58 protein-coding genes and 3 pseudogenes (2 of these 61 cut by a window edge) are annotated in these 57671 nt (G+C 29.1%); 21 read left to right on the forward strand and 40 right to left on the reverse strand.

Features of this window, described 5'->3' with window-relative positions; all coding sequences use genetic code 11:
• The 3 genes and pseudogenes from A7L45_RS11350 to A7L45_RS11360 all read left to right on the forward strand — a co-directional run.
• Nucleotides 1–203, forward strand: partial view of a GntR family transcriptional regulator gene (locus A7L45_RS11350; protein WP_071612878.1) — the 3' portion only. Its footprint begins 172 nt before the window's first position; 203 of the gene's 375 nt are visible here — the last part of the coding sequence; its start codon lies off the left edge, out of view; it ends in the stop codon at nt 201–203.
• Nucleotides 204–205: 2 nt separating this feature from the next.
• Nucleotides 206–1065 (forward strand): annotated as a pseudogene (locus tag A7L45_RS11355) (ABC transporter ATP-binding protein).
• A complete protein-coding gene (locus tag A7L45_RS11360; RefSeq protein ID WP_071612879.1) occupies nt 1065–1706 on the forward strand; it encodes an ABC-2 transporter permease in 642 nt (213 codons plus the stop codon). The pseudogene A7L45_RS11355 and the gene A7L45_RS11360 overlap by 1 nt, the downstream one beginning before the upstream one ends.
• A 218-nt stretch (nt 1707–1924) precedes the next feature.
• Here the strand turns inward: A7L45_RS11360 and A7L45_RS11365 are convergent, their stop codons facing one another.
• The 10 genes and pseudogenes from A7L45_RS11365 to A7L45_RS11410 all read right to left on the reverse strand — a co-directional run bounded on the left by A7L45_RS11365 (nt 1925) and on the right by A7L45_RS11410 (nt 11754).
• Nucleotides 1925–2821, reverse strand: a complete 897-nt coding sequence (locus tag A7L45_RS11365) for a GNAT family N-acetyltransferase (RefSeq protein WP_071612880.1) — start codon at nt 2819–2821, stop codon at nt 1925–1927.
• Between the two features lie 44 nt (nt 2822–2865).
• Nucleotides 2866–3645 carry a GNAT family N-acetyltransferase gene (locus A7L45_RS11370; protein WP_084647443.1) on the reverse strand — a complete coding sequence of 260 codons (780 nt, stop codon included), beginning with the start codon at nt 3643–3645 and terminating at the stop codon, nt 2866–2868.
• A 49-nt stretch (nt 3646–3694) separates the two neighbouring features.
• Nucleotides 3695–4441 carry a class I SAM-dependent methyltransferase gene (locus tag A7L45_RS11375; RefSeq protein ID WP_071612881.1) on the reverse strand — a complete coding sequence of 249 codons (747 nt, stop codon included), beginning with the start codon at nt 4439–4441 and terminating at the stop codon, nt 3695–3697.
• A 203-nt stretch (nt 4442–4644) separates the two neighbouring features.
• The gene (gene clpX, locus A7L45_RS11380; RefSeq protein WP_071612882.1) at nt 4645–5883 is read right to left on the reverse strand and encodes an ATP-dependent Clp protease ATP-binding subunit ClpX; all 1239 of its coding nucleotides are present in this window, start codon (nt 5881–5883) and stop codon (nt 4645–4647) included.
• Nucleotides 5884–6506: 623 nt separating this feature from the next.
• Nucleotides 6507–8021, reverse strand: a complete 1515-nt coding sequence (locus A7L45_RS11385) for a 4Fe-4S dicluster domain-containing protein (protein WP_071612883.1) — start codon at nt 8019–8021, stop codon at nt 6507–6509.
• A gap of 252 nt (nt 8022–8273) precedes the next feature.
• Nucleotides 8274–8682, reverse strand: a pseudogene (locus tag A7L45_RS11390) (peptide deformylase).
• Between the two features lie 372 nt (nt 8683–9054).
• The gene (locus A7L45_RS11395; RefSeq protein WP_071612884.1) at nt 9055–9387 is read right to left on the reverse strand and encodes a CGGC domain-containing protein; all 333 of its coding nucleotides are present in this window, start codon (nt 9385–9387) and stop codon (nt 9055–9057) included.
• A gap of 526 nt (nt 9388–9913) precedes the next feature.
• A complete protein-coding gene (locus A7L45_RS11400; protein WP_071612885.1) occupies nt 9914–10258 on the reverse strand; it encodes a cupin domain-containing protein in 345 nt (114 codons plus the stop codon).
• Between the two features lie 95 nt (nt 10259–10353).
• Nucleotides 10354–10515, reverse strand: coding sequence for a rubredoxin (rd, locus tag A7L45_RS11405; RefSeq protein ID WP_071612886.1), 162 nt, complete (start codon nt 10513–10515; stop codon nt 10354–10356).
• Nucleotides 10516–10551: 36 nt separating this feature from the next.
• Nucleotides 10552–11754 carry an anaerobic nitric oxide reductase flavorubredoxin gene (locus A7L45_RS11410; RefSeq protein WP_071612887.1) on the reverse strand — a complete coding sequence of 401 codons (1203 nt, stop codon included), beginning with the start codon at nt 11752–11754 and terminating at the stop codon, nt 10552–10554.
• A gap of 720 nt (nt 11755–12474) precedes the next feature.
• Between A7L45_RS11410 and A7L45_RS24280 the strand changes: the two are divergent.
• A pseudogene (locus A7L45_RS24280) lies at nt 12475–12746 on the forward strand (DUF488 domain-containing protein).
• Here A7L45_RS24280 and A7L45_RS11420 read toward each other — a convergent pair.
• Nucleotides 12730–13641, reverse strand: a complete 912-nt coding sequence (locus tag A7L45_RS11420) for a GumC domain-containing protein (protein WP_071612889.1) — start codon at nt 13639–13641, stop codon at nt 12730–12732. The pseudogene A7L45_RS24280 and the gene A7L45_RS11420 sit on opposite strands and share 17 nt — an antisense overlap.
• A gap of 766 nt (nt 13642–14407) precedes the next feature.
• Between A7L45_RS11420 and A7L45_RS11425 the strand changes: the two genes are divergently transcribed.
• Nucleotides 14408–14938 carry an amidase domain-containing protein gene (locus A7L45_RS11425; RefSeq protein WP_071612890.1) on the forward strand — a complete coding sequence of 177 codons (531 nt, stop codon included), beginning with the start codon at nt 14408–14410 and terminating at the stop codon, nt 14936–14938.
• 175 nt (nt 14939–15113) lie between these two features.
• Here the strand turns inward: A7L45_RS11425 and A7L45_RS11430 are convergent, their stop codons facing one another.
• On the reverse strand, nt 15114–16625 hold the full coding sequence (locus tag A7L45_RS11430) for a sensor histidine kinase (protein ID WP_071612891.1): 1512 nt from the start codon (nt 16623–16625) through the stop codon (nt 15114–15116).
• Nucleotides 16615–17301, reverse strand: a complete 687-nt coding sequence (locus A7L45_RS11435; RefSeq protein ID WP_071612892.1) for a response regulator transcription factor — start codon at nt 17299–17301, stop codon at nt 16615–16617. Before A7L45_RS11435 ends, A7L45_RS11430 begins: the two co-directional genes overlap by 11 nt.
• 379 nt (nt 17302–17680) lie before the next feature.
• Between A7L45_RS11435 and A7L45_RS11440 the strand changes: the two genes are divergently transcribed.
• On the forward strand, nt 17681–17893 hold the full coding sequence (locus A7L45_RS11440; protein ID WP_071612893.1) for a helix-turn-helix domain-containing protein: 213 nt from the start codon (nt 17681–17683) through the stop codon (nt 17891–17893).
• Between the two features lie 126 nt (nt 17894–18019).
• Here the strand turns inward: A7L45_RS11440 and A7L45_RS11445 are convergent, their stop codons facing one another.
• Entirely contained in the window at nt 18020–18358 is a 339-nt protein-coding gene (locus A7L45_RS11445) for an arsenate reductase family protein (protein WP_071612894.1), read from the reverse strand.
• A 94-nt stretch (nt 18359–18452) separates the two neighbouring features.
• The gene (locus tag A7L45_RS11450) at nt 18453–19823 is read right to left on the reverse strand and encodes a hypothetical protein (protein ID WP_071612895.1); all 1371 of its coding nucleotides are present in this window, start codon (nt 19821–19823) and stop codon (nt 18453–18455) included.
• Nucleotides 19824–20077: 254 nt separating this feature from the next.
• On the opposite strand from A7L45_RS11450, the gene A7L45_RS11455 reads away from it, so the two are divergent.
• Entirely contained in the window at nt 20078–20356 is a 279-nt protein-coding gene (locus A7L45_RS11455; protein ID WP_071612896.1) for a hypothetical protein, read from the forward strand.
• Nucleotides 20357–20435: 79 nt separating this feature from the next.
• On the opposite strand, the gene A7L45_RS11460 is transcribed toward A7L45_RS11455, so the two are convergent.
• The 3 genes from A7L45_RS11460 to A7L45_RS11470 all read right to left on the reverse strand — a co-directional run bounded on the left by A7L45_RS11460 (nt 20436) and on the right by A7L45_RS11470 (nt 24021).
• Nucleotides 20436–21926 carry a YncE family protein gene (locus tag A7L45_RS11460; protein ID WP_071612897.1) on the reverse strand — a complete coding sequence of 497 codons (1491 nt, stop codon included), beginning with the start codon at nt 21924–21926 and terminating at the stop codon, nt 20436–20438.
• 111 nt (nt 21927–22037) lie between these two features.
• Nucleotides 22038–22316: a putative Se/S carrier-like protein gene (locus A7L45_RS11465; protein ID WP_084647444.1), complete on the reverse strand. Its 279-nt coding sequence runs from the start codon at nt 22314–22316 to the stop codon at nt 22038–22040.
• A gap of 157 nt (nt 22317–22473) precedes the next feature.
• Nucleotides 22474–24021 carry a hypothetical protein gene (locus A7L45_RS11470; protein WP_071612899.1) on the reverse strand — a complete coding sequence of 516 codons (1548 nt, stop codon included), beginning with the start codon at nt 24019–24021 and terminating at the stop codon, nt 22474–22476.
• Nucleotides 24022–24235: 214 nt separating this feature from the next.
• On the opposite strand from A7L45_RS11470, the gene A7L45_RS11475 reads away from it, so the two are divergent.
• The 3 genes from A7L45_RS11475 (at nt 24236) to A7L45_RS11485 (ending at nt 26690) form a co-directional block, all read left to right on the forward strand.
• Nucleotides 24236–24979: a hypothetical protein gene (locus A7L45_RS11475; RefSeq protein WP_071612900.1), complete on the forward strand. Its 744-nt coding sequence runs from the start codon at nt 24236–24238 to the stop codon at nt 24977–24979.
• A 253-nt stretch (nt 24980–25232) separates the two neighbouring features.
• Nucleotides 25233–25994 (forward strand): hypothetical protein, encoded by a 762-nt coding sequence (locus A7L45_RS11480; protein ID WP_071612901.1) that lies wholly within the window; start codon nt 25233–25235, stop codon nt 25992–25994.
• Nucleotides 25995–26147: 153 nt separating this feature from the next.
• The gene (locus A7L45_RS11485) at nt 26148–26690 is read left to right on the forward strand and encodes a DUF4489 domain-containing protein (RefSeq protein WP_071612902.1); all 543 of its coding nucleotides are present in this window, start codon (nt 26148–26150) and stop codon (nt 26688–26690) included.
• 25 nt (nt 26691–26715) lie between these two features.
• On the opposite strand, the gene A7L45_RS11490 is transcribed toward A7L45_RS11485, so the two are convergent.
• The 3 genes from A7L45_RS11490 to A7L45_RS11495 all read right to left on the reverse strand — a co-directional run bounded on the left by A7L45_RS11490 (nt 26716) and on the right by A7L45_RS11495 (nt 29168).
• Nucleotides 26716–27864, reverse strand: a complete 1149-nt coding sequence (locus A7L45_RS11490; protein WP_071612903.1) for an aminotransferase class V-fold PLP-dependent enzyme — start codon at nt 27862–27864, stop codon at nt 26716–26718.
• Between the two features lie 279 nt (nt 27865–28143).
• On the reverse strand, nt 28144–28302 hold the full coding sequence (locus tag A7L45_RS23220; RefSeq protein ID WP_162855525.1) for a hypothetical protein: 159 nt from the start codon (nt 28300–28302) through the stop codon (nt 28144–28146).
• Nucleotides 28303–28538: 236 nt separating this feature from the next.
• On the reverse strand, nt 28539–29168 hold the full coding sequence (locus tag A7L45_RS11495) for a hypothetical protein (RefSeq protein ID WP_071612904.1): 630 nt from the start codon (nt 29166–29168) through the stop codon (nt 28539–28541).
• Nucleotides 29169–29389: 221 nt separating this feature from the next.
• Here A7L45_RS11495 and A7L45_RS11500 point away from each other — a divergent pair, with 221 nt between their 5' ends.
• Complete coding sequence (locus A7L45_RS11500) at nt 29390–29605, forward strand: YwbE family protein (protein ID WP_071612905.1); 216 nt, start codon at nt 29390–29392, stop codon at nt 29603–29605.
• Between the two features lie 685 nt (nt 29606–30290).
• The gene (locus tag A7L45_RS11505) at nt 30291–30473 is read left to right on the forward strand and encodes a hypothetical protein (RefSeq protein ID WP_071612906.1); all 183 of its coding nucleotides are present in this window, start codon (nt 30291–30293) and stop codon (nt 30471–30473) included.
• Nucleotides 30474–30586: 113 nt separating this feature from the next.
• Here the strand turns inward: A7L45_RS11505 and pulA (A7L45_RS11510) are convergent, their stop codons facing one another.
• The gene (pulA, locus tag A7L45_RS11510) at nt 30587–32476 is read right to left on the reverse strand and encodes a type I pullulanase (protein WP_071612907.1); all 1890 of its coding nucleotides are present in this window, start codon (nt 32474–32476) and stop codon (nt 30587–30589) included.
• 175 nt (nt 32477–32651) lie between these two features.
• On the opposite strand from pulA (A7L45_RS11510), the gene A7L45_RS11515 reads away from it, so the two are divergent.
• Entirely contained in the window at nt 32652–33239 is a 588-nt protein-coding gene (locus A7L45_RS11515; protein ID WP_071612908.1) for a protein kinase, read from the forward strand.
• A gap of 114 nt (nt 33240–33353) precedes the next feature.
• Here A7L45_RS11515 and A7L45_RS11520 read toward each other — a convergent pair whose 3' ends face one another.
• Nucleotides 33354–33842, reverse strand: a complete 489-nt coding sequence (locus A7L45_RS11520; protein ID WP_071612909.1) for a PIN domain-containing protein — start codon at nt 33840–33842, stop codon at nt 33354–33356.
• A 266-nt stretch (nt 33843–34108) separates the two neighbouring features.
• On the opposite strand from A7L45_RS11520, the gene A7L45_RS11525 reads away from it, so the two are divergent.
• The gene (locus tag A7L45_RS11525; RefSeq protein WP_071612910.1) at nt 34109–34294 is read left to right on the forward strand and encodes a hypothetical protein; all 186 of its coding nucleotides are present in this window, start codon (nt 34109–34111) and stop codon (nt 34292–34294) included.
• An 80-nt stretch (nt 34295–34374) separates the two neighbouring features.
• Here the strand turns inward: A7L45_RS11525 and A7L45_RS11530 are convergent, their stop codons facing one another.
• On the reverse strand, nt 34375–36390 hold the full coding sequence (locus A7L45_RS11530; protein ID WP_071614951.1) for a YgiQ family radical SAM protein: 2016 nt from the start codon (nt 36388–36390) through the stop codon (nt 34375–34377).
• Nucleotides 36391–36603: 213 nt separating this feature from the next.
• Here A7L45_RS11530 and A7L45_RS11535 point away from each other — a divergent pair, with 213 nt between their 5' ends.
• Nucleotides 36604–36990: a hypothetical protein gene (locus tag A7L45_RS11535; protein ID WP_071612911.1), complete on the forward strand. Its 387-nt coding sequence runs from the start codon at nt 36604–36606 to the stop codon at nt 36988–36990.
• 71 nt (nt 36991–37061) lie between these two features.
• Here the strand turns inward: A7L45_RS11535 and A7L45_RS11540 are convergent, their stop codons facing one another.
• From A7L45_RS11540 to A7L45_RS11550, 3 genes are all read right to left on the reverse strand, one after another.
• Complete coding sequence (locus tag A7L45_RS11540) at nt 37062–37376, reverse strand: hypothetical protein (protein ID WP_071612912.1); 315 nt, start codon at nt 37374–37376, stop codon at nt 37062–37064.
• Between the two features lie 44 nt (nt 37377–37420).
• Nucleotides 37421–38374, reverse strand: coding sequence for an ROK family protein (locus A7L45_RS11545; RefSeq protein WP_071612913.1), 954 nt, complete (start codon nt 38372–38374; stop codon nt 37421–37423).
• Nucleotides 38375–38540: 166 nt separating this feature from the next.
• Nucleotides 38541–38864: a hypothetical protein gene (locus tag A7L45_RS11550; RefSeq protein ID WP_071612914.1), complete on the reverse strand. Its 324-nt coding sequence runs from the start codon at nt 38862–38864 to the stop codon at nt 38541–38543.
• A 180-nt stretch (nt 38865–39044) separates the two neighbouring features.
• Here A7L45_RS11550 and A7L45_RS22870 point away from each other — a divergent pair, with 180 nt between their 5' ends.
• Nucleotides 39045–39197: a lmo0937 family membrane protein gene (locus A7L45_RS22870; RefSeq protein ID WP_151553639.1), complete on the forward strand. Its 153-nt coding sequence runs from the start codon at nt 39045–39047 to the stop codon at nt 39195–39197.
• 202 nt (nt 39198–39399) lie between these two features.
• Nucleotides 39400–39699, forward strand: a complete 300-nt coding sequence (locus A7L45_RS11555) for a hypothetical protein (RefSeq protein WP_071612915.1) — start codon at nt 39400–39402, stop codon at nt 39697–39699.
• Between the two features lie 62 nt (nt 39700–39761).
• On the opposite strand, the gene A7L45_RS11560 is transcribed toward A7L45_RS11555, so the two are convergent.
• The 4 genes from A7L45_RS11560 to A7L45_RS11575 form a co-directional block, all read right to left on the reverse strand.
• Nucleotides 39762–40706, reverse strand: coding sequence for a TRM11 family SAM-dependent methyltransferase (locus tag A7L45_RS11560; protein WP_071612916.1), 945 nt, complete (start codon nt 40704–40706; stop codon nt 39762–39764).
• A 60-nt stretch (nt 40707–40766) separates the two neighbouring features.
• Nucleotides 40767–41681: an alpha/beta hydrolase gene (locus tag A7L45_RS11565; protein WP_071612917.1), complete on the reverse strand. Its 915-nt coding sequence runs from the start codon at nt 41679–41681 to the stop codon at nt 40767–40769.
• Between the two features lie 117 nt (nt 41682–41798).
• The gene (pulA, locus tag A7L45_RS11570) at nt 41799–44522 is read right to left on the reverse strand and encodes a type I pullulanase (RefSeq protein ID WP_071612918.1); all 2724 of its coding nucleotides are present in this window, start codon (nt 44520–44522) and stop codon (nt 41799–41801) included.
• A gap of 468 nt (nt 44523–44990) precedes the next feature.
• Nucleotides 44991–45227: a TIGR04540 family protein gene (locus tag A7L45_RS11575; protein ID WP_071612919.1), complete on the reverse strand. Its 237-nt coding sequence runs from the start codon at nt 45225–45227 to the stop codon at nt 44991–44993.
• 412 nt (nt 45228–45639) lie between these two features.
• Here A7L45_RS11575 and A7L45_RS11580 point away from each other — a divergent pair, with 412 nt between their 5' ends.
• Nucleotides 45640–46263 (forward strand): DUF47 domain-containing protein, encoded by a 624-nt coding sequence (locus A7L45_RS11580; RefSeq protein WP_071612920.1) that lies wholly within the window; start codon nt 45640–45642, stop codon nt 46261–46263.
• The gene (locus tag A7L45_RS11585) at nt 46256–47254 is read left to right on the forward strand and encodes an inorganic phosphate transporter (protein ID WP_071612921.1); all 999 of its coding nucleotides are present in this window, start codon (nt 46256–46258) and stop codon (nt 47252–47254) included. Before A7L45_RS11580 ends, A7L45_RS11585 begins: the two co-directional genes overlap by 8 nt.
• Before the next feature lie 83 nt (nt 47255–47337).
• Here A7L45_RS11585 and deoD read toward each other — a convergent pair whose 3' ends face one another.
• Nucleotides 47338–48051, reverse strand: a complete 714-nt coding sequence (gene deoD / locus A7L45_RS11590) for a purine-nucleoside phosphorylase (protein ID WP_071612922.1) — start codon at nt 48049–48051, stop codon at nt 47338–47340.
• Nucleotides 48052–48460: 409 nt separating this feature from the next.
• Here deoD and nudC point away from each other — a divergent pair, with 409 nt between their 5' ends.
• On the forward strand, nt 48461–49288 hold the full coding sequence (gene nudC, locus A7L45_RS11595; protein ID WP_071612923.1) for an NAD(+) diphosphatase: 828 nt from the start codon (nt 48461–48463) through the stop codon (nt 49286–49288).
• A 57-nt stretch (nt 49289–49345) separates the two neighbouring features.
• Nucleotides 49346–50521, forward strand: a complete 1176-nt coding sequence (locus tag A7L45_RS11600) for a DUF4317 family protein (protein WP_071612924.1) — start codon at nt 49346–49348, stop codon at nt 50519–50521.
• Between the two features lie 69 nt (nt 50522–50590).
• Here A7L45_RS11600 and A7L45_RS11605 read toward each other — a convergent pair whose 3' ends face one another.
• The 8 genes from A7L45_RS11605 to A7L45_RS11640 form a co-directional block, all read right to left on the reverse strand.
• On the reverse strand, nt 50591–50956 hold the full coding sequence (locus A7L45_RS11605; protein WP_071612925.1) for a hypothetical protein: 366 nt from the start codon (nt 50954–50956) through the stop codon (nt 50591–50593).
• A 127-nt stretch (nt 50957–51083) separates the two neighbouring features.
• Nucleotides 51084–51815: a TIGR03915 family putative DNA repair protein gene (locus A7L45_RS11610; protein WP_071612926.1), complete on the reverse strand. Its 732-nt coding sequence runs from the start codon at nt 51813–51815 to the stop codon at nt 51084–51086.
• Complete coding sequence (locus A7L45_RS11615; RefSeq protein WP_071612927.1) at nt 51808–53070, reverse strand: putative DNA modification/repair radical SAM protein; 1263 nt, start codon at nt 53068–53070, stop codon at nt 51808–51810. The genes A7L45_RS11610 and A7L45_RS11615 overlap by 8 nt, the downstream gene beginning before the upstream one ends.
• Before the next feature lie 90 nt (nt 53071–53160).
• Nucleotides 53161–53364: a hypothetical protein gene (locus A7L45_RS11620; protein ID WP_071612928.1), complete on the reverse strand. Its 204-nt coding sequence runs from the start codon at nt 53362–53364 to the stop codon at nt 53161–53163.
• Nucleotides 53365–53548: 184 nt separating this feature from the next.
• Nucleotides 53549–55027: a stage IV sporulation protein A gene (gene spoIVA, locus A7L45_RS11625; RefSeq protein WP_071612929.1), complete on the reverse strand. Its 1479-nt coding sequence runs from the start codon at nt 55025–55027 to the stop codon at nt 53549–53551.
• Nucleotides 55028–55198: 171 nt separating this feature from the next.
• The gene (locus A7L45_RS11630) at nt 55199–56191 is read right to left on the reverse strand and encodes an NAD(P)H-dependent glycerol-3-phosphate dehydrogenase (protein WP_071612930.1); all 993 of its coding nucleotides are present in this window, start codon (nt 56189–56191) and stop codon (nt 55199–55201) included.
• Between the two features lies 1 nt (nt 56192).
• Entirely contained in the window at nt 56193–57509 is a 1317-nt protein-coding gene (gene der, locus A7L45_RS11635) for a ribosome biogenesis GTPase Der (RefSeq protein ID WP_071612931.1), read from the reverse strand.
• On the reverse strand, nt 57509–57671 hold the 3' end of the coding sequence (locus tag A7L45_RS11640) for a DUF512 domain-containing protein (RefSeq protein WP_071612932.1). The gene runs 1175 nt beyond the window's last position; the window shows 163 of its 1338 coding nt (coding positions 1176–1338); the start codon falls outside the window, past its right edge; the stop codon is at nt 57509–57511. The genes der and A7L45_RS11640 overlap by 1 nt, the downstream gene beginning before the upstream one ends.

Below are 57671 nucleotides of genomic sequence, written 5' to 3' on the forward strand. Positions count from 1 at the left end.
ATGAATTAGAACAAGAGGGTTTTATTACAAGTCAGGTGGGCATTGGCACTTTTATTTCTGCTGGTAATTTAGAACTACTTCGGGACTCTAAACGGCGTATTGTTGAACAAAAAATGCAGGACTTAATTTTAGCAGCAAAGACGTTAAAAATTTCTAAAGGGGAATTAAACGCAATGATGGATATTCTATATGAGGAGGATTAACAATGAGCAATGTATTAGAAGTATCAGGCTTAAATAAATCTTATGGTGATTTTGCCCTTAATGATGTTAGTTTCTCTTTACAGGAAGAGTGTATTACAGGTTTTATAGGTATCAATGGGGCTGGTAAAACAACCACTATAAAGAGCATTCTTAGTCTTGTAATGAAAGATACTGGTACTGTCAAATTCTTTGGAAAGTTATGGATAAGCACGAGCACGAGTTAAAAAACCGTATTGGAGTTGTACTGGATGGAAATTGCTTTTATGACGAATTGTCAATGAAAGAAATGAAAAGCATTATTGCACCTGCATATTCTAGTTGGAATGAACGGGATTACAAAACCTACATGGACCGTTTTTCGCTAAATCCACGCCAAAAGATTTCAACACTCTCAAAAGGTATGAGTATGAAATTCGCATTGACCTTGGCACTTTCTCATCAGGCGGACTTACTTATTATGGACGAACCTACAAGTGGCCTTGATCCTTTAATCCGTAGCCAGCTTATGAATATCTTGACGGATTATATGAAACAAGGTGGTAAAAGCGTTTTCTTTTCAACGCACATAACCTCAGATCTAGATAAAATTGCTGATATGATAATTCTTATTAATAATGGCAAGATTTTGTTTGATGAAGAGAAGGATGCATTAATGGATACCCATAGATTAGTAAAAGGTGATAACAAAGATTTGACTGTTGACAGAAGAAAACTATTCTTAAATATTCAAGAATCAAGCTTTGGATTTACTGGTATAACCAATAAATTATCTCAAGTTCAAAATAGCATGAAAGACATATTGATTGAAAGACCTACTATAGAAGATATTATGCTTGGTTATGTAGAAGGAGGGGGAAAATAATGTTGTTTCATCTTGTTAAAAAAGACTTTTTACTTATAAAAAAATATTTGCTACTTATGATACTTATACCAATTGCCATACCAATTCTTATGATGATACAATCGTCCCAGCTTTTGGGTTTAAGTTCTTTTGTTATGTCAGTGATTTTTACGGTGTTTATGTTGTATCAATATGTTTTGATGGCAGAAATGAAATACCCTAAGGCGGAGACTTTGCTATGTGCTACGCCTTACTCTCGCAGTCTTCTTGTAAAAGCAAGATATGTGTTTCTATTGTTACCATTTGCTTATTGCTCTGTGGCATACAATGTACTAGCACTACTATTTTCCAAAATTGAATACCTTACACCATCCACTTACCTTATTGCTATGCTGATTTCAGTAATTCTATTTGGTATATATACACCCATACAATATAAATTAGGTTTTGAAAAAACAAAGTATTTCTTCGTCTTAGTGATTATGGGAGCCCCATCCTTAATGGTTTTATTAATAAAAGCCAATATTAAACTCAATTTTACAGGATTGTCTGCAATGACTATATTTGTTCAGTACCTGATATCGATTGTGGCTATAATTGCTATTATCTATATTTCTATGAATGTATCTATAAAAATTTACTCAAAGAAAGAATTGTTATAACCTATTCATTTTGAGAAAGGAGTCATACCTATGCAAGATTTACAACCCATAGCAATAACATTATGTGTGCTGTTTCCCTTTGTGTATTTAACTTATAAACACTTTAAAGATAATCCCTATAAATAAATTATATCTTTAAATAGAAAATGAAGTGGCATTAGCTAAAGCTTAGGCTAATGCCACAATTGAAATCTATATTATGATTACTGTTTATCTGTTTAAGTGTGTGATAACTTTGGAAACATAAATTGATTATTCGCAAGTAACAGTGTATCTTCACCTAGAGCAAATAAAGTACCCTCTCCTTCTATTGGCTTAATTAAATAAGAATCAGTTTCTTTTGGTGTAAAATAAAGTTTTTCCCTTTTTATGTTTTCATCTACCAAATAATCAATCATTTTATCTAACAAAATATCTTCTTTGCAAAAGACATTTAGTATCTCTATTGCATCTCCCTCAAAATTTGCAATTATAACTGCATCATAATCTTGAATATAATAAACACTGTCAGTCATATCCAAAGTACAATAAAACATAATCAATTCCGCATTACCACACATAGAAATTTTAGCTAATGAAGAAGGAACATTTGCTTTATCATACACTAATGCTCTGTCACATTTATTAGTCATATCTAATTTTTTTACAAGTCCATTTTTATCATGTTTACTTATAAATTTTGTACACTGACATTGGTTTAATGTTGTAAACCCAAATTTCGGGTAAAAATTGAGTACTGAGTCATTCGCAAATAAATAAAGTAAATCACATTTATCTTTCCATTCTTCAATGATCTTTTCCATGATTACTCTACTGAGTCCCTTATTTCTATAAGCAACATCAGTCATCACTGTTCCTAATTGAATATAACGTTTTGATTTCCCAAAAACCTCAAAGTCCATTATGTTTACTGACACATTAGAAACAACAACGTTTCCATCCATGAGTGAATAAGGTAAAAATTGATTTTTCCAGTATCCGTATTGATACCACTGTTCAAAATCAAATCCAAATGTCTTCTTAGTTAAAGCATTAAAACTTATTCTAAATTTATCCTCTTCACCAGTTCCGATAATAAATTTATACTTTTTACCATTAATTTTTATATGTTCCATAATTCAGACCTCCTTGGTAATATAACCCAGTTTATGCAGTAATTCTAAAATTCAACGTTCAAAAGTCTAGTGTTACTAATATATCCGCAACTTTCCAATGTATTTTTAGAATTATAATTATGGTACCAGCATCCTGTTAGTGGCTTAAATCCATTTTCATGACAAATATCCCTTAAATGCAAAATGATACTTCTTCCAACTCCCTTTTGGCGATACTTTGCAACTGTAAACATACCCGTAGCTTTATACTCCGTAAAAATATTGCAATCTTCTATTATACCAAAGCCTAAAATTTCATCATTTTTTTCTAATATATAAATTTTATTTTGTAAAGAACTATATTGAAATGTATCAAAAAAATTATCTGATTGTTCTTTTATAGCAGGTGTATCTATTTCTGTAGCTACTCTTAAAAGATTCCTATTATACATTGGTGGTTTTATTTCATACATCAAATTTTTGTTTTCTTCAAAAAAATAGGCCTGCATATTTACTTTTTTATGAAAATCCAGTGATAAGGATAATAAAAGTTCATCGCAAGTTGGTACGAAAGCACCTTTAACATGATATTGCTCTAATATATCTTTGAAAATACTTTGAGCATATTTCATCGCACTAATATCTACATAAAATTGTGTAAGAAGTCTGTCTTCATAAATTGCAAAATATCCTTTGTTATTATTATCAATATATATTGAATATAAATCTGATTTTAAAATATGAGATTCTAGGAAATTATCATAAATTCCACTTAAACTATTAAAATATTTAAAAAACATAGCTTTATTTTCGTTAAATGAAGTTTTTATAAATTTATACTCCAATTTATTCCTCCTGATTACTTATAATTTTTTATAACTTTTTATATCCTTATTATTGCATTTTTACAGCTCTAATTAATAAAAAATTTGGTTTATGGATATCTTTTTTCATGTTGGGTATAAGCTCTAAAGCTTCCTCGTCTGGTAATGGTTCAAGCATTTTTTCAATTTTAAAGCCCGTTTCAATTAGAGTGTTTATAATTTCAGAAAATGGTCTATGATATTTTATTACACCTTCAATAAACCATTTCACACTACGTTCACCACTTTCCATATAGTCAGAAAGATTATAAAACAAAGGTTTTTTATTTTCATCTAATGTCCATACTGGCCCTTGTTTTGGAGCTGTGGTAAGCGGATGCTCTTGTGAATAAATAAGCAAGCCATTATCTTTTAGTAAATAATTTATGTCTCTAAGTAATTTGCTAAAAGATTTAACATAATGAAAAGCAAGGGAACTATAAACTATATCAAACTTCTCCTCTATTGTGCTTATATCATTCATATCAAGATGAATATATTCAATACTTTCAAAGGCATTATCAACTTTTGCAATTGATAGCATTTTTTCTGAGATATCAACACCTACAACCCTTGCAGCGCCCCTATTTAATAAATTAACACAGTTCTCTCCAAAACCACAACCTAAATCAAGTACAGTTTTTCCGACCATATCAGGGAGCGAACTTTGCATTGCAGGTTTTTCCTGAATATTATTGTAATTAATTTTGTTATCTCGAAGCTTCTTGTATCCTTCAAAGAAAATTTCGTTATCATATATATTTTGAACATTAGACATAAAATCCACCCCTCTAAAAGTATTAAATAAGATCTAGCAACCTATAAATACATTATATACCATAGATTTGCATTCTACAATTTACAAAGAGACGTAAATATATCTATAAGAAAATAAGTTTACAATCATTTTAATTTAATGATTGTAAACTTATTTTATTGAGCATCTATCCTAAACAAGTATTTAATATATTACTTTGGAGCTTATAATACCTCACCTGCTACTTCTGATTCTACTTTAACTTCTATATCAGCTATTATAGGTAAATCTTTATTTATCTTAGCATAAACACTAAGTATATAGTCTTTGTCTACATAGTAATCTTTAGTGTCTTCTGAAGGTGCATCATATCTTAAATCCCTTAAAACTCTTGAAACAATACTAACTAATCCTCTAGCGCCCATCTTTTCTTCAATAGCAATATCTGCAATTGCTTCAAAACAATTATTGTTAAACTCAAGATTTTTGCCCAAATAAGCAAATATCCTTCTATACTGTTCAAATACGCTAGTATCAAGTTTAAGTACTTCAATAAGATTATCTCTTGATAATGGATCTAAATTTGATAATACTTGAAATCTACCAAGTAACTCTGGAATTAATCCAAACTCTTGCAAATCTTTTTTTATTATGTTTGATCTAAGATACTTTGTATATTCATAATCTTTTTCATAATTCTTTACAGTTGATTCTACATTGTCTGTCACATTAAAACCTAATTTTCTTACAATTCCTGGCTTAGTAAACTGCTTTAACCTATTATTTGGACTAAATTTAAGGCGATTTTCCACAATAGTTTCAATACCATCAAAAGATCCACCTGCAATAAATAAAATATTAGTTGTATTTATTTCAATCATTTTACTTGTGGGATTTTTACGACCTCCACCTTCTGGTACTCTAACAATACTACCCTCAACCATCTTAAGTAAACCTTGCTGAACTCCTTCACCTGATACATCTCTTGTAATAGTCATTGTCTCACCCTTTTTGGCTATCTTATCAAGTTCATCAATAAATATAATTCCTTTCTGGGCAAGTTCAATATCGCCCTCTGCCCTTACTAAAAGTGAGTATATCATACTCTCAATATCATCACCAACATATCCAGCCTCGGTCAAACTTGTGGCATCACCAATAACAAATGGCACTTGGGCAATATCTGATAATTTTTTGGCTAGTAAAGTTTTTCCAGTACCTGTTGGTCCAGTTAGTAATATATTATGCTTTTCTAAATCTATACCAGTTGCAATTCTTATCATATGATTATGTAATTCTATAGATAACTCTATTTTAGCCCCTTCTTGGCCTATTATAGACTGATCTAATAGTCCTTTTATCATTTTTGGTGTTATTGTTATCCTTGTTTCTTCTGATGTTATATTTCCGTAAACTGCCTCTTTTTGCTGCGGTTTTATTGCTATACTACGTTTATTTAACATTTACTACACCATCCTTTTAAATTTACACTACCTTTTAAACTTTCTATTTTTTCTAAAGCTACTTTTCATCACTTTCATAGTATTCAGATGTTTAGCAAGTGATTGAGTATTTTTCATATTCTGTATATGACTTGTGGCAAATAAACCACGTTGAACTTCTTCGCTTATAGGATATCTAACATCAATTCTATTTATATAGCTTTTAATAAGTTTAACATAGACTAATAAGAAAGACTTAAATATGTAGCTAATATAATAAAATTGTATTCTATCTAGACAGCATTTACAATTAAAATAGTCTTTAAATAGAAAAAAGAACATATTTTATGCTTTAATTGAATATTTTTTTACATAATATTCTTATGTTAAATATCTGAAATCTATATTAATATTCTATATAATTGAATAATGACATACTTATAGTAAAAGTTGAAGCAAAGTTTAATTAAAATGCAACTGCTATTATTATTAAATGAAAAATTTTTTTCTATGCGAGACAACGCAAATAAAAAGGCATATCTAAGAATTTTTCTTAAATATGCCTTTATTCCATCAATTGCTGCTACAAATGTTTATTCTCAATGGCACAAAAATAAATAAATAAATAACAATATTCTATATTCTTACTCTAGATTTTTTTCATCTAACAAGTAAATCTTATCAGCATATTTAGACTCATCTGAAATCTTCAGCTCAGAATTTTTAGTCGCTTGTTTAACCTGACCACCAGCTATGTTAGGTTTGACAATACACCCAGCTCCAGCCACACAGCCACCCGGACACGCCATTCCTTCAAGGAGATATCCATCATATTTTCCTTTTGCGGCATCATTACACATCTCTCTGCATTCTCTCAGCCCATTCGCAGCTTTAATCTTCACTTCTCGCCCTGGATGTTCTTTTGTTATCAAATCAGCTACAGCCTTAGCAACTCCACCTGCAACCGCAAAGCCTCTTCCTGAACCAGTTGCTTCATTACTCAAGCTCATATCTGTACCAATTATTCCTACTTCTTTGGCTTCTAACATTCCAGATAATTCCTCATATGTAATTACAAAATCCACTTCACTTTTTACGCTTTTTCTTGAAGCTTCTAGTTTTTTAGCGCTACATGGTCCAACAAAAACAATTTTTGCATCTTTATGCTTTTCTCTCACAAATCGAGCAGCAAAAACCATTGGAGTCAAAGTCATTGAAATATTTTGGGCAAGCTGCGGATATAAATTTTTAGCCATAACAGACCAAGCAGGGCAGCATGAAGTACCCATAAATGATAGTTTTTCAGGTACATTTTCTATAAAATCGTTTGCCTCCTCAATCGTACAAATATCTGCACCAATCGCAACTTCAACAACATCTTTAAATCCAATTGTAACCATTGCTTTTTTAAAATCATTAAATCCAACATTCCTACCAAACTGCCCCACATATGATGGAGCTACAATTGCAATTACTTCTTTCTTTTGATTAATCGCCTGAATCAGTTGAAATATTTGACTTTTATCAGATATTGCTCCAAAAGGACAATTTACCAAACACATTCCGCAACTAACACATTTATCATAATCTATTGATGCTCTGCCATACTCATCCGTATATATTGCATCCACTCCACATGCCTTGGCACAAGGTCGCTCATGTTTTATTATTGCTGAATATGGACACGCTTTAGCACACAAACCACACTTTATACATTTTTCCTGATCAATAACACTTTTCCCATTAGCTATACTAACTGCACCTTTAGGACAGACTTCTACACAAGGATGTGCTAGGCAGCCGCGGCACATATTTGTAACTTCATAACTGTTTGTTGGGCAAGAATTACAAGCAAATTTTATAATATTTACAAGTGGCGGTTCATAATATTTTGAAGGTTTTGTTGCCTCCTCTAACCCCTCTGTAATTGCTCTTGATTTATCATTTAATCTTAGATTTAATCCCATTGCCAAACGGATTCGCTCACTAACTATTGCTCTTTCAAGAAATGTACTTTCTCTATACTTACCCACATCTCCAGTAATAATCTCATATGGAATATTTCCCATTTCTTTTAAATTGTCTTCAAAAGCCATCTTACTTACGGCCGTAAAAACTTTGTGTCTAATACTAGCAAGTGTTTTATATTCGTATTTCATTATAACTCCTTTTTTGCTTTAATATTTATAAAAACTGTATATATATTCTTCGATAGAATATCATATAGCAACAATTTAGTCAATTTTGTTTGTGCATTTATTTCAATTTTACTGAGCTAATTTTATATTTGAATTTTGACTGATGGATGATAATGAGAGCAATCATCATTTGAATCTCTATACAGAGATATGATAAATAAATTTCCTGTTATATAAATCATTCCAAACTAAAAAACAGCTCGCTTACCTTTTCTATATGACTATCCCATCACAATGGTCTACTTCATGTTGAATAATTTGAGCAATCCATCCTGAGTATTTTCCCCTTTGCTTCTTAAATCCCGAATCAAAATACTCTACTTCAATATCTTTGAATCTATTAGTTTTTCTAACACCTATAAGTGAAAGACATCCTTCTTCTGTTTCATATTGACCCGATTTATTCACTATCACAGGGTTAATCATCGCAGCGTTCATATCGCCCATGCTGATGAATAATTCTTTTTTTGACACCAATCATATTAGCTGCCATTCCTACACAACCTTCTTTATTTGCTTTAAGCGTATCAAGCAAATCCTGTATCACTTGAACATCTTCTTTTGTAGCAGGTTCTGATTTTTGATTAAGAAAGAATATGTCTTTCATAATTGATCTAACCATATGTTATACCCCTTTAATATTTGTCTTATTAATTATGTTATGTTCTATAACTGCTCATATATTAATCTGAGCAACAGAGCGTTTACAAAACATCATTCCACTAGGCAGACCAACCTCCATAAAGAAATGAATCTTCTTTGTGTCTTTTAGGGGCCTGCATCACATCATCAAGTGTTATAAACAATAGAATAATTATTTTTCTCATAAATCTACCTTTGTATAATATTTTTAATATTCCTCTTTATATTTTACTAAAAAAAATCATATGATACAATAGTTTCACAACAAATAGAACAAAAGGATATAAAATATAGTCTAAAAGTAAAGGGTAGTTATTTGTAAATATTCTACAAGATAATAGCCATTGTTTTATTAATGGGTATAATCAATAAGCTTAATTGTATTGCCTAATTTATTCTCAATTGCTTCCTTCATTTTCTCTACATATGGGCAAACAGATCCAATAGGCCTCCCTTTTGTAATACAGGATGTCAAAGCAATTGTGTCTGCCCCCACCTTTACCATTTTCTGTGCCCTTTTTACCACTTTGTCACCGGGGCAGCCACCACAGTTATTAACTCCTATTACTTTGATTTCTTCCTTTATACCTTTAAACGCACCTTTTTTGTTCCTTATAACCATAAAGTCCTTTGTGGCAGCGCATATATCCTCAGTCTTCATACACCTAATTAATCCAACTTCCATAGTAATCTCTCCTTTATATTCTTGTATAAATTCCAAACCATACTAATGTAATTGAGCTTACGTCTTCCTTGTAATCTCCTCCATACGTGATGTTTACAAACACCTATCTGCAATCTACATAAGTAATTACCAGCTATTTTCATAGTCACGTAACTTCATAGGTATTTAAACAACCTTTATATTTTCAATACATAAAATCATCTATGTTAATTTAAGTTATCATATATATTGTATCATGATATACTCCATAGTCTATACTCCTTATAGTGGGCAATAACCCAAGATAACACATAGGTATGCCCTGATCGCTTAAAAAGTATTGGGGCATTAAATAATAAAACTTAAAACTATTTTCACAATTCTAAGCTTTATTATATATAATTAATTGTAGAGGATATTACAATATTGTCAGATAAACTACACTTATAGCCTAAAGGGTGGATTATGAAAGATTAGTATTTCATTTGTGAATTAAAATAAAGAACTCCAAGGTATGCCCCAGAGTTCCATTTATAATTTCAATTTTTCACATAACTTCTTTTGAATACATTGGGGATGGATTTGGGGCAAGTATAACATAACATGACATATCTTTGTCACTAGTATTAGTTAAGCTAAAAATTTCAGTACCCTTGCAGTGTATAATATCACCTTGAGTGATTTTATAATTTATTCCGTCCACACCCATATCTCCTTGACCTACAAGCACATGAATAATAAGATCACTTTGTTCGTGATTATGAGCGGGAACCCCTTGCCCTGGTTTAAAATTCAAAACGAAGTTTAGCACTCTATCTTCTTTAAATATAATCCTTTTAGTGAATTTTTCTTCGTTATATACTATTTTATCTAATATTTTCTCTATTTTCATAATATTGCCTCCTTATTTTGTTATGTATCTAAATCAATATTGTTGCTCCACAGTTATGGCTGCCACTGGACATTGTTCTTCTGCAAGAAGAAATTTTACTCCACTTTTTCAAAATCTGATTTTGGAACTCCACATAATGGGCAAACCCAATCTTCTTGAATATCCTCAAATTTAGTACCTGGTTTTATTTCGCCATCGGGATCTCCTACAGTTGGATCATAAATGTATCCGCACACTAAACAAACATATTTATCCATGAAAACATCTCCTTTAAGTTTACTTAATATTATAAGTTATTGTATAGTATATCCTATAATCTCCCCTACACTCTTACCAAAATCTTTACATCTAACTATTGCATCATCATCCGGGTTCCACATTTCTCTTATACCATCGTTTATTGTTTCAAACCCTGCCTTTTTTAATTCTTCTGTTATTAACTTAACTGACTCTCCACTCCAACCATAACTTCCAAATGCTGCACCTTTTTTGCCCTTAAATCCAAGCCCTTTTATCATTTCAAGTATCGCTGCAGTGGACGAGAGAACTCCTTTATTTATTGTTGAAGAACCAACTAGTACCATCTTTGATTTAAATACTTCTGTAACAATATCATTTTTGTCATTATTAGAAGAATTATAAATTTTGATTGTAACATCCTTATTAACTTCCTTAATTCCGTTAGATATTGCTTCTGCCATTGTTCTAGTTGCGTTCCACATAGTATCATAAATAATTGTAACCTGATTTTCTTTATAATTTTTTGCCCACTCTAAGTATTTATCGGCAATTTGAAGTGGATTATTCCTCCAAATAATTCCGTGACTTGGACAAATCATTTCTAATGGAAGATTCATACTCAAGATTTCGTCAATCTTCTTTACTACCAAAGGATTGAAAGGAGTCAAAATGTTAGCATAATACTTTATTGATTCTTGATATAGTTCCGCATTATCAACCTTATCGTTATACATTAGTTCAGATGCATAATGTTGTCCAAAGGCATCATTACTAAATAATATATTTTCTCCTGTTAAATAAGTAAACATACTATCCGGCCAATGAAGCATTCTTGCTTCCAAAAATACTAATTTGTTTTCTCCTAAATCTAATGTATCTCCAGTTTTAACTTCAATAAAGTTCCAATTTTTATGATAGTGTGCCTTCAAAAATTTTGCTCCATTTTTAGTACAATAAATAGGGGTATTCGGTATTTCCCTCATGAGTTCTGGTAATGCTCCACTATGGTCTACTTCTGAATGATTGGCAATAATATAATCAATTTTATTTAAATCTATTTCCTTTTTTAAATTAGAAACAAACTCTTTGCCAAATGGCTGCCATACAGTATCTATAAGTACCGTTTTTTCATCTCTAACTAAATATGAATTATAAGAGGTACCTTTATGAGTAGAATACTCTTTACCATGGTAATCCCTTATCTCCCAATCTATTTTCCCAACCCATGCTACTTTATTACTAATTTTAAATGTCATAAGACCCACTCCTTCAATTCTATATTTTTACGTGCAATGTATAAGAATGAATTTTTTGATAGTAGCTCGTTTCTAATTTAGATCATGCGGTCCTACTGCACAGTCTCGATAGTAACCTAGCCAGTCTTCCGACGTTTAGTTAACTCTGGATAATTATTTTTTAACTTTTTCATAGTTTCCTCTATTCCAAAAGTAAAATTATTTTCACAAAATTTTATTTCCATTATCTTTACAACTTTCCCTTGTTCTATTACTATATAACGTTTTTCATTTAAAAAAACTTAATAATTTACGATACAAAACTAAAAACTAATAAAGCTTTAAACTGATTTCACAATTCTAAGCTTTATTATTTTCAATTTAATTTAATTTTATTATCCTAATATTTTTAATAAGTCATCTTCTGGTTTACTTATTGATCTAAGGTCAAAATTGTCAGCAAGAAATTGTAATACATTTGGGCTTAAGAAAGCTGGTAGTAATGCCATTCTCCTACTTTTATGATATATTCTATATATTAGTTTGCACTTTTATAACTTAAATATACAATAAAATAATAACTATAATAAAAATAAGTAGGCGTATAACATGTAATCTTATTTATATAAGTAATTATAAATCAATTATCATTTAAATCTAGCATAAATGCAGAGGTGGAAATAAAATGTCTACAGGCAACACCATATATCTATGACTAGTAGAATTAAGAGGATTTATGATATGCCATCTAAAGGTGATGGAAAGAGAGCATTAATAAATCGCATATGGCCAAGAGAGATATCTAAGCAAACGCTCAATTGGATATGTGGTTAAAAGAAGTAGCCCCTAGTACGGAACTCCGCTCATGGTATGTTCATTCACCGAAAAAGCAAGAAGAATTCCGTAATCTATATGAGCAAGAGCTTTCACTAGACTCTATAAGCATCTATGCGATAAAACTACTAAAAAAGATGGCAGTGTTTAAACACCCAACTGTTACAGCAACCCCGTAGATGATTTGATACTGGTCTGCTTTGTTCGAACTTCATTTATTTCTGAAACCATATTATTAAATTTCTCGGCAGCTTCCTCTTTTTCTTTTAGTAATCCATTAATTCGCTCATTAAAACTTTCTTGTAATTCTTGAATCTTTAATTGTTGCTCCTCTTTCAATTTTAAAAGTTCTTTATCCATTTGAAAGATGCCTCTTTCCTTTTGCACTTCAATATCTTGTTTAGCTTTTGTCTCTAGTTCATCTATCTTCTTCTCGTTTATTTTATTTGATTCATCTACTTGCTTTGTTAATCTTCTTGCTTCCTCATTTTTATTTGATAAATCCTGCTTTAATTGTATATTCTCATTTGTTAGCTTTTCAAGTTCTGTTTTTAAGACTAAGATTTCATCTTTATATTTAATATATTTTTCATTGGTTTCATTTAGTTTTAATATTTTTTCACCCTGCATGTTATTTAGAGTTTTTAAACTCTTAGCATTTTCCTGTAATTCCTTAACAATATGTTTATTATCTGATTGGTCTTTCTCAAATAAAGTAATCCTCTTATTCTCTTCTTTTTTCTCTTCTTTTAATGAAATGATATTTTCGTATAGCTTTTGAACTTCTTTCTCTTTATCTACTAACTCATTTTTATGAACATTTTTCACCTCTAAGGTTTTTATATTATTTCTTTCTACTATATTTATATATATATCGGATATCCTATTTGTTATTGTTTGTAATTCATTTATATCCGATGACATATTACTGTCTTCTTCTCTAGCTTTATTTAATTCATAGTATTTAACCACTTGCTCCATAAATTCTTTGTTATTTATGCCCTCACTTTGAGCTAATTCATTAAACTTTTGCTTTATCTCATCACTTATTCTTACGCTTAATATTGCATCCATCTTATTCTTCCTCTCTTAAACCAGTATTTTATAGAATTAATTTATTTTTTTTACATTTAAACCCATTTATAACCTAGACATTGATACTGCCTAATGAATCATCTCCTGGGTCATCTCAATATTAATAATATCATGTAAAATACTTATCTGGGTCCATTTATTATTGATTTTTTTATAAATTTAGATTTAAACAGTTATAAATATTAATTTGTATACTTATGTATACTATTGTTATCAAACACTTTATACACGTAAACATATTGTTTACAATACAAGTATACCATAAAATAAGAAAAATCACATATAAAATGAGTGAAAAAGTGAAAATTAAAGCAAAAACAAAACCATTCAATATAACTTTTATTATATTGAATGGTTTTAATTGAAATAAAAACTGAAATTTATAGATAATATAAATAATTCAATACATAAAAATGCAGGATGCATAGATATTAAATGTTGTTTATTAAGGAAAGTTAATTATCAAAAAGAGGAAGCAGCCTTTATCTTGAGTATTTTATATAATTAATAAATTGAATGTTACATAAATCGCAATACTAGGAATCATGCTTACATTAACAGGGCTTTTTATTTCAGAAGGGAAATCACTTGTAAAATTAAGGTGGATAATGTTTGATAGTACAACAAGATAAGAAATGCATTATAGTAATAGCTGAAAAGAAATTCAATAAAATTTCTTTTTTTTATGAACCTCCAGGCTATTTTCATCATAGTATTTAACTATAGTAATTTTATGGAGAGTAACATGGAGTTTTTTAGAACAAATCAGTATTCCAGAGTAAATGCTGTTAAATATGCAAGAACCTATGCATTATTTCCAAACCAGAGCTTTAGGTACTTCCCGCTTATTAATAATGAGACTAGTGGAGATTGTGCGAACTTTTTATCTCAATGTCTACTAGCAGGTGGAGCCCCTATGTTATATAATGTATCACATCCTTGGTGGTATCATAAAGCTAATAACATAAGTACTAAGGATGACACATGGTCTATTTCATGGACGGTGGCACATTCTCTTTATTGGCTTTTGAAAAATAACTACCAATCTAAGGCTTCAGGAATAAAGGGTTTTGAAGTAAACGATATTAGATTGCTTGAATTAGGTGACTTAATGTTTTTTGAAGATGATAATGGAAAAATTTTTCACTCTGCCATTATCACCTCTTTTAGATATTCACAGCCTTTAATTTCCCAACATTCATTTCAGGCACTAGATATATTTTATAAAAATTCATGGCCGGCTAATCACATACATTTTCTAAAAATAGTCCTATGAAAATCATAGTTTTTATACAGCATGCAATTAAATTAAATAATTTCTCCTTTAACCTTATGACGATCTAGGTAAAAAACCACTTGTACCTTATATTTTGTAGAGCAGTTACCTGTTTGAATTAGTGCAAAGGTAATGGAACCAGGTGCTACCCTACAAATATAAAATATATAAATCATTATTGCTTTGTTAAAATAAAATAGAATTTAACTCCCATTTCTGTGTTCGCCACTCCACAACTACCACCGTGAAGTAATATTATGTTTTTTACTATTGAAAGCCCTAGTCCAGTACCTCCAAGTTTTCTAGTCCTTGATTTATCTACTTTATAGAAAGTATCCCATATTTTGTCCGATTCAGCTTCATCAATTTTACTTCCGCTATTTTCAACTTCTACGCAGATACTATCTTCTCTATCGAGCATTGTTACAGCTATTGTTCCACCATTATTAACATGCCTTATTGCATTAGTCATATAATTCGTTAGGACTTGTTCTATTCTGTTCCAATCAGCAGTTACTTTTATGTTTTGAACTAAATTAACACTAAGTTTAATGTCTTTTTCATTAAGCATGGATGAAAATTTCTTAGCAAGCGGTTTTACTAATTCATCAATATAAAAATCTTCTTGAACCAAATTAAAATTTCCTGACTCTAGTTGAGATAGATTTAGCATATCAGATACTAAGTTGTTCATTTTTCTTGATTCATCCATTATTACATCAATAAAATATTGTTTTTCTTCGCCTTCTAAAATATCATCATTTAATGCTTGAGTATACCCTTCTATAAGGGTTATAGGTGTTTTAAGTTCATGAGAGACTGCTGCAACAAAGTCTTTTCTCATTTCTGTTAATTTCTTTTCTTTTTCAATATCCTTTTCTAACTTTGAATTAGCATCTTTAAGTGATGTTAATGATTCATTTAAATTTTCTGAAAGAAGGTTAAGTGAAGTCGCTAAAGCTCCGATTTCATCATTACTTTTTACTACACACTTTTCTGTAAAGTCAAGTTTTGCCATTTTACCTGCTGTTTTAGTTATTTTTATTAATGGTTTTGCAATCATATTTGAATAGATTAAAGAAAGAAATAAAATTATTACTATGGCTCCTATATAAAAATAATAGTAAAATTCCTTAATAACTTGAACTGCTTCATTTACTGGTTGTAATGAAGTATATAAGTATATAAATTCATCTTTTTTTTCATCATATGAAATACCGGCTACACTATTATAGGAAATAGCAGTTGCACTTACTTCCAAATCTAGGTTATTATCGGTAAGGAAGATCAAAGGTTTTTTATCTTTTTTGAATTTAGCAACTCCACCTATAGTTTCTATTTGAGTTGACATTAATTGATCCATAATTCTTGCCTTTATAGAGTCCTTTCTTGCGTCAACCGTTTTTGTAAGATATTTCAAATTACCTGCTTTATCTCTTATAATTATTTTATAACTATTCTTATCTTCAAAAGCACTAATTAAGCTAGTCTCCTCATCATTTGTTTTAAGTAAACTATATTTATCTTTAAATTTAACGAGATCATGTGACAAGGTGTCACTTTTCCATTTTATATAAAATTGCCCGAAAAATGCTGATTGAACTATTAAATTAGTAGTTATAAAAACTACAAAAACTATAGAGGTTATAAAGAAAAGTTTTCTTGTAATGCTCCTTTTACTTTTCATTTCTCACCTCGAATTTGTATCCAGTACCTCTTACTGTTGCTATAAGGTAAGATTTTTCACCTAACTTTTCTCTTAATCTTTTTATAACTGTATCGACTGTTCTTAGATCTCCAAAATAGTCAATACCCCATAAAGCATCTAATATTTTTTCCCTACTTAATACAATTCTTTTATTAAGTATAAAATAATTTAATAGTTCAAATTCTTTTGGCGATAGATTTATTTCGACATTGTCTACAGTAACCTCATGGCTTAAATTATCAACAACAAGCCCATCAAAATTGTCTTCTTCTTTTGCAACACTCTCAGTGCTATAAGTTCGTCTTATGATTGCTTTAACTTTAGCTACTAGCAGTTTTGGAACAAAAGGCTTTGTAATATAATGATCCGTGCCTAATTCAAAGCCTAATAATTCGTCGTCTTCCTCGGATTTAGCAGTAAGCATTATAACTGGAATGTTAGAAGTCTTTCTTATTTCCTTACATACATCCCAGCCATCCATAATTGGCATCATTACATCTAGAATAACCAAATCTACTGCATTTTTATTAAAGACATTTATAGCTTCTCTGCCATTTTCAGCTTGCAGAATATTATATTGCTCCTTCCTTAAGTAAATGGATACAAGATTTCTGATTCTTTCTTCATCATCAACTATTAAAATAGTTTCCATCATATATAATTCTCCTTAATTACAAATTTAATATAAACAAATTTAATATAAACAAAATTGGTTGGTATTTACAATATAATCCTACCTTATTTTCTTTTTAATGCTATTATTTTTAGCCCTAATTATATAATAAAGATATATTATGGCACATGAATGGCGAATATGTTAACAAAACGTGAACGAGCTTTGCAACTACTAAACTCTTTGTTAATGAACTACTATATAACTAGTAATTTTTTATAATTTGCTTCTAATCTTAATAAAAAAAACATAATAATAACATAGCAATTTCTTATATTCATAGTATAATTAACTTGTACAACTTAGTATACTAAAGATATAAGCTTATATGTATTATATATCTATATAGGGAGGTTTTTATATGCTTAATGGCGCTAAAATTAGAGAATTAAGACTTAATAAATCTTTAACAAGCAAAGATATATCAACTTTATCTAAGAATTTGAGTGTACATGTATCACAAACTTATTTAGAAGAACTGGAACGAGGAAGTAAAAAAAATCCATCTTTTAATATAATAGAAACAATAGCAACTATTCTATGTGTTAATATAGATGAACTTAGAATGATTTAAGTAACTTTAATAGGTGGATTAACTATAAAAGTTAATCCACCTTAACTGACATAGTTCTTATTAATAGTAACATCATCAACTTCTAATCTCTCCAACCAGTCTTTCGTAAGTCTAGGTCCTGTATCACTATTCCCAGGTTGTCCATATTTCTGGGACATAACCAACAGTGGCATCTTTCCCATTACGAACTATAGGAGTTTTAAGAAGTTGAGGATTTTTTAATAAAATTTCTTCTTTAAGTTCCTCTCCCCTAATTTGGTTTATGTTTGATTTTTTATAGTCTTTTGCATTTGTGTTAATTAAATTATTTAAGCCTACAGATCTTTTAACACTTTGTAATTCACCTTTACTAAGCCCTTTAATATTTATATCAATAAATTGATACTTTATATTTCTTTCCTTAAAATATCGTTCAGTTTTTTTTGTATCAAAACATTTTTTTGTTCCGAAAAATTGAATATTCATTTATGTAAACTCTCCTTAAGTGTATTAGTATATCTATCATGCTACCATTAATTAAAGCACAGGTCACTATTAATTAAAATATTAGCACTAATAATTATAAAATTATTAGTGCTAATATTACTGTAGCAACTATTCCACAAGTTACAGGAATAATGTTCTTCTTTGCAACGTCAAAAGGTTCAACCTTACATATTCCAGCCGCGGCGACCACGCTCCAAGGAATTATGGTTCCTCCACCAATCCAGATGGTAATTATTTGACCAAATGCTGCAATCTGTTCTTTATCTATATTAATTGTGGTCGAAAAGGTATTAGCTAAAGTTCCAACTAACGGAAGGCCAGCGAAACCTGAGCCGCTAAGCCCAAGTAGAGTACTTACTGCAGTTTGTATACCTACAACTGAATATTTAGATAAAGGTATCTTGCTTGCGGCATATACCCCGATATCGCTTAGAATCCCAGTGGCTCCATTACCCAATATATCAACTGCACTACCTGCACTTCCTAGAAAAAAGAAAGCACCGATAATTATAATTGGAGCAAAAATATTTATACCAAAAGTAAAACCATTTTTAACATATTTAGTAACTTCACTTAATGACGTTTTAAAATTAGTATTAAGTATAGAGCAAATAATCATTATTATTGATGCTGTTCCACCTATTAGAGCTGTTGACTCAGATCCTATAAAGTCAAGTTTTTTTATAAAAACTATATCTAATATAAATGCACAAGGAGTAGCTATTGCCATTATTTTTTTGCCTGTTAAATTGCTTTGTGTTGACTTCTTGGGTTCAATTATAGCTTCATCTACTTTTACGTCTGTAGGTTTATTTCTTCTCATGAGTATAAATGCTATAGTAATAGTGACTATACTCATTACGCCCCAAAACGGCAGACATTTTCTAATTATTCCCAATGCATTAGGCAAGTTTGCAGTTTTCGAAGTTATTGACGGTGCTGCTTGAAGAACAAAATCACTTGATAATGCTACCCCATTACCGAATAGACATAAAACTACTGCTGCCCATGCTGGTGGTAATCCAGATTGTATTGCTGCAGGAACCATTAGCGCCCCTATAAAAACTATGGCTGGTGTTGGCCAAATAAACCATGAAGTCAAAGTTACAGTAATACCTAGAACAAAGAATGATATAGTTTTGTTTATCATTAATTTTCTTATAGGTTTTATAATTATTTCATCTGCACCCAAATCATTTAAAGCACTAGACATTGCATTAACTAGCGCAATAACTACAACTATTTCAATGAATTCTTTTCCTGATACCACTATAGCCTTATATATAATTTGAACAGCGATTAGGATACTTCCTGTAAATATATAACCAATTACTACAATTCCCAAAATACATGGAAGTATTACATCTTTCTTCATGGAAATTATAATAGTAATTATTAGAATGATAATGATATATGCATAATGTATTACACCTAAATTTACCATGTATTTTTAAACCTCCTATGTCTTATACTTAAACCTAATATATAAATTATATTTATAAGATATATTAAATTAAGTATGTGCAATATTTCGCAAAAATAACCGACTTATACTGGTTCATAAAAGATGAAAAACTAATAATATATGCCTAATATAAAACATGACTTTATCTAATAATTATGATAAACTTAGGACTAGCAAAAAATATTAGATTATAATTAATATTTTTTATAAAAAAGACAAGTAAGGAGGCAGAGATGTTAAAGATTTGGGGCAAATTAATAAAGGATAATAGAATTATAAGAGATGAAGTTACAATATCAGAAATAGAAGATAGTTACCAGGAAAATCTAAAACTATGTATAACAGACTTATGTTACAAATTTGATGTTTCAACACCTTATTGGCTGAAACCCAATGTTACTGAATATAATAAAAGACGTAAAACAAGTTTTGATGAAAATAATTTTATCGAGGAAATTTATTTTGATAAATTTATAATAGAAGAATTAAAACCAAGCGAAAAGGAGCAATAGAAACTTAATTAAGTTCTATTGCTACCTACTCGCTTTTCTTTTTATCATAAAAACCTAGAAATCTTTAATTTAATGATATTTAAAAAGGAATTATTGTATCATCAGGAAAAATTGAGCCATCAAATATAGTAAATTCTTCGAAGTTATCAGTTTCTTTTAAATTATTAAGATATATTTCAGCTTCACCTATTACTTTTAACTCCATTAAACTACTAACGCCAAAGCTAAGTACATTATTCGAAAATTCTGGATTATTTATAAATTTGGTAGTCGTCTTAATATTAAGCTCAAACTCATTTAAATTAAGGTCTTTGGGAATATCCAAAAGAACATCTATAGGTTTTTCAAAAAATCCATTTATACATTTATTTATATTATTTTTAAGATAATAAATTATATAGTTAACTCTTGCAATAAATTTAATACTTGAGAATTCAGATGCTGAGGGTATATATCTCCTGCTTTCTGAGGATGGCACTATTACCCCTTGTTCGAATTTTGTACATTTATAAATATAAGCTGAATTTATTTCTTTAGGTAAATTATAACTTATAATGGGAAATCTTATATTTTCATTGTATGATGCAAATATTCTTTTTGCTAATATTGTTATTTGTTTACTATCTGGATTTAAATTAGTAATTGCAACCGGTTGATCATATGTAAAAGGAAGGTTAACTGAAATAACATCATAGGGTTGACTATTAATTGTATTCATGAGAATCGAAGTAATCAAACAATTTGATTTTAAATCTATTATATCAATTCCACCATAATCATCGCTACTTCTATTAGTAATTAGTAGTTTAGTATTGTCATCAGTTATAAAAAGTCCCGTTGGTTCAGCCCTTGAGGTAAGGATATGCTTATATGATTTATTAGTATGAATATTAATTAATTCAATTCTATTTAATCCTGTGTTTGATGCAAATAAGATATTTCCTTTTAATATCATTCCATTAATCAAAGACCCTTTTGGAAGAATTAGTTTAGTGATAATGTTTGAATCAATATCTATTTTTAATATATCAATCTTCGTTGAAACATATGCTGTTTTATCGTCTTTTGAAATTAAAAGGCATATTGGATTAACACCTACATTTTCAATTGAATTTATAAGTGTGTAAGTATCAGTACTATAAATTCTTAACTCTTTTAATAACGTATCTAATACATAGAGTTTAGTGCCATCAGAATTAAGCTTTATATCGATGATAGCTGAAAATCCTCTAATTCGGTTTATTATTTTATCTAAATTCACCTCATATATAGTTACTTCTGAGGTGTCTGAAACATATATTTTTTGATTTGTTTTATCTATTAGTAAATTACCATTATTAGAAATAAAGTGTTCCTTTATTTCGCAACTTTTACAATTAACAAAAGAAATTGTATTACTTACATCACATGCAATTCCAATGGTATTATTATCTTTTATTACTAATTTATTTGGCCTTTTTCCTACTGTTATTTCTTTTAATATTGTATTGCAAAGACCGTCAATTATAGTTAAAGTTCCAGTTTTAATATTTGAAACAAAATAAAAATTTTTTCTTGTTATTGTATCCATTCTAATCACACCCTTTGCCTTATTAATAGAAAATATGCTTTAACTTCATTAAATATGCACAAACTAAAAAAGGATTCGGAAAACCCAAATCCAAAATAATACAAACGCAAACTAAATCATTTCGTAGTTATTATACTTTGGTTTTTTAACAATTCTGTATACCCCTTTAGGTTTTATACTGATTTTTAGAATTTGAGCATTAACAATATCAATATATATTTCTTTAAATTTAATGGATAGACTGCAACCATAAGATATTTTTATTGGTGTTGATACTAATTCAACATTGCAAGACTTCTTTAAAAGTCTTTGGTACAGAAGTGTTGTAGTATTATGACCTGGGTAGACAACTAAATACTCGGTTTCTTCTACTTGCATAGTCTTGTACATCCCCCTTGTTGCTAATCAAGTTTATAAATGATTTTATATTAAATAAAATAAGTGGATATTGTATAATATGAAAACATATTACTATTGTGCTAACTAAATTCATCTTACTTATTTAAAGTGAAATATTTTATCTTGAGTTTCTTATATAATATGATATTTATTTTTCAGTTCTTTTTTTAAAAATTCTATCTACAATACCTATGCTTTTTTCGAAATCTAAATCTCGCCTTAACGATTCCTTTTCATTAGTTAATTGTTGCAATTTATTTTTCAATTCGCTTATAACATTAGATTTAGATATTTTCTGCTTTTTTAATCTCTCATATTCATTAGCAATTTGCTGTGATTTATTTGTTAATTCATCTAGTAGTATAGTACTAGATATTTTTTCAACTTCCATCCTCTTTAACTTTTCCATAGAAGTTTTTTGAATTTCAGCTATTATAGAAAGTTTTTCTTCAGCCTTTTTCTTTGCAGTTGTAAGTCTAAAGAAATTATCTTCTGATTCCTCTATAACTCTTAGTTTTTGTTGATATTTTATTTGCAAATCTATAAGTTCTTTTTTCAAATCTCTGTTTTCTTTTTTTAAAATTAAGACTTCTTCTTGTAAATTTTTTTTTGCTTTTTCAACAGTAGAATCTAATATTACTTCTTTATCTACTTTATTATCTACTTTATTGATTTTGGAAAGATCGCTATCATGGTCATTATTTGTATAGTTAGGTAATACTAACTTTATTTCAAAAGAATTTGTTCCTAGTATATATCTACACTTTATATCATTATTTTTATCGATTAAAGATAAATATTTGTATATTAAAAATTCATCAGTTGTTTCCGTATAATATTCGAAGGGTTCACTCCATTTGTCTTTAAATGAAGACACAAAAACATTTTCACCTTCAGACCAAATTGACCAAAGGATGCCTTTAATTTCAACCAGACAAAAGTTAGTTGGTTTATAAGACGTTTCATGTACTTTATAATTTTTCATTTTCCCATCGGGTTCAATTAGTACATGTTCTAACAGATATAAAGAACCTTCTTTAGACAAATTCATTATATTTATATTATCTAAATGCAATAATGTATAAAAGTTAACATTACTACCGATAATGCCATATAATCTTTTTGGATTACTCCATTTATTATTTCTGTATTCTATGAAATTTAGTACTACTTCATCTTTTTCGCCTTTAATAAATACTAAAGATAAATTATCATTTTCTAACCTTTGCACTTCATAATGAAAAAAAATATCTTTTTGAAATGGTATGGTATCTATTGTATTAAATATACTATCATCCTTATTTAAGCATAAATGAATTAAAGAACAGTTTATTTTGTTTATGTTGTTTTTTGCAATGAAAAATATATTTATTGATTTATGAATTGTAATAACAGTTAATTCTGACATCTCATAGTGTTTATTTTCAAAAGTATAAATAGTTTTTCCAAGCCAATTATTAACCTCCCATACACAGTACTTAAGCTCTCCGAGTTTAACACTGTATACAATGCAAATTTCTCTATTTATGTCTAAGCTTACCACAAAATCTATAACTTCATTGTCAATTTTTTTTTCTTTAGTCCACTTATCTTCATTGTACATTATACTATATACTAGTTCTCTATTATCATTTACATAAAATTTCCATATATGATCTTCATCATCGTATAATAAACATGGACTACATATTATCATATTATTCATCTCCCTATAGAAATTATATTTTAATACAAAGCATTATATAACCTAATAGTGGATATTAAAAACTATATATAGTTGAATTCATAATAAAATATTTGATAATTTTAGTAAAAAGGTATATTACTCACAACTAATAACCACTTGCATAATATACCCTAAGGGACACGGATTAAAAAGTGTGTCACTTGACATAAAAGGAGGAAAATTAATGGCTATTACACATGATGATTTTATTCCAAGACCCGGTATCGTTAATAAACAAGGATACCTCCCTGATCCATCTGAATTAGTTTGCATTGAAATCCCAAAAGTTTTTGACCAGTGTCTAATTAAAAGATGCTTAATTTATGGTTGCGGACCAGATACAGTTGATACAGATGCGGAGTTAAGAAGCAACTCCCTTAATGGCCCAAAAACATTTACAGGATGTAGAAATTTCCATTTAAAGCTTATTTCGGTGGAGAAAATTCCATTAAAAAAAAATTCTAGTTATAAAAAAATAGTACTTTGTTTTGTAATCTCATTTTATGCGGATTTTATAGATTGTAAAGGAGAACCAAGCTACGATTTTTATGAAATTAATCGTACAGAAATTATACCAAAACTATATTGCCCAGATTCAATGGCACAAATATCTACCACTTCTGTGCCTACTGGTAAATCAAGTGATATTGATTCTGAAATTATAAAACTTGAGTTGGTACCAGAATGTCTAGGTGGTTTTTTTTGCAAAGACGATTGTGGTGAAAGTTTCTTAGATATAACCTTAGGATTTCATCTTATTGTAAAATGTGAGTTAGTTGTTCAACTATTAATTCCTTCATATGGATATTGTCCTATACCTTGTCAATGCGAAGAAGATTGTGAAGAAGATCCTTGTGAAGAATTTGATCGGGCTCCGGTTCCAAAATTTTTCCCGGATCAAAAGCTTGAACCCTTGTTTGATGAATAAGTTACATTTATATTGTATCTCATAACTACTTTTATTACATTTGTTACCATTTTTATTAGTACTTGAATAGATAAAAAGGCTCTAAAAAAAGGGTCTTTTTAAAAAAAATCTAATTGTCTAATTTAAAATTGACATTTAAAAACTATTTAATTTAATCACCCAATATATTAATCACAAGTTATAGGCAACTGCATATTATAAAACAGAGAACACGAATTAGAGTGTATCACTTAACATAAAAGGAGGATAATATATGTCTATTACTCATAATGACTTTATTGCAAGACCTGGTGTTGTTAACAAACAAGGACACCTTCCTGATCCAGCCGAGTTGGTATGTGTTGAAATTCCAAAAGTATTTGACCAATGCCTAATTAAAAGGTGTTTAGTTTATGGGTGCGGACCAGATACCGTAGATACAGATGCAGAATTAAGAAGTGACCCTCTTGACGATCCAAGAGTATTTACAGGGTGCAGAGATTTTAATTTAAAGCTAATTTCAGTAGAGAAGATCCCATTAAAGAAAAATCCTAGTTATAAGAAAGTAATAGTTTGCTTTGTAATTTCATTTTATGCAGAATTTATAAATTGTGATGGAGAAACAAAATGTGAATTTTATGAAATTAATCGTACAGAAGTTATACCAAAACTATATTGTCCAGATTCAATAGCACAAATCTCTGCTACAACTGTGCCAACTGGTAAAGCCAGTGATCTTGATTCTGATATTATAAAACTTGAATTAGTAGCAGAATGTTTAGATGGAATCTTTTGCAAAGATGATTGTGATAGTGTTTTAGATATAACCTTAGGATTTCATCTTATTGTAAAATGTGAACTAATTGTTCAATTATTAATTCCTGCATATGGATATTGCCCAGTACCTTGCCAATGTGAAGAGGAATGCGAAGAAAATCCTTGTGAAAAATTTGATAGGTCACCAGTTCCAAAGTTCTTCCCTGATCAAAAACTTAGGCCTTTGTTTGATGATGAATGTGAAGAAGATGATGAGTGAGTAAATTTTAGGAAAGTTTAAAATATCTAGAACATTTGCATGTAAAACTCATACATTATAGTATAAGAATTCTAATATATCCACCCTTATAAACAGTACATTTAGAATTCTTTTACTCTATATAACGAATTAAAATTTAGGAGGAATAAATATATGAATTCAATGTCAAAAGGTAATTGGCAAGAAGAAAAAGGATGTGGCTGTAAAAAAGAAAAAAGAGAAGAAGAAGGAACTAAAGTTTTATTGAAATGTAAAAGTGGAACTCCAATATCATTGAGATCTACCACTACTACTGGTACTCCAAATACAATCGCCACTCTTACTTTAAATACTTCACATTTTAAAAATCCATGTATTAAGCTTGAATTTGCAGCCAATATAAATTCTTCAACTGGCGTAGGCGAAAGTATAATTCTTGATTTCCAAGTGTTTAGACTATGTAGAGGTGAACGCGTGTCAACCCCAATTGGACCTATATGGACCTTTTCTAGAGGACCATCGACTGTAGTTGCTATTACGACTGATACTTTTTCTTTTTTAGTTTGTGATTGCGATTGTGATTGTGACTGTGGTATAGATGATTGTTGCACCTATTCTGTAGTTGTAACATCTAGAGCTGCAGTTCCTTCAGCTTTGGCAAATATCACCAATCCAATACTTTCAGCTTTAGTAGTAGAACAAAATAACCATTGTTAATGGTACCATATTAAAGAAAAAGGCCCTATAAAAAGGGCCTTTTTTCATGTATATCTATTAAAGCTTTAATAAGTTTTTCAATATCGTCTAAGCAATTAAAATATCCTGGACTTATCCTAACTGTGCCTCTTTGACTTGTACCAATTATATTGTGTATTAGTGATGCACAGTGAAACCCTGTTCTAACTGATATTCCTTTTTTATTAAGAAAATCTCCTACTTCAGATGCATCTACATTGTCTATGTTTAAAGAAACTACCGCTCCTCTGTTTTCATATTCAGTTCCTCCATAAATTTTAATATAAGATAATTTTTTTAATTCTTTTATTAAACATTCTACTAACATAATTTCATGTTTTCTTATATTTTCTATCCCTATTTTTTTAATAAACCTTAAACCTTCATACAATCCTGCTATTCCTGGTGTATTCAAGGTTCCACTTTCAAATTTATCAGGCAGAAAGTCAGGTTGCTTCATAGACAGTGAATCACTTCCAGTTCCTCCTTGAATAAACGAATCCAGATTGACACCTTCTTTTATATAAAGGCCTCCAGTACCTTGTGGCCCATATAATCCTTTATGACCAGGAAAAGCTAATAAATCAATATTATCAAGTACTACATCTATTGGTATAACTCCTGCACTTTGAGATGCATCGACCATAAATATTATTCCTGATTCTTTTGCGATTTGGCCTATACTTCTTATATCTTGCACAGTTCCTAATACATTGGAAGTATGGTTTATTATGATTGCTTTAGTCTTTTTACGTATCTTCTTTTTTAGATTATTAATGTTTAAATACCCCTTTTCATCAACACCTAAAAGAGTAAATGTTATTCCTTTTTTACTTAGGTAATTTAATGGTCTTAAAACCGAGTTATGTTCAATTACTGTACTAATAACATGATCTCCTGGTTTTAGTATTCCTTTTATGCCTATATTTAAAGATTCAGTAGCATTACAAGTAAAAACAATATTTAATAGGTTAGGAATGTTGAAAAGTTCACTTAACTCTTGCCTTGTATCCATAATTTTAGAGGATGCCTCAATTACCATATCATAAGAACCTCTCCCTGGATTTGCAGCATAATTTTCCATGCACTTTAATACTTCGGAATAGACCCCCACTGGTTTAGGGAAACTTGTGGCAGCATTATCAAGATATATCATAAAACCCTCCTATTTTGTTTATAGAATTTTATTGTTTATATAATATAAATATTTTGATATGCTTAAAATTATGCTTAAAATAATATTAACTTTTTTCTTTCTAATTTGTCACTAGCCTTTAACCATAGTTTGATATTGTAATTTACACTAGTAATTTTAATAGAAATACAAAAAAATAAAACCCCTAAAATAGGAGCTCATTTCTAAATTAATATTAATTAAGTTGGATATTACCTTAAAAATAGTTTATGTAGCAAAGTTACTATTAAAAACAACTTTTTATTTATCGAATAAACCACCAGTTTTTTTAGTGCTTCTTGCTGCTTTACTCTTTTTACCAATCACCTTAGTAGCTCTTGAAAGTCCGCTCTGTTCAGAACTTCTCTTTTTCTTTTCTTCAATAATCTTTTTCATCATTTCAATATTATTACTTGACATAAATTCTTCCTCCTTCGGCAGCAAATCAAGAATGGTAGATAATATAGAATTTATGTTCCAATTTATAATTTCCACATTTTCATTATATATATTCAAACTCAACTTGTTGTGTTCTCTACTAATCAGTTTATCTTAGTTCTTCGATAATTTCAATATAATATTATAAAATAACAGAGAATTTGATAAAAATTATTATTTAACATTATAATAAATATTAATTTACATAATTATAGAACCTAATGAGTAATATTATCTAATTTAATAAGTACATTCTTATATCCTAGTTTTATAATCTCGTTGTTATATAAATCTTCATACGTAACTATGTCGATATCAAATTCTAAAACCCTTAAGAAATTATTTCCATAAATCTTCTTAATAAACATCTCATAATCCTCTTTTATTAAGGTATAATGTTTTTCATCATAATGATAGCCTTTTGTATCATTATATAATTTTTCTATAATTCCATATAATTGATAAATATAACTAATATCTTTCAGATTAAAATCTTTTGCTAAAGCTACAATTGCCTGCGCATAATTAAAATTCATAGGTATAGGATAGATGCTGATCTTATTTTGATCATCAAATTCTTTTAACATTCTTAAGCTTTGAAATAATGTTGTACATATATCTAATTGAATAATTGTCGCATACTCATTGAGTTTTAAAGCTTTATTTTGCTCCGCGTATTCTCTATTGGCCTTTTCGATTTTACTCTGGGTCTTAATTGATAGAGCGGTAGAATTTTTATTTATAAACCAACTAAAAATGCCCCCTAAAATGGTACCAATTATTATAGAGGTAGATGATATAATGGGGTTTAAAAGATTATCAGGTATGAATAATAATGATTCTATCATCACAATATCTCCTTTCCAAAAATTGTTTTCTATAATATGGTCTCCATACTAATTTATTTTATTCTAGATTAGTTATTAGAAAATAATTATCTAAATGAAAATTATTTTGACAAAACAAGGGTATATGGAGTATTGTTTTATATAAGCTTATATAAATAAAGATTATATTAAAGAGTACATATATGCTTTTAAGTAATTTTATTAAAGGAGACTACAATTTCATGATTACGCAAAATGATAACAGAGGACAAACAAGAAGTAACGTACCAGTTGGTACTACAGTAGATGTTGTATTAAAAAAGGACCAGAGAACAACTAAATTAACTAGGGGTGTAGTTCAAAGAATACTAACAAACTCAGCGGTACATCATAGAGGAATAAAAGTTATGTTAGAAGATGGGCAAGTTGGCAGAGTGCAAGCCATTATTTCAAAGTAGAATTTAATAGTAAAAATCCAATTTATTATTAATAAATTGGATTTTTATTTTAATTCAAAGTTTCCCTTGCACTTTCTCTTAAACTGTTATATACTTAGAAAGTTACCTAGTAACAATGAAATCTTTACAAAACTACCTAATACGTACTAACGTATTAAAAATCGGATCATTAAATCACTTAACAAAAGAGAAGACACGAATTTTATAAACCCACGCTTAAATTCTTACCCTTTTCATTCGAAAATTTCTTAATGAATCCCTTATTAAAATTTTATTGAATAACGTACTGATAACACTTATAACATATCGTTTGTTATAACATGAATTTAAATCGCATTATATGAGTTACAATTAATATTTTTTGTGTACCCATATACTATTAAGGAGGTGCCTATATGAGAACAGAATACGTATTTGAAATTACAGAAGATGTAATAAATGAATGTTTGGAATGTCTAGACTAATAAAAAAAAATCAAATCTATCACTACTGCGGCTCTAGTGAAGGTTTCTTTTTTTTGTAAATATATATTTAATTTTGAATTTAAAATGAATACTGGAGATTATTTCTATAGTATATATTATCATAATATTTTGAAATAAAAAGTGTTGAAAAAAGAGGAAATTCCTTTTCAGTATAGAATATATACTTTAAGAGACTATTTACTTGAAAAGGAGTGACTAAAATGTTAACGATTTCTTTTATTAGTGGTGAAAGTGAAATATTGGATTTGAAACAATCTGAAAGTGATTTATTTAAAAACTGGTTTTATAATTTTGAAAACACCAGGCCTCATGAAGTTAACACTATGGGTAAAAAATATTTGTTTAATAAGAAAGCAATAGCTTATATTGAGATAGAACCCTAGATTTTAGTACTTTTTTAAATCATTAAACATTTTGTGATATAATTTGATAAAATCAAAGAAGCTGCATCTTAAAAAATGTAGCTTCTTTGTATGTTCCACAAATAACATTTTTGCTATTTACATAATATAATGCTAGAAATAGCTGGTACAATTATCTCACTTTGGCATGTTTTATCACCTTTACATACACCACTCACATTTACTTCGAATTCATTTGCTATAATTATCCATTCATCAGTATCTGGTATAATAAATTTAATCTCATTATTGTTAGCATTATGAATTATAAGTAAATTATCATAATTACCTGCAAAAGTTGAAGTTAATTCATATGCAACGCTGTTATAAGGCGAGTCTAGAAATTTCAACGATTTTCTTACATCATTATCATTGTCTAAAGTCAAAACCTTTTGACTTTTCCTTAAAGCAATAAGTCCCTTAATATATTCATAAGTTTCTGAAAATACAGATTTTCTATTCCAACTTATTTTATTAATCATGTCTCCAGCATTATAACTGTTATAGTTTCCTTGTTTAGTCATTAATATTTCTGTTCCACCTTGGATAAAAGGAACTCCTTGTGATGTAAGCACTATGGACAATGCTAACCTATTCATTTTTTCTCTTTCAAATGGAGTATTATGAGGATTGCTTTTCTCAAATTTATCATACAAGCATAAGTTATCATGAGCACTTACATAGTTTATGGATTCTCCAGGATTTTGTGTGAAATTGCATATATCATTATTATATTGGATTCCACCTACAATACCTTTCTTGATCTCTAACTCAAATCCTTTTCCACCGTTAACAAACCCTAAACTGGCCCCATCACTATCCCCCTTTAAAGCATTTCTTAAATCATCATTAAATACAGATACTTGCGTGCCCTTTTGAGTACCCTTTTTCATCTGCATATTCTGTGGTAATGAAGATGACCCTCCTGTCCATGGTTCGCCATAAATAATAATGTTTGAATTAATACTTTTAGCTTGATTTTCAATCTCTTTCATAGTACTAATATCTTCAAGTGCCATCAAATCAAATCTGAAACCATCTATTTTGTATTCCTGAGCCCAGAACTTAATACTATCAACTATAAATTTTCTAACCATTGGTTTTTCGGATGCAATTTCATTTCCACAACCAGAACCATTTGTATAGTTGCCATAATCATCTGTTCTATAATAATATTTGGGAACTAAGATATCCATCGGAGAATTTATTTTAGTAAAAGTGTGATTATATACAACATCCATAATTACATTAATACCATTTTCATGCAAGGCTTGAACCATAGTTTTGAATTCTCTAATTCGTACGGTACCATCATGAGCATCTGTAGCATATGAACCTTCAGGAACATTATATAAATATGGATCGTATCCCCAATTATATTCTTCTGTGTTTTCATCTACGCTTGCAAAATCAAAGACAGGTAATAAATGAACATGGGTTATTCCTAAGTCTTTGAGATGGTCGAGTCCTGTAATAACATCTATAGGCGTTTTAGTATTTTCCTCAGTAAAAGCTAAATACTTACCTTTATTTTTCATTCCTGAATATTCTGATGATGAAAAATCTCTAATATGAATTTCGTATATAATTGATTCAGTTCTATTAATTGCTGCAGGTCGTTTGTGATTTTCCCAATTATATGGATTTATAGAAGGAAAATCAATAATCATGCCCTTTTCACCATTAGCACTTGCACCTTTAGTATATATATCTGGCGTTTCCCTTTCTATCCCATCATTTAATACTAAATAATTATAATATTTATTTTTGTGATTCCCAATAAGTTCAAGTTCCCAAACTCCTTTTTCTCCCTTAATCATCTCATGTTTTTTTCCTAAGTAATCATCGAATGATTCATAAATTATTACTGATATTTTATCTATGGTAGGTGCCCATACTTTAAATATTGTATTTTCTTTAGAATAAACAGCACCTAAATCATTTCCATTATATATGAATTCCTGAGCATCTAATATTTTTGTCATTATCAAATCTTTCTCCTTAAGAATCCACTAAAGTGATTCAATTAATTGTATATATATTCCTTAACATTATATTATTAATTATAATATTAATCAAGATAACATTTATATATATAGGAAATACTTACAAGCCTTTGTCATATAATATAGTGATATCTATTGAAAAGAAGATGATAATATGAATGAGGACAAAAGTTACTATATTCAATTAAACAGCAAAGTTGAAAAAATGCTTAGAACATCAGAATTTTTAGGGGCTGGCCATAATGGAATAGTTTATTTGCTTCCTAACAAAAGAGTAATTAAAATTTTTAAAGATAAAAAAGTTTGTTCGGGAGAATATAATATTTTTGTTAAAACTAGAAAAAGCAAATATTTTCCTAATGTTTATGAGCATGGAGAATACTATATTGTAAGAGATTATGCAGGTGGACAACGTCTTGATAAATATATAAAAAAACATGGTATTAATGAAGTAATATCGCTTAACATAATTAAACTTATTGAAGAGTTTACTAAACTTAAATTTAACAGACTAGACATTAGGTGTAAAGATCTATACTTGATGGATGATTTTTCTATTAATGTAATTGATCCTAAAAATAATTACTCTAAAAATGTAAATTATCCAAGGCATTTAATGAAAGGTCTGAATAACTTAGGAGTAATAGATGAATTTTTATCAGTAGTTAGTGAAAAACGTCCAAAAACTTATAAGTTATGGAGTTTTAAATTCAACCAATATTTGGAGAAAAATATTAAGTAGGTATTATAAATTCTTATAATAAAAGTTCTAATACCTATGTACATTACTAATTAATTGTTAAAAAAAACATAAGAGACTGTAATCTATAAAGATACAGTCTCTTACAATAATATTTTATTGCAGCACATCTAAATCTCTTAAATCATCCAGAAATTCTTGAAAGTTTAGTGCTCTTGAAGAATTTAATATAATTCTTGCACTTCGAATTAACTTTTTATCCTCAGTTACAAGGATATATTCTTTATTTTTTTTACAAATATCAATTAAACTATAATCATTTATTGAAATTTTATCCCCATTAACTAAATATATATTTTTGTCTTGCTGATATTTAATAAAATCACTTGGTAAACTATCGTTTATAAAATTAGAAGATGTCTCATTATTAGTAATGATATGTCCTAACAATTTCAAAAATTTATTTGAGAGTACAAAATCTTCATTGAATTTTACATATTCTTTTACTGATAATTCCCCTGCTATGTCCTTTGAAATTTTAAAATCAACAGATTTTATATTTTCAATAGTATCAAGTAGGGTAGGATATTTATTCCACACCTTTATTACTATATTAGTATCCAATAAATACTCTTTACATATCATATATCTTATCTCCTTTAGAAGTAAATCTATAATAGGATTTCAAGATGCTTATATTTCTATTTTTTTAATATTATATTCATTATTATCTAAATGGTTGACTATTATTTATCTTTTTTTACCTTGATAAATGTATATATTACCATTATACTTTAGATAATATTATATAATTAAACAAACTTATATATTACTAAGATATGTTTAATTAATATTATTAAAGTGAGAATATAAAGAAAGGAGTAGCTGATACGCAGCTAATAGATGAAACTATGGAAGTACATGTATTTTTAAAAGGCAGCAAAAAAGCTGTTATTTATAGTGGTGACAGAATTGATGTTTTAGATTTTGAAATGGACAAAGTAAAATATAAGCAAATCAGATATTTTAGAAAGGGTTTCAGTAAAAGTGAACTTGTAGAACAAGAAAGTATAAACAAAATAGTTACAATAGCTTAATAATAATAATAATAATAATAATAATAATAATAATAATAATACCTACATCCTTTAATTGAATGTAGGTATTATTATAACTACTATTGTCTTTTCTTAAGTTTTGATTTCTTTTTGTTAGTACTTTTAGTTCCCTGACTTGGCCTACCTTGGGTTACTGTAGGTTTACTTTTATCTTTAAGTCTTTTGCTGATTGGCGCATCATTTGTTTTACTCTTTATGTTATTGATTTTACCTCTATTTCCACCCTTTAATTCTTTTTGCTTTCCAATCTGATTATTGAATTGCTCTTTATTCTTTTTTCCTCTAGGTTTTACTAGGCACTTAGGTCCATAACCAATAAGGTCTTCTCTTCCAGCTTGTGTTAAAGCTGATAATACTAAATCGTATTTCATAGGGTCTTTATATTGAAGAAGTGCCCTTTGCATAGCTTTTTCATTTTTTGTCTTAGGTATATGTACTTCTTCAAGAGTTATTGGATCAAATCCTGTATAAAACATAGTAGTTGATAAAGTACCAGGTGTTGGATAAAAATCTTGTACTTGTTCTGGTTGATAATTAATATCTCTAAGGTATTCTGCTAGTTCTATTGATGATTCTAATGTGCATCCAGGATGACTAGACATAAAATAAGGAATAACGTATTGCTTCTTACCTATTTTCTCAGTAGACTCATAGAATTTTTCTAAAAATTTATTATAGGTTTTTCCTGCTGGCTTACCCATATATTTTAGAACTTTATGGGCGACATGTTCTGGTGCTACCTTAAGCTGTCCACTAACATGATGTTTTATAAGCTCATTTAAAAAAGTATCATCTTTGTCTGCCATAATATAATCATAACGCAGTCCTGAACGTACAAAAACTTTTTTTATATTTGGAAGTTCTCTTAATTTTCTTAGGAGTTTTAAATACTCCATATGATCAACGTCTAAATTTTTGCATGGGCTAGGATGTAGACATTGTCTATCCTTGCAAGCACCTACCTTTAACTGTTTATCACATGCTGGTCTTCTAAAATTAGCTGTAGGGCCTCCTACATCATGAATATATCCTTTGAAATCTTTAAGTTTTGTAATTTGGATTGCTTCCTCAATTAGTGAATTTTCACTTCTGCTTTGCACAATTCTTCCTTGATGAAAAGTTATGGCACAAAAAGCACAACTCCCAAAACACCCTCTTGAACTTACTAGACTAAACTGAACTTCCTCTATAGCAGGTATTCCGCCCATTGCTTCATAACTAGGGTGATAATTTTTCTGATATGGCAAGCCATAAACTATATCTAATTCTTCTCTCGTAAGGGGCATTTCTGGTTTGTTTTGTACAAGATACTTGTTGGCATGTTTTTGCACAATACCAATTCCGCGAATAGGATCTTGCTCATCATATTGTATTTTAAAGGCCTCTGAATATTTATGTAAATCTCTACATACTTCTTTATAAGATGCTATTTCAATATAGCCTTCTATATTTTCTATATCGTCAGTAACATAACAGGTGCCAAGTACTTTTGTAATATCTTTTATATCTATGCCTGCATTTAACTTTGACGCAATATTAACGACTTGTTTTTCACCCATGCCATAGATTAATAAATCTGCTCCGCTATCTATAAGCATTGATTTTCTTACCTTATCACTCCAATAATCATAATGTGCAAAGCGCCTTAAACTTGCTTCTATGCCACCAATAATAAGAGGAACATTTTTATAGGCTTCCTTAATTCTATTGCAATAAACTATCGTAGCTCTATCAGGTCTTAGTCCCATTTTTGCACCTGGAGAATATAAATCTTTTTCTCTTATTTTCTTACTTACGGTATAATGGTTAACCATAGAATCCATATTGCCAGAATTAACTAAAAATCCAAGTCTTGGTTTGCCTAGTTTTTTAAAGTCATCTATATTTTTCCAATCAGGTTGGGCTATTATCCCTACTTTATAACCTTCATTTTCTAAAACCCTTGAAATGATTGCAGTTCCAAAACTATGATGATCTACATATGCATCACCTGTAACTATAATGAAATCTAATTCAGTCCAACCTCTATCTGCAATATCTTGTTTGCTAATAGGTAAATATTTATTATCTTTAATTAAGTCCACCTTCTTTTGATTTAATCGTAAGTTTTAATATATAATGTGAAATACAATTATAGCATGCTTTATAAATTAATTCTTTAAAAATAACAACTTCTTGTAATTTTAGTAACACCATTTTTATATGTTTGCATATAATATAATGACTTCACGTTGTGAAGTTCATATATATAAACTATAATTTAACAGTTTATAATAAGGGGGAAATGTATGCATCGTTCAATAAATAACGTAAAAAATGAAAACATAGGATATAGTGAGGAAGCAATAACAAACACTACTAACAATATTCAACAAGATTTTAAAATAAATATTCATAATGGAAAAGGTTTTTATGAAACTGGAACTAATAATTCCTTTTGGTCAAGCTTGATTATTACCGCTAAAATATTCCAACCTCAAAATGGAGTTTGGGATATTGTAATTAGAGACAAATCAAAAAGAAATTTAGTAGTTTACGAAAATCATAACGTGGTACATGATAAAGAGATATCATTTAAATATAAAACAGGATTAAAAGTAAACCTTATAATTGAAGCTACTTGGACGCAAACTAAAGATACAACTCTATGTGGAGAAATATCTATTAATTACTAGTCCTCATATTTCTAATCCTATTTAGGTTTATTAAATTGTTCTTTCTAAAATTTAATAAACCTAAATAGGAATTAGATTTGTTCATTTACTTTTTCAAGCAATATTAAAAAGTCGTCCTGGTTTTTTCTTTCCAAATACATATCTATAAGTGACTGAGTAGACAATTTATTAAGACCTTTATATCCATTATCTAAAATATCAGTTAAAACATTCATAAAATAGTCTTTACTTTTATCTATATTATTAAGCATCTTTGAAGATATATCTTTTATTAATTCTTCTTTTATATTTTCTCGAAGCTTTTCTGTGTATTCTTTCATAAAAATTTGTGTTTCTTCAGGGTACTGAGAAAAATTGCCTGACATTATATCTTGAATTTCCATCATAACCACTCCTTAATAAATTATAACATTATTATTTTATATTAATGTTATACATCTCCATGTTTTGCAACCATTGCGGCACCAATTACACCTGCTTTATTACCTAACTGCGCTAAAACAATTTTAGCAATAGGTAAATCCTTATAATACTTATTTGCCAATACTTCTTTTGTAATCAAATCCAAAAGATATTGACCTGCCCCTGCAATTCCACCACCCAATACAATTATTTCTGGATCGATAAAATTAACTATATTAATTATACCTATACCTAAATATTTTATTAATCTATTAACTGCTAAGGCAGCTATTTTATCCCCTTTTTTAGCACAATCAAAGATTATTTTTGCATTTAGATTATCTATATTCCCCTCCACATTTTCCGTTATTGTAGTAGGTTCATTCATTTCCATAATTAGTTTTTTAGTATATTTTATTATAGCAGTAGATGATGCAAAAGTCTCTAAACAGCCGTTTCTCCCACAATTACAATTATAAAAATTTTCACCAATAACTGTATGTCCAAGTTCTGAGCCTACACCGTTAAACCCGCTATATATTTCACCGTTTATTATAATTCCACCACCAATACCTGTACCTAAAGTTAGCATTAGACCACTTTTACAATTTTGCATAGAACCACTCTCATATTCAGCAAGTGCAGCCACTGTTGCATCATTATCTATGTAAACCGGTGTATGAAGTGCATCTTCTAACATCTTTCGCAATGGTACATTTCTCCAACCAAGATTAACACAAAATATCACATTACCATCCTTATCGGCCAGACCTGGAATACCGACTCCTATAGCTGTTATTTCGTTAAGTTGCATATGGTATTCGTCTAGAACCTTTAGAACTAGACCTATCATATCATCTATTAGTTCTTGTGGCTCTCTTTCTGACCTTGTTTCACATGATTCTTCGTGTATTATTTTTCCATTCTCATCAACGATACCAATAGCAATATTAGTACCTCCTAAATCAATCCCTATATACATACACTGCTTCCTTCCATAGCTTCTGCTACCATTTATTTTGGGTAAAAATATTTTATTTATAATTATGTTTTTAATAACATTAGATAATTTTATGTATCGTTAAATTATATCATATATACGTATTCATGCTTTGTAAATTTTAAAAATCGCCAAATTATTTATACATTTATTTTCTATGGTACTTATAATATGCAATAACTTCTACATATTCACCTGTTTTATCATCAGTATAACTTAGAATTATTCCATTTTGGCTCATTAGTTCAGAACACTGTAAACTCTCAATAGAATGTGTAAAAATAACATTACTATCACTTTGAATAATAAATTGGTTATTCAAGATATTTATTACACAGCCCTTCCCTATTATAGATTCACCATATTGATTTGGATCTCTAGTTGTGACATATCTTACTTCAAAGTTATTGATTCTTTTAAGTCTTGCTTCATTTTCTTTTTTTGCTTTTGTCTTTTTACTATTAAAAAACATTTTATCACCCTATCTTTTATATTAATTATATTATACAATAAATTATTAAAAATAGGGTCATTGATAAATCTAATTATTTTATAAAAATTAGTGACAAATTTATATCGTATAATTTAGGTGACTTTGGGTAATTATAATAACTAATGACAATAAATATATATATGAAAGGTAGTGTTTTATATGGGATTTTTACGTTGGTTAGGCGGAATAATAGTACTCTTTTGGGTTTTAGGACTTATATTTAAAATTGGTGGTGGTATGATCCATCTATTACTTGTAATAGCCGCAATAGTATTTATAGTAGACATGATTTCAGGTAGAAAAAAGGTCTGAAAACCTATTATCCTGATAATTTTTTTAACCAATATTCACATTTTTCGCGAAATTATAGTAAAATTTAATTCTAACTAACATAAATAAGTATATTTGCTTTTATGCAGATATACTTATTTGTGGTGTCAGATTAATATTGTAATAAATTATTATTTTAACGTATAATATAGATTGTAAAAGAATAAAATTGTGAGGTAAAATAATGATAAAACAACAAATTGGTAATGATATAAAATCTAAAGAACCGCTTGCCCAAAATAACAAGAAATGGTGCCAACTAAAAAAAAATGAGCAGATATGTATTTCTAATATATTAAGAAATCAATATATTGATTTTGTATTAGGAAAAGACAGAAAACCAAATAAAAATGAAAAAGAGTTTATTACAGCTTGTGCTTATTTAGAAGTACTAGAAAATCAAATTTATATATCTGTACCTGACTTAAGAAAGTATTTTCAAAGTAGAATTCCAAAATATGATATTTCTATAGAAAAATTTTAATTACATAGTTTAAATCCAACCCTAAAAAGGAGGTGTATATATATTTATGCACCTCCTTTTTATTAACTACATATGTATATGTGTCTTTGAAAGGTTCCTTTTGATACACTGCACTTGTCATCTATGTGAAAGCCAACAGATTTAATTTGTTCTTCCATATCATCAAAAGTAACGATTACCATTTTAGCTGCTATCCTACGTGTACTATTCATAATAGCTAACTGCTGGGCTGTCGTAATTTGAGTAAATATCCCATAGGGGAGATCAACGATAGCTACATCATATTTATCTTGAATATCATTCATATCACCAATAGTTATCACATCTTCATATCCAAAATACCGGAGATTTGTCTTAGCATTTTTACCAATTAAAGGATTTATTTCATAACCTTTAATGTTAATATGCATTGAAATGGCTTCAATTAGTACTGTTCCAATGCCACAACAGGGATCTACAACACTACAGTTTAGATTATTACCTACGGCTATGTTAACAATGGCTCTACAAACGTTAACCTTTAATGCATTAGAGTAAGAAAAAGGTTTTTTGTTCCGTTGTAACCATTCAGAAGTATTGCTTTCACATTTACCAAATATCCATGTGTTTGCTATTTTTGTTATACCAAAAATAGTTTCTGGTTTTTTCATTTCACATTCTCCGAGTATACTAAATCCTATTTCAAATTCAATTCTACGACTCTCATGAAAACCTACATCTTCATGAGGTGCATTAATATAAGCAACTTTATATTTTTTGCTAGTTAATTCGTCATTATTAATTTGCTCTATAATTATCTCCATTGTTTCTCCCGTATACATTACTGAAATACATTTTTTTATAAAAGGACTTCTAGATGGGTCTATGTGTATACTAGAAAATAGATATTTATCATTAAGAGATTTATTGAAAAGACATTTGATTTCCATTTTACATAAACTTTCTTCGTCACTGGAATAATTAGTAATGTATAAATACTTCTTTTCATTTTGTAATAGATGAAACATTAAAACACAACCTTTCTATATAGAACATTCTATTTTATATTAGTTACATGCATTTATTGTTTAAATTATATTAATATCCATTAAAAATTTGTAAACTCGTTTTGTATATTCATCTTTGTTATTCCAGTATGATTGCGCATGACCAGCCTTTTGAGCAATATACATATCCTTGTAGCTATTCGTCACTGCGTACATTTGTTTACACATATAAGTAGGTACATAATCGTCATCTTCTCCGTGAATGAACAAAATTGGAACTTTTACTTTAGGTAGAGTTGTTATAGGTGACACATCTTTAAAATCCCATCCTGTTCGGATTTTACTGATTTTACTTGCTAATTTTATTAGAGCAAAATTGTTTATATTGTAATCTTTCTTTAATCTGCGACTAAATAGATCTTGCGCATCAGAGTAACCGCAGTCTTCTATGCAGAAATTAATTCTATTGTCGATTGCAATATTTTGAAGAGCTACGCCAGCACCCATTGATTCCCCATGTAGACCAATTATAATATCCTTTCCTAATTTATCAAATAACCAATCAGTACATTTTTTTAAATCAAACTTTTCGTAATAACCAAATGAAGTGTTACATCCCCCACTTAAACCATGATTTCTATGATCATAGATAAAAATAGCAAAGTCTTTTTTTAAAAACATATCCATGTATTTAACAGAAGAATATAAACTACAAGTTATTCCATGACACAATATAATAACTTTTTTTGAATTATTATTCGGGAAGAAAAATCCATGAATTTTATAATTATATTCTGAATCTATATATATCTCCTGTTTTTCCAAATTGTCAAATTTTTCTTTTTCTATTTTTCCTTCTTTAACTCCAGTGTCATATGTACAAGTATAATTTATAACCTCAGGATAAATGACTATACTACAAAAATGCCAACCTACAAATAAAATGATACTAGTAATAATAATTAATATTACTATAAAAGATATTATAATTAACATGTTAACACCTCTTTTGACTATATTTAAAATTTAAATCCATATAAATTTATTGATTATGAAGCAAAAAAGGGCCCTTTTTTTAATATAGGACCCATAAAATACGCAAATCAATGCATTCTAGATTTTTTTTCTCTTTTTCAAAAAAAACATTATGCAAGCAACTACACCTAGCGCTAATATAATATAAGTTCTAAAAGTTAGTGATGTAAATATATTTTCTGATTCATAATAAGCCACAATAGAGCTTAGTGCAGGAACAACTAAATATTCTCCATTAAATTGTTTTATAGTTTTAACTCCTGCTTTATCGCCATCTACTACGATATTCCATGTGCCATTATTTGATAATTTTATAGTCTTCTCCTCCCTATTTGCATTATATGCAACTACGATGTGCGCCCAACTATCCATGTTTGCATTGTAATTCATTTCATATGCTACCACATTTTCAGGAACTACTAAAAATTTTAAATTTTTCTTAATCATATCCGCAGAGGTCATTCTAAAGGCAGGATGTGCTTTTCTTAATTCAATTAAGCCTTTGAAATAATCAACAGTTTCAATGTTTTTAGATTCTCTTGTCCAATCAATTTTATTTACATTATCAGTTGCCTTATAAGAATTTTTAACACCCGCTTTAGTTCTTAAAAATTCTTGACCGGCTTGGAAGAATGGAATACCTTGTGAAGTAAGAATCATAGAATCTGCCATTTTGTGCATTTTTGTTCTTATTTCATCACTATCCTTGGGATTTGTTAAAAGGAGCTTATCCCATAAGGTATTATTAGCGTGAGATTCAGTATAATTAGCAATTTGTACAGGTTCTATATTACCATAAGTCTCTATAATATTAGAGTAATCTATGCCTCCAACCATTCCTTTTTTTATAGCTGTCTCTTTTTGAAGTGCACCATTAATGAAACCTTTTGCTTTTGGTAAAAAAACACTTCCACTTAGGCCATCTCTTATTTCATCATTGAATTGTGTTATTTCAGTAAGTTTACTTGCATTTTGTTTATTTGCTTTTACATCTGGTGAAACGGTAGTTCCCTTATCTGATCCATCTCCTAAAACGAGAATAGAAGGATTTATACTGCTTAGTTTTTTTCTAATTTCATTCATCGTCTTTAGATCAATAAGACCCATCTGATCAAATTTAAATCCATCTAAATTATATTCTTTTGCCCAATAGATAACTGAATCAACAATGAATTTTCTTGCCATAACATTTTCAGAAGCTATTGTATTTCCATAACCACTTTCATTTGAATTAGTTCTAAAATAGTACCCAGGTACTATTTTATTGAAATTAGAATTAATACCGCTGTACATGTGGTCATAAGCTACATCCACGTTTACCCTTAATCCATTATCATGAAGGGCTTGTACTGCTTGTTTTAATTCTTTAACTCGTGTGGTTGGGTTATATGGGTTAGTTGAATAACTTCCTTCAGGTGCATTGTAATTTTTTGGATTGTAACCCCAATTAAATTGTGCTTTATTTGAAGTTTCATTTATAGTAGAGTAATCGAATATGGGCATAAGCTCCACATGTGTTACGCCTAAGGCTTTTATGTAATCAATTCCTGTCGAGTTACCATCAATTCCCTTTGTGCCCATTTCAGTAAATGCTAGGAATTTTCCTTTATTTTTTATACCACTGTTAGTGTCTATGGAAAAATCTCTAACATGCAGTTCGTATATAATTGCATCAGTTAAATTTGAAAAATCAGGTTTTTCATTTGGTTTCCATATAGTAGGGTCTGTTTTCTTAAGATCTACCACAGCACCCTTATCACCATTTGCAGATACAGAACGTGCATAAGGATCCACAGCCTCATTCCAAACGCCTTTAATATTAACTTTATAAGTATAAAATATACCACTTTGATTTCCATTTAGATCAAAAGACCATGTTCCCTTTTCACTCTTCTTCATTTTGATTTCAGTTCCAGTTTTATCATTCCAATGTTCATAGGTTACTAGCTTGACCTCAGTTGCAGTCGGTGCCCAGACTTTAAAGCTCGTTTTGCTAGTAGAATAAGTGTTACCCAAATCATTTCCTTCATAAGAAAACATTTTTTCAAAACTAGCACTTTGCATTACATTACCAAATGCTATTTCCTTTTCTGGAAAAGCCGTCTTTGAGATTGTAATAGTTTGATTTAAATTTACATTTTCACTAAGTTCTATATTAGCAACTGTTGTAAAACCACCAATTACTTTTGAACTTGTTATTTTATTTATTTTTAGAGTTTTTCCATTTGATTTAACTATAAAGCCTTGAGCGTCAGCTGAGACAAATGGAAATGATACATTAGTTTCTATGTTTATTGTTTTCAAATCATCTAATTTTGCACTTACAAATTTATTGGGTTTATTTATAGTCTTACCAGGTATAATCTTAACTTTTAATTTGGTTGCTTCAGCTAAAGAATAGTATATTTTAGGGTCTCCACCATTAATCCAAACTTCCCCTACACCATTCTTGAATTTTTCAATAAATCTATCATCGTCTGTATCTTTTTTCCACTCATTTGTGTAAATTATAAAACCTACTTTATTAAGGTCTCCACCAAACTCAGTTTCACCAATCTGGCCAAATGAATCTTTACTAGTGAAATCAAACTTATTTCCATCTTTTTTATCGGGCCACAACCACATCTTCCATTTTGAATTATTGTCTGCATTTCTAGCATAATGAATAATTATCTTTGTTTTATCACTCTGTGCAAAGGTGTGGATATTTGTCAATATAAAAAGAAATCCTGTCGTAACTAAAACAGTTGTAATAAAAATAATTAAAGTATTTCTTTTGTTATTCCTGTTCCAAAAGTTCATAAATTTCTCTCCTAAAAATAAAATTATAGTCTATATTTTTTTGATTTACTTATACCTTATATAATAATTATGAATAAATTCAGTATATATTATATTGAAATATTTTACAACAATCAACTAAATGAAATCATTATTTTGTTAAGTTTTAGCAATATACTAATTAACGTTGCACTTATAGAAGTAATATATCGTTTAAAATAAATAGGGCTAATGATTAAAATATTAAGGCACAGATAGCTGACTAAAAGCCTGCAATTTGATACCTTTTTAAAATCAAATAGCCCTCAACGAATTCCATTAATGATAATAATTTATTGTGTATTCTTATCATTTATTTTTAGTCATTTATACCGCTTCTTGCTATTTAAACATTTTCACCTTAATACATTATATAATTTACGTAAGATATATACAAGCGGTTTGTTATTCTGTGATACATATCCTATTTTTTTGATGAAATTATAAAAATTAATTTTGTTTTTCAGATAATATTTTCTTAATAATAGCTACTCTAGATTCACCTAGTATATTAGAAATTTTTATAGGAATAAAGCCTTCCTTAGAAAGTTTATCCTCGTTAGCATTGGCTAATATAATTATTTTTTCTTTTAGCTTATCATATTCTATAACATCATCTAAATAAAAATCTACTAAATCTTTTAAACATGTTCCTAATTCTTTTGGGTTCTTATAAATTTTTCTCATATTGTACTCCTCATTGATTTATAATTAGTTTTTATTGACATAATACCTAAGTAAAATCCTAAACTCGACTAAAAGTATATCACAGATTTTTATTATAATCTTATATTAGTAATAAAATATTTAGTTTAAATATAGGTATGGTTATTTAATTTAGATAATATTTTTAAGAAAGCTATCTTATTTTCATTAATATTGACGAAATAACAAAAAAACAGAGTAAAATTTTACATTATAACACATAATATTACAGCCTACGTTAAGTTATGTTAAATATATTAATACAATATTGTACTTTGTTAAGTAATATCATATAATTAGGCTTGTACGGTTTAAAATATATCTTAATTTTAAATTCAGCAGTACATATTTTAATTTAAAACATGTTTTTTATTTATCGAAGGAGGAACAATCTATGTTTAATTTTAAACCACAAGACAATTTGTTTTTTGAGCTTTTCTCGAAGGGAGCTGAAATATTTAATAGTTCCGCAAAAGAGCTAAAATTGTTAATGAATGAACTCGATAATCCTAATGAAAGATTAGAGAAACTAGTAAAGCTTGAGCATGAAGGCGACCTTGTAACCCATGAATTGATTGAATATACTAAGAAAATGTTTATAACTCCATTAGACAGAGAAGATATATTTAATATAACAAAAGGAATAGACAATATTACTGATAGTATTGAATCTACAGCCCATTTGTTCTATATGTATAATGTGACCTCGGCTACTCCAGAAGCTATTGAACTTGTTGATAAACTTGTAGTTGTCGCATCAGACCTTGTTAAAGTGATTCTAGAATTAAAATCTCTTCGCAAAAGCACTATCTTAGTGGATAAAATCATCGATATAAACACTTTGGAAAACGAAGCTGATTTAATTTACAGAAAAGCGATGAGAAAACTATTCGAAAATCCCGAAGATATTTTATTCGTAATGAAATGGAAAGATTTATACCATTACCTAGAAGATAGCATTGATGCTTGTGAAACACTTGCAAATGAAATCCGAGGAGTTGGTATGAAATATGCTTAGTTCATCAATTATAGTTGTTGTAATAATATTAGCTCTTATCTTTGATTTTATAAATGGATTTCATGATACAGCTAATTCTATTGCTACATCTATTGGTACTAAAGTACTTACACCTATGCAAGCATTGGGAATGGCTGCAGTACTGAATTTTGTTGGTGCTATGTTACATACAGAAGTTGCAAAAACAATAGGAACTGGAATAATAAATAATGGTATAGCTACTCCTCAAATTGTAGCTATAGCATTAGTAGGAGCTATTATTTGGAACCTAATAACTTGGTATTATGCTATCCCTAGTTCTTCTTCGCATGCACTTGTTGGTGGACTTTTAGGTGCATCCATAACTACTCATAAACTTGATTTTTCTGTAGTTAATTGGAAAGGGTTTGTTGATAAAATAATAATCCCACTTATATCCTCACCAATAATAGGACTTGTATTTGGATTTTTATTTATGTTTTTGCTTACATGGTTATTCCATAAAGCAACTCATAAAAAAGTTAATGGTGTGTTTAAAAAATTACAAATTTGTTCTGCTGCTTTAATGGCATATAGCCATGGTTCAAATGATGCTCAAAAATCTATGGGTGTTATAACTATGGCACTAATTGCTGGTGGCTTTTTAAATGCTACTAACTTTGCTATACCATTGTGGGTAAAAGTTTCTTGTGCTTTAGCAATGTCACTCGGTACAATGGTAGGTGGTTGGAAAATAATAAAAACCATGGGTGTTAATATGATAAAGCTAGAGCCAATTGATGGATTTGCAGCAGAAACTGCAGCTGCACTTACTATTCAAGCAGCTACTGCATTAGGTGCACCGGTGAGCACAACGCATGTAATAACTAGTGCAATAATGGGTGTGGGGTCCTGTAAACGGCTTTCTGCCGTTAGATGGAGCCTTGCGAGAACTATACTTGTTGCATGGGTTTTAACTATTCCGTGTAGTGCCCTTATATCGTCAGTAATTGCACTTGTATTTTATAGGTAATACAATAGATTTGTATATAATACAATAAAACTTTAAAGAAATCCTCAATAATTTTATATTGAGGATTTTTTTATTATATACTATTATTCTGCCATCTCTAAAGCTATTTCTATCATATTCGTGAATGATTGTTGTCTTTCTTTAGAAGTGGTTAACTCATGAGTTACTAAATTGTCTGATACTGTTAATAAACAAGCTGCTTTCTTGTTTAATACTTTTGCATTACTAAATAAAGCAAAGGATTCCATTTCTACGCAAGTACAACCGTGCTTTTCATAAATCTCCTTATAACTATCAAGATTTTTACTATAAAATACATCCGAAGAATGTATTTTTTCTTTGTGTACTATAATTCCTAAATCATCTGCAATTTTTTCTAACTTATTATTAAGTAAAGAGGATGCATCAATAGTATCTTTATCATATCCACTTTGAACTTTTGCATACGTAGATTCACTCCAAGCCTGCGTACATAAGATTACATCATATAATTTCAAATCAGTAGTGTAAGCACCACAAGAACCAATACGTATAATATTTTCTACCTCATAAAAATCAAATAGCTCATATGAGTAGATACCGATACTCGGCATACCCATGCCACTAGCCATTACAGAAATTTTACGTCCCTTATATGTACCAGTGTATCCGAATATATTTCGCACAGTATTAAATCTAATAACATTTTCCAAAAAAGTCTCTGCAATAAATTTTGCACGTAATGGATCCCCTGGCATTAATACTGTTTTTGCAATAATTCCCTTTTCCTTTACTTCAATATGTGGTGTAGGTATCATATTGAACCTCCTTATAATTGTTTTTCATTTTATATATAGTATTTTAGTATTATTTACATTATACCAAAATATTGAATGTTTTGATATTGTATATTTATTTTTTTATTTCGGTTTTTCATTAGTTAATATTTTTTTATTTTGGTTTACATTTTTAAATTAGTTTACATAATTATATGTATGTAAACCAGTCTAATTATTATATTATTTTTAGATGGTTTTAAATTAGACTTACTATTTATATATGATATAATTTTAATTTATATCAACTCTTTTACTATAATATTCCTTTTTTAAATATCAAAACATATGTATATATGTTATAATTACGTGATATTTATATGAATATTGAATAATATATCGTACTTATTAAATAGCTACGATATAGCTATAGATTGGAGATATGATATTAATGTGTAACAAAGAAAATAACACAAATTATATACCTGGAGTAGTTGAAGTTTTACCTAAAACCAATAAGGATTTATATTTTCTGTTTTGCAATGATGAATTACTAGTGAAATTAGAAAATAATATAGCAAGTATACCAACTATTAATGAATTAGAAAATTTAGGAATGAAAAATATTCAATTTTTGGGTTCTGAAAACGGAAAAAATTGTTACTGCGGAGAAATAAGTGAAGACGTTGTTATTCCCACTTTTATGTTTTGTATGAGTCTTAAATCTTTAACTCACAAACTACCAGAAGATATGTTTTGGATTGGAGGTAGAGCGATTCAAGTAGTAAATTGGAATAATGATCATGTATATTGTGGAAGGTGCGGCACATTAACCCAAAATGTGAATGGAGAAAGGGCTAAAAAATGTCCAAAATGTGGGCTCTCAAATTATCCTAGAATATCACCAGCAATAATTGTAGCTGTTGTGCGTGAAGGGAAATTACTTCTTGCTCATAATCTTCAATTTCCCAAGGATTTATATAGTGTAGTTTCTGGATTTTTAGAGGTTGGAGAAACTTTTGAGGAATGTGTTGTTCGAGAGGTAGAGGAAGAAACCGGAATTACTGTAAAAAACATTCGCTATTTTGGAAATCAACCTTGGCCTTTTCCAAATTCTATAATGATTGGATTCACTGCCGAATATGCAAGTGGAGAAATACAAGTGGATGGAGAAGAAATAGGCGAGGCTCACTGGTATAGTCCGAATGATATGCCTATAACACCAGACAGTATAAGTATAGCTAAAAAATTAATTGATTGGTTTGTAAAGAATTATTAATTAAGCAGGACGAGTGGTATAATTTTAATATAAACTAACAACGAAAAGAGGTTAATTATGAATAAAAAAGAATTGGCAGATATAAGAAAAGAATTTAAATTAGAAAATGGTATGATAAAAATTGAGGAGATTTATAGTGTTTATCTAAAAAAGGATAATGTACAAATTGATTATGAACCTATTGTCCATTCAGAGTTTGATTACTTTGATAGAATGGATATGGATAAAAAGGAACTATTTCTAGGAAATTTTAAGAAAGTACTTACAGGCGCCCTTGATACTAAAATATTCGAATTAGATTTTCAAAACATTGAAGATGAAGATAACTCTCAGAAATTTTTAACAAGCGCCTTAAAATCAAATACTAAAGATGAAATAGAAAGTAATATTAATATAATCATTAATAAAATTGCAGCTAACTATAAATACGAAACAGATGTTGTTGTCACATTTATAAAAGCTGAGTACTACATAGGATCAAGTCATAAGAATATGGACGCAGATGAAAGTATCCAAGATTCAATGAATGCTTTTAATTTTATTTTATCCAGTGTTAATAAAATAGACATTCCAAAAAGAACGCTAAAATTCGATTATACTGATAAAGAATTTAAAGCAAATTCAGTTCTTGATTCAGTTATTAATCTTAATGCTCCTTTAGAAGGGTTTATGTTCCCTAGTCTTAGCGGAGGTTGTTCAGATTTTAATAAGTGTTTATATTATGCTTCAAAGCCTAAGGAATTAAATTCAGCTTTTATAGAAAATGTTCTTAATTGTGGTTTCAAGTTTACTGCCGAGGATGAAAAAAATTGCTTTGGTGATATTTTAAAATCTATAATTGGAGATAAAATAAAACCAGAACTTATGCAGGATATCTATGCTAATATACATGAATTAGCAGAGCAATCTTGCGATGGCGAAACTCCAATCCTTGGAGTTATAGATGTAAAAAATATTCTTAGTAATTGTGGTGCGGAGATCATATCTGATATAGAAACGGCATTTGAAGAGACTTGCGGTAGTAAATATGATTTTAAGATAAATAACATTGTACCCGAATTTAATTCTAAATCAATTAAAATTACTAGTGAAATCGCAAATATCACTTTAACTCCAAAAGATCTTAACTCGATTAAACAGGTAAGAAACAAGGATGGCAGAAGATGTCTACTTATTGAGATTGAGGATGACATTATTATAGAAGGATTTAAATTAGAAACTGAAGAATTTTAATGAATTTAACGAATAAAAAATAAGTCTTAGATTATAAGACTTATTTTTTATTTATATAAGTTATTTAAATTACATATCTCTAGGGTCTATATCTTCAATCTTTTTTTTATTCCCTCTAATGTACCATGTAGTTTCTTGTTTTTCTACACTATATACTTTTCCTATTATTTTTGCTTTAGACATAACTCCTGAAAGTGAACCTACAAATGAAGGTGTATTCAATTGAACTTTCTTAATCTTTTTCCCAGTATCTATGTCTTTAACAGTCGGCTCATCAGGAATACAATTGTGTATCTCCTTACTAGTTTTTGCTGTTTCTTTACTAACAGCTCCTAAGTCTTCTAGTGTTTTGTAAATTGTTTCCATCATTTTTTTTCTTTTTTCCATACTTATAATAGGGCTTTCAACTTGTATGTATTCTTCAGTTTTCTTCATAATAATCGTTCCTTCCTTTAACTAACAGTAATTTAGTAAATATACTCATATCTATTATATCACGATTTAGGGCATTTTTTAAAGAATCAGTAAAATATAAGAAAGGTGTCATGATATTATCAAAGTATTATTCCATCTCAATTAGATTGTTCCAATACTTTTTAGGCATATTCTTCATTTGTAATATTTCATTCTTTCTTTCTTTTATTGAAACACTTTTATGGAATACCTTCCATAAATTTTGATAAAACAACTCTTCCCCTTCGTGACTTTCTAATTTATCAAATTTAAGATCCCTAAGTATCCATTCGTTATTCTCATAAACTATACCAAATTTTCTTTTAATATCATGAATTATCCACTTTTCGTTGGCAAGTCTTTTCTTAAAATGATTCGCAATTAACTCTGAAATATTATACGTTGGTTCTATCGCTGCATATAATATGCCATTAAATTCTTGAAATCTAACTAATCCCAAAAATCTGTGAGCTTCTGCCCCAACCTTTCTAGAGTATTTTTGTATCTCATTTACGAATTCATTTACCATATAATTATTAACAATACTTCCCATCTTGAATCCTAATTGTATATATTTAAGTAATTTTAATTCTATGCCCTCGGCTTCAGATAAAAATGATTGATATACATGAATTAATGTATCTGTTGATATTTTTTGAGCTATAGCTTTTGATACTTTATTGGATTTAACTAGATCACTTATTATAATATTATCATCAAATAACAAATCGAATGTATACCTATCTTCCCTTTCTATGCAATCAGGCATTTTATTATAATAACAATTGTATATAACGGATAAGAATCCATCAAAGGTAGTATCATAAATGTATCTAAGCAAATAAATCACTCCTTAAATTAAATAAACTTATTTGTTGTGGCTTATCAAAACTCTCATGATCTAATAGGTAATTCTTAAGAGTCAATCTCTCCATACTCTTGTCACCATAAAATTTACCGCTACATGTCATAAAAAACCTAGCTCTTTTAAGTACTACTCCTAGTTTTTTTAAATTATCATAAGAAAGATTACAAAGCCTTCTTGATTTTACAATTCTTAAAGCAGATGTTACTCCTATTCCAGGTACTCTAAGAAGAGTCTCATAAGCAGCATTATTGACCTCTACTGGAAATTTATCAAGATTGTTTAATGCCCAAAATGCTTTAGGATCTAAATCTGTATCGAAGTTAGGGTTTAAATCATCTAATAATTCATTTGCTTTAAATCCATAGTGTCTTAAAAGCCAATCTGCCTGATACATTCTATGCTCTTTAAGCAGTGGAGGCGTCGTTTGAATTGCTGGTAGGTTTGCATGCTGCATAACTGGCACATAAGCAGAATAATATACTCTCTTAAGCCCAAAAGTGTTATATAACCCTTCTGTGAGACTAATGACGCTCAAATCACTTTCATTAGTTGCTCCAACCATTATCTGAGTACTCTGTCCACCTGGTGTAAATTTAGGTACGTTAAAACCTTTCTTCTTATATTCGGTTGACTCTACTATACTATGTTTAATAAGACTCATAGGTTTTAATATGTCTGCTTTATTTTTTTGCGGCGCTAAAAGCTTTAAGCTTTTCTCGGAAGGAAGCTCAATATTTACACTCATCCTATCAGCATACAGTCCTGCCTCATAAATAAGTTTTGGATCAGCTCCTGGGATAGCTTTTACATGAATATAGCCATTAAATTTGTGGACCAATCGTAATTCTTTTATTATTTTAACTAGGTTTTCCATAGTATAATCCGGGCTTCTTTCTACACCAGAACTAAGGAATAGTCCTTCAATATAATTTCTTCTGTAAAAATTTATAGTTAGATCTACTATTTCTTTAGGAGTGAAGCTTGTCCGCTCTAATTCGTTACTAGAGCGATTAATACAATATTTACAATCATATATACATTTATTACTGTACAAAATTTTAAGTAATGAAATACATCTACCGTCTTGTGACCATGAATGACAAATTCCAGACGATGCTGCATTCCCTATTCCATCTTTTGTATTCTTTCTATTAGAACCACTTGAAGAACAAGAAGCGTCATACTTTGCTGAATTCGATAATATCTCAAGTTTTCTCATTACGTCCATTATATCACCCCACAAACATTTGTTCTCATTCTATCATGTTTTGTTCTAAATTAAAAGAGTTATTTGTTGGAATTTCAAGTTCCATATGTATTATATTATTTTTATTAAATACAATCCATCATCCAAAATACTTTGTTCACAACTAAACTTAACCCCACCGTCAATCAATTCAAAGCAAACATCTCTTGTACTGTTTATATCAAATAAACATTTCCCCTTTTCATCTAATGCTTTTATTGCATCACCATGTATCCCTTCTCTAATCAAACTTTCCTTAACTTCTACATTTAACATTTCCAAACCTCCGATTAACTTATAATTCATATTTAAAAATGAATTAGTATTGTCTTTACCTTATTGTACACTAAATTCATAGTAGATATATAGTAATTATATATGGATAAGTTTTCTTACCTAAAGTATAATATTAAAAGTCTGCAACCATAATGGATACAGACTTTTAATATTATACATTAATTTATAAAATAATACATATTAAGCTACCATTACCTTCATTTATAATTCTTTGTAACGTCTTTTGAATTTTCACTTGAACATCATCAGGCATTTTAAACAATTTATTTTGAAGGCCCTCTTTAACCAATACTTCTAAGGATTTGCCAAACATATTGCTCTGCCAAATTTGTGATTTATCATTTTCAAATTGATCTAAAATGGATTTATAGAAATCTTCACTTTGCTTTTCAGTACCCATAATAGGAGATATTTCTGTTTGTATATCTGCCTTAATAAAATGAAGTGATGGTGCTGATGCCTTTAATTTTACTCCGTATCTACCTCCATGTTGAACAATTTCAGGTTCTTCTAACGTCATCTCTGAAAGCTGTGGCGCTACTAATCCATAACCTTTTTCACGAACATCTTTTAATGCCTCTGCAATTTTATCATATTCAACTTTCGCTCTCGAGAATTCTCCCATTAATGTTAATAAATCATTTTCACCTTTAATTTCACAATCACAGGTTTCACCGAGTATTTTATAAAACAGTTCATGTTTAGGAATTATTTTAACTCTAGCAGTCCCTTCACCCATATTTACTTCATCAAGGTTTGCTGATTCTAAAAAATCAACTTCTTTAAAACTCAGTAAAGATTTAGTTATATCGCGAACCTTAAAAATATCCTTGCACATATCTTTTAAAACTTTCATAAAATTTACTTTAACCCAATGTTTAGAACTCAGGTTTTCAATCCATTCGGGCATATCTATGTTAATTTCTTTAACTGGGAATTCTTTAAGAACTCTTTGAAATATATTAGAAATATCTTCTTCATTCATATTTATAACATCCATAACTTGAACTGGAACATCATATTTTTCTTCTAATTCTCTTGCTAAATCTGATGTCTCAGGTGCAGCTGCGTTACTAGAATTTAATACCATTATAAAAGGTTTATTGATTGACTTAAGCTCATTAACTACCCTTCCTTCTGCTTCTAAGTATTCATTTCTTTCTATTCCAGTGATAGAACCATCCGTTGTAATTAATAGTCCAATAGTTGAATGTTCATTTATTACTTTTTTTGTTCCAATCTCTGCTGCTTCCTCAAATGGAATTTCATGATCATACCAAGGAGTATTGACCATTTTAGGAACTTCTCCTTCAGCATATCCAAGCGCTCCCTTAACAATATAACCAACACAATCAACCATTCTAACCTTAAATTTAGTACCACCCTCAAACTCAATTTCAACCGCTTCGTTTGGCACAAATTTAGGTTCCGTAGTATGAATTGATTTACCTGAGCCACTTTGAGGAAGTTCATCTTTCGCTCTTTCTTTTTTATGCGGATTGTCTATGTTTGGAATTACCATAAGTTCCATAAACCTTTTTATAAATGTTGATTTGCCAGTTCTTACAGGACCTACAACACCTACATAAATATCTCCTTGTGTTCTTTCTGCTATATCTTTATATATATCAAAATTATCCAATATATACCTCCCACTACTTATTATTATCAATATAAATATACTTTAGATTTCATCAAATTATTACTATTGATTAAAAAAATATAAAAAAAATCCAATCTTTATTAATTTCTAATAAAAATCGGATTTTTTATAATGATTTTTAGGTTAATTATATTTAGTAAATTGATATAATTAAAACTCACTTTTTTTATCTCTAGACATTAATTCATATACCCCATATTTAGGATCTTTACCTTCGAATAGTACTTTGTATAATACATCTGTTATAGGCATCGAAACTTTTTCTTTTTCTTTAAGTTCATAAAAAGCTCGTATAGCTTTTATACCCTCAACTACCATTCCTATATCATTGCACGCCTTCTCCACTAGAACACCTTTTCCAATTAGAATACCAGCTTTTCTATTTCGACTATGCATACTAGTACAAGTTACTATAAGATCACCCATACCTGTTAATCCATAAAATGTTTCAATTCTACCGCCAAGCCTAGTTCCTATTCTTATAATTTCATTCATGCCCCTTGTCATAAGTGCAGCCTTAGCATTATCTCCATAGCCTATACCATCTGATATACCAGCTGCTAATGCAATAATGTTTTTAACTGCTCCACCAATTTCTACTCCTATAATATCTTCATTAGTATAAACTCTAAATTTATTAGTCATAAAAACATCTTGAACAATCATTGCATATTCCATTTGCTTAGATGTGACTACTACAGTTGTAGGTATATCTAAAGCAACTTCTTCTGCGTGACTGGGACCTGAAAGTATTACAATTGGATTATCTTGGATTTCTTCTTCTATAACCTCTGAAATTCTTTTTAATGAACCCTCTTCAATTCCTTTTGCAATACTAACAATAATTTGGTTTGGTTTTAAATATGGTGTTATCATCTTACATATATTTCTTATAACATGTGATGGAACTGATAACACAATTATATCAGTATCATTTATAACCTCTTCTATATCAATGAATGCTGTTATTCCTGAAGGCACTGCGATATTTGGTAAGTATTTAATGTTTTCCCTTTTTATGTTAATATCATTAATAACACTTAGTTTTCTATCCCAGATGTTAACGCTAGTTCCTTTTTTCGCAAGCATTATTGATAATGCAGTACCAAAACTACCTCCACCTAAAAAAGCAACTTTTAACATTTTATTCTTTCCTTTCTCTGAATATAAGTTTTATACCCGTTCCACTAAACTCAAAACTATTTCTCAATTGATTTTCTAAATATCTTTGATAAGAAAAATGTAGTAAATTAGGATTATTTACAAAGAATACAAATGTTGGTGGTTTAGAGTCTACTTGAGTAACATAAAATATTTTCAATCTCTTGTTTGCTACTGTTGGAGGTTCGTTCATTAGTACAGCTTTATTTATAACCTCATTTAATATACCTGTAGCAATTCTTTTTGAATAATTATCATAACATTCTTTTATTGATGATAATACCTTATGTACTCTTTGACCTGTTTTTGCAGATATAAATAAATATGGTGCATAAGCCATAAAGTTTAAGCCAGCTTGAATTCTTTGTTTAAACTCAAGCATAGTTTTAGTATCCTTCTCTATTAAATCCCATTTATTTATTATAACTAAAATTGCTTTTTTCATTTCATGAGCATACCCTATAATTTTCTCATCTTGATCACTTAATTCTTCAGTAGCCGTTAGCATAAGTATAACAACATCAGCTCTCTCAACAGCAGCTAGTGACCTAATAACACTATACCTTTCAATACCCTCTTCTACTTTACTTTTTCTTCTTATTCCTGCTGTATCTATAAGAACAAATTTTCCTTCTGCAGTTTCTAATTTACTATCTATAGCATCTCTTGTAGTACCCGCTATATCAGTTACTATATTTCTTTCTTCTCCAAGCATTCTATTTATGAGGGATGATTTACCAACATTAGGCTTACCTACCACTGCAACTTGAATATATTCTGCATCTTCTGTATTTGAATAAATACTATCAAAATGTACTACTACTTCATCTAACATATCTCCAAGTCCAAGACCTTGAGTTGCTGAAATAGCTACTGGTGTACCTATTCCTAAATTATAGAATTCAAAAGCATTTGCTTCGAGTTCTAGATGATCTATTTTGTTTACTACAAGTACTATTGGCTTTTTACTTTTTCTTAACATTTGTGCAACTTCATAATCTGAACCTGTAAGTCCTTGTTTACCATCTACTATAAAAATTATAACATCTGCTGTTTCTATAGCTATTTGTGCCTGCCTTCTCATTTGAGCTAAAATGATATCTTGACTTTCAACTTCTATACCACCTGTGTCAATTATTGTAAAATTATGTCTTAACCAATCTGCATCCGCATACACCCTGTCTCTTGTTACCCCTGGTGTATCTTCAACTATTGATATTCTCTTACCTGCTAATTTATTAAATAATGTAGATTTACCTACATTAGGTCTTCCTACTATTGCTACTATTGGTTTTGCCATTACTTTGCCTCCCGACTATTTTGGTTTATTATATTTATTAAATCTTCTCCTGAATAATCACATATTAAAACTTTTGTATTTAAGCTTTTTTCTAGATCACTTACTGTAACATTATCCAAGAAAATTCGTTGCTCGTTACTTCCTAGTTCATATCCGCTTTTG

The organism is Clostridium estertheticum subsp. estertheticum (genome assembly GCF_001877035.1).
GTDB lineage: Bacteria > Bacillota > Clostridia > Clostridiales > Clostridiaceae > Clostridium_AD > Clostridium_AD estertheticum.

Excerpts from the sequence above, each read along its gene's own strand:
- A7L45_RS11580 (WP_071612920.1), top strand. The coding sequence starts at position 45,640 with ATGTTTAATTTTAAACCACAAGACAATTTGTTTTTTGAGCTTTTCTCG.
- A7L45_RS11585 (WP_071612921.1), top strand. The coding sequence starts at position 46,256 with ATGCTTAGTTCATCAATTATAGTTGTTGTAATAATATTAGCTCTTATC.
- A7L45_RS11575 (WP_071612919.1), bottom strand. The coding sequence starts at position 45,227 with ATGAGAAAAATTTATAAGAACCCAAAAGAATTAGGAACATGTTTAAAA.
- A7L45_RS11365 (WP_071612880.1), bottom strand. The coding sequence starts at position 2,821 with ATGGAACATATAAAAATTAATGGTAAAAAGTATAAATTTATTATCGGA.
- A7L45_RS11560 (WP_071612916.1), bottom strand. The coding sequence starts at position 40,706 with ATGTTTCATCTATTACAAAATGAAAAGAAGTATTTATACATTACTAAT.
- A7L45_RS11525 (WP_071612910.1), top strand. The coding sequence starts at position 34,109 with ATGGAAGTACATGTATTTTTAAAAGGCAGCAAAAAAGCTGTTATTTAT.
- A7L45_RS11605 (WP_071612925.1), bottom strand. The coding sequence starts at position 50,956 with ATGAAGAAAACTGAAGAATACATACAAGTTGAAAGCCCTATTATAAGT.
- A7L45_RS11435 (WP_071612892.1), bottom strand. The coding sequence starts at position 17,301 with ATGATGGAAACTATTTTAATAGTTGATGATGAAGAAAGAATCAGAAAT.
- A7L45_RS11460 (WP_071612897.1), bottom strand. The coding sequence starts at position 21,926 with ATGGATACAATAACAAGAAAAAATTTTTATTTTGTTTCAAATATTAAA.
- A7L45_RS11550 (WP_071612914.1), bottom strand. The coding sequence starts at position 38,864 with ATGTTTTTTAATAGTAAAAAGACAAAAGCAAAAAAAGAAAATGAAGCA.
- pulA (WP_071612907.1), bottom strand. The coding sequence starts at position 32,476 with ATGACAAAAATATTAGATGCTCAGGAATTCATATATAATGGAAATGAT.
- A7L45_RS11500 (WP_071612905.1), top strand. The coding sequence starts at position 29,390 with ATGATTACGCAAAATGATAACAGAGGACAAACAAGAAGTAACGTACCA.
- A7L45_RS11515 (WP_071612908.1), top strand. The coding sequence starts at position 32,652 with ATGAATGAGGACAAAAGTTACTATATTCAATTAAACAGCAAAGTTGAA.
- A7L45_RS11475 (WP_071612900.1), top strand. The coding sequence starts at position 24,236 with ATGGCTATTACACATGATGATTTTATTCCAAGACCCGGTATCGTTAAT.
- A7L45_RS11425 (WP_071612890.1), top strand. The coding sequence starts at position 14,408 with ATGGAGTTTTTTAGAACAAATCAGTATTCCAGAGTAAATGCTGTTAAA.
- A7L45_RS11505 (WP_071612906.1), top strand. The coding sequence starts at position 30,291 with ATGTTAACGATTTCTTTTATTAGTGGTGAAAGTGAAATATTGGATTTG.
- A7L45_RS11465 (WP_084647444.1), bottom strand. The coding sequence starts at position 22,316 with ATGTACAAGACTATGCAAGTAGAAGAAACCGAGTATTTAGTTGTCTAC.
- pulA (WP_071612918.1), bottom strand. The coding sequence starts at position 44,522 with ATGAACTTTTGGAACAGGAATAACAAAAGAAATACTTTAATTATTTTT.
- A7L45_RS11540 (WP_071612912.1), bottom strand. The coding sequence starts at position 37,376 with ATGATGGAAATTCAAGATATAATGTCAGGCAATTTTTCTCAGTACCCT.
- A7L45_RS11440 (WP_071612893.1), top strand. The coding sequence starts at position 17,681 with ATGCTTAATGGCGCTAAAATTAGAGAATTAAGACTTAATAAATCTTTA.
- A7L45_RS11470 (WP_071612899.1), bottom strand. The coding sequence starts at position 24,021 with ATGATAATATGTAGTCCATGTTTATTATACGATGATGAAGATCATATA.
- A7L45_RS11600 (WP_071612924.1), top strand. The coding sequence starts at position 49,346 with ATGAATAAAAAAGAATTGGCAGATATAAGAAAAGAATTTAAATTAGAA.
- A7L45_RS11615 (WP_071612927.1), bottom strand. The coding sequence starts at position 53,070 with ATGGACGTAATGAGAAAACTTGAGATATTATCGAATTCAGCAAAGTAT.
- A7L45_RS11455 (WP_071612896.1), top strand. The coding sequence starts at position 20,078 with ATGTTAAAGATTTGGGGCAAATTAATAAAGGATAATAGAATTATAAGA.
- A7L45_RS11360 (WP_071612879.1), top strand. The coding sequence starts at position 1,065 with ATGTTGTTTCATCTTGTTAAAAAAGACTTTTTACTTATAAAAAAATAT.
- A7L45_RS11395 (WP_071612884.1), bottom strand. The coding sequence starts at position 9,387 with ATGGAAGTTGGATTAATTAGGTGTATGAAGACTGAGGATATATGCGCT.
- A7L45_RS11545 (WP_071612913.1), bottom strand. The coding sequence starts at position 38,374 with ATGTATATAGGGATTGATTTAGGAGGTACTAATATTGCTATTGGTATC.
- A7L45_RS11490 (WP_071612903.1), bottom strand. The coding sequence starts at position 27,864 with ATGATATATCTTGATAATGCTGCCACAAGTTTCCCTAAACCAGTGGGG.
- A7L45_RS11485 (WP_071612902.1), top strand. The coding sequence starts at position 26,148 with ATGAATTCAATGTCAAAAGGTAATTGGCAAGAAGAAAAAGGATGTGGC.
- A7L45_RS11420 (WP_071612889.1), bottom strand. The coding sequence starts at position 13,641 with ATGGATGCAATATTAAGCGTAAGAATAAGTGATGAGATAAAGCAAAAG.
- A7L45_RS11375 (WP_071612881.1), bottom strand. The coding sequence starts at position 4,441 with ATGTCTAATGTTCAAAATATATATGATAACGAAATTTTCTTTGAAGGA.
- rd (WP_071612886.1), bottom strand. The coding sequence starts at position 10,515 with ATGGATAAATATGTTTGTTTAGTGTGCGGATACATTTATGATCCAACT.
- deoD (WP_071612922.1), bottom strand. The coding sequence starts at position 48,051 with ATGATACCTACACCACATATTGAAGTAAAGGAAAAGGGAATTATTGCA.
- A7L45_RS11520 (WP_071612909.1), bottom strand. The coding sequence starts at position 33,842 with ATGATATGTAAAGAGTATTTATTGGATACTAATATAGTAATAAAGGTG.
- A7L45_RS11495 (WP_071612904.1), bottom strand. The coding sequence starts at position 29,168 with ATGATAGAATCATTATTATTCATACCTGATAATCTTTTAAACCCCATT.
- A7L45_RS11450 (WP_071612895.1), bottom strand. The coding sequence starts at position 19,823 with ATGGTAAATTTAGGTGTAATACATTATGCATATATCATTATCATTCTA.
- A7L45_RS11410 (WP_071612887.1), bottom strand. The coding sequence starts at position 11,754 with ATGACATTTAAAATTAGTAATAAAGTAGCATGGGTTGGGAAAATAGAT.
- A7L45_RS11630 (WP_071612930.1), bottom strand. The coding sequence starts at position 56,191 with ATGTTAAAAGTTGCTTTTTTAGGTGGAGGTAGTTTTGGTACTGCATTA.
- A7L45_RS11400 (WP_071612885.1), bottom strand. The coding sequence starts at position 10,258 with ATGAAAATAGAGAAAATATTAGATAAAATAGTATATAACGAAGAAAAA.
- clpX (WP_071612882.1), bottom strand. The coding sequence starts at position 5,883 with ATGTTAAATAAACGTAGTATAGCAATAAAACCGCAGCAAAAAGAGGCA.
- nudC (WP_071612923.1), top strand. The coding sequence starts at position 48,461 with ATGTGTAACAAAGAAAATAACACAAATTATATACCTGGAGTAGTTGAA.
- A7L45_RS11565 (WP_071612917.1), bottom strand. The coding sequence starts at position 41,681 with ATGTTAATTATAATATCTTTTATAGTAATATTAATTATTATTACTAGT.
- A7L45_RS11445 (WP_071612894.1), bottom strand. The coding sequence starts at position 18,358 with ATGAATATTCAATTTTTCGGAACAAAAAAATGTTTTGATACAAAAAAA.
- A7L45_RS11620 (WP_071612928.1), bottom strand. The coding sequence starts at position 53,364 with ATGTTAAATGTAGAAGTTAAGGAAAGTTTGATTAGAGAAGGGATACAT.
- der (WP_071612931.1), bottom strand. The coding sequence starts at position 57,509 with ATGGCAAAACCAATAGTAGCAATAGTAGGAAGACCTAATGTAGGTAAA.
- A7L45_RS11535 (WP_071612911.1), top strand. The coding sequence starts at position 36,604 with ATGCATCGTTCAATAAATAACGTAAAAAATGAAAACATAGGATATAGT.
- A7L45_RS11385 (WP_071612883.1), bottom strand. The coding sequence starts at position 8,021 with ATGAAATACGAATATAAAACACTTGCTAGTATTAGACACAAAGTTTTT.
- A7L45_RS11430 (WP_071612891.1), bottom strand. The coding sequence starts at position 16,625 with ATGAAAAGTAAAAGGAGCATTACAAGAAAACTTTTCTTTATAACCTCT.
- A7L45_RS22870 (WP_151553639.1), top strand. The coding sequence starts at position 39,045 with ATGGGATTTTTACGTTGGTTAGGCGGAATAATAGTACTCTTTTGGGTT.
- A7L45_RS11480 (WP_071612901.1), top strand. The coding sequence starts at position 25,233 with ATGTCTATTACTCATAATGACTTTATTGCAAGACCTGGTGTTGTTAAC.
- A7L45_RS11555 (WP_071612915.1), top strand. The coding sequence starts at position 39,400 with ATGATAAAACAACAAATTGGTAATGATATAAAATCTAAAGAACCGCTT.
- A7L45_RS23220 (WP_162855525.1), bottom strand. The coding sequence starts at position 28,302 with ATGTCAAGTAATAATATTGAAATGATGAAAAAGATTATTGAAGAAAAG.